General features: G+C 34.9%; 71 protein-coding genes and 1 other annotated feature (1 of these 72 running past the window's edge). Of the genes, 10 read left to right on the plus strand and 61 right to left on the minus strand.

All coding sequences use genetic code 11. The features are described from left to right. From ACWG0P_RS08930 to ACWG0P_RS09005, 16 genes are all read right to left on the minus strand, one after another. The coding region (locus ACWG0P_RS08930; protein WP_455801425.1) for a hypothetical protein at positions 1-594 on the minus strand (594 nt) is incomplete at its 3' end. Between the two features lie 43 nt (positions 595-637). Beyond that, the gene (locus ACWG0P_RS08935; RefSeq protein ID WP_455801426.1) at positions 638-796 is read right to left on the minus strand and encodes a hypothetical protein; all 159 of its coding nucleotides are present in this window, start codon (positions 794-796) and stop codon (positions 638-640) included. A gap of 10 nt (positions 797-806) precedes the next feature. Further along, a complete protein-coding gene (locus ACWG0P_RS08940; RefSeq protein WP_455801427.1) occupies positions 807-1127 on the minus strand; it encodes a DUF1064 domain-containing protein in 321 nt (106 codons plus the stop codon). A 50-nt stretch (positions 1128-1177) separates the two neighbouring features. After that, on the minus strand, positions 1178-1495 hold the full coding sequence (locus ACWG0P_RS08945; RefSeq protein ID WP_455801428.1) for a hypothetical protein: 318 nt from the start codon (positions 1493-1495) through the stop codon (positions 1178-1180). Further along, on the minus strand, positions 1488-2147 hold the full coding sequence (locus ACWG0P_RS08950; RefSeq protein WP_455801429.1) for a putative HNHc nuclease: 660 nt from the start codon (positions 2145-2147) through the stop codon (positions 1488-1490). Before ACWG0P_RS08950 ends, ACWG0P_RS08945 begins: the two co-directional genes overlap by 8 nt. A gap of 3 nt (positions 2148-2150) precedes the next feature. Further along, positions 2151-2732 carry a hypothetical protein gene (locus tag ACWG0P_RS08955; RefSeq protein WP_455801430.1) on the minus strand — a complete coding sequence of 194 codons (582 nt, stop codon included), beginning with the start codon at positions 2730-2732 and terminating at the stop codon, positions 2151-2153. Between the two features lie 13 nt (positions 2733-2745). Beyond that, entirely contained in the window at positions 2746-3234 is a 489-nt protein-coding gene (locus ACWG0P_RS08960; RefSeq protein ID WP_455801431.1) for a siphovirus Gp157 family protein, read from the minus strand. After that, on the minus strand, positions 3234-3875 hold the full coding sequence (locus tag ACWG0P_RS08965; protein ID WP_455801432.1) for an AAA family ATPase: 642 nt from the start codon (positions 3873-3875) through the stop codon (positions 3234-3236). The genes ACWG0P_RS08960 and ACWG0P_RS08965 overlap by 1 nt, the downstream gene beginning before the upstream one ends. 1 nt (position 3876) lies before the next feature. Next, positions 3877-4104, minus strand: a complete 228-nt coding sequence (locus ACWG0P_RS08970) for a hypothetical protein (protein WP_455801433.1) — start codon at positions 4102-4104, stop codon at positions 3877-3879. Beyond that, the gene (locus ACWG0P_RS08975; RefSeq protein ID WP_455801434.1) at positions 4105-4467 is read right to left on the minus strand and encodes a hypothetical protein; all 363 of its coding nucleotides are present in this window, start codon (positions 4465-4467) and stop codon (positions 4105-4107) included. After that, positions 4416-4709 carry a hypothetical protein gene (locus ACWG0P_RS08980; RefSeq protein ID WP_455801435.1) on the minus strand — a complete coding sequence of 98 codons (294 nt, stop codon included), beginning with the start codon at positions 4707-4709 and terminating at the stop codon, positions 4416-4418. The genes ACWG0P_RS08975 and ACWG0P_RS08980 overlap by 52 nt, the downstream gene beginning before the upstream one ends. Further along, entirely contained in the window at positions 4700-4921 is a 222-nt protein-coding gene (locus ACWG0P_RS08985; RefSeq protein WP_455801436.1) for a hypothetical protein, read from the minus strand. The genes ACWG0P_RS08980 and ACWG0P_RS08985 overlap by 10 nt, the downstream gene beginning before the upstream one ends. After that, entirely contained in the window at positions 4918-5373 is a 456-nt protein-coding gene (locus ACWG0P_RS08990) for a hypothetical protein (protein ID WP_455801437.1), read from the minus strand. The genes ACWG0P_RS08985 and ACWG0P_RS08990 overlap by 4 nt, the downstream gene beginning before the upstream one ends. Positions 5374-5537: 164 nt before the next feature. Then, positions 5538-5702, minus strand: a complete 165-nt coding sequence (locus ACWG0P_RS08995) for a hypothetical protein (RefSeq protein WP_455801438.1) — start codon at positions 5700-5702, stop codon at positions 5538-5540. 18 nt (positions 5703-5720) lie between these two features. Further along, positions 5721-5894, minus strand: a complete 174-nt coding sequence (locus ACWG0P_RS09000; RefSeq protein WP_455801439.1) for a hypothetical protein — start codon at positions 5892-5894, stop codon at positions 5721-5723. A 15-nt stretch (positions 5895-5909) separates the two neighbouring features. Next, the gene (locus tag ACWG0P_RS09005) at positions 5910-6113 is read right to left on the minus strand and encodes a helix-turn-helix transcriptional regulator (protein ID WP_455801440.1); all 204 of its coding nucleotides are present in this window, start codon (positions 6111-6113) and stop codon (positions 5910-5912) included. 171 nt (positions 6114-6284) lie between these two features. Between ACWG0P_RS09005 and ACWG0P_RS09010 the strand changes: the two genes are divergently transcribed. The 4 genes from ACWG0P_RS09010 (at position 6285) to ACWG0P_RS09025 (ending at position 9194) form a co-directional block, all read left to right on the plus strand. Continuing rightward, a complete protein-coding gene (locus tag ACWG0P_RS09010) occupies positions 6285-6722 on the plus strand; it encodes a helix-turn-helix domain-containing protein (protein WP_455801441.1) in 438 nt (145 codons plus the stop codon). Positions 6723-6724: 2 nt separating this feature from the next. After that, positions 6725-7471: a hypothetical protein gene (locus ACWG0P_RS09015; protein WP_455801442.1), complete on the plus strand. Its 747-nt coding sequence runs from the start codon at positions 6725-6727 to the stop codon at positions 7469-7471. A gap of 246 nt (positions 7472-7717) precedes the next feature. Next, the gene (locus tag ACWG0P_RS09020; protein WP_455801443.1) at positions 7718-8116 is read left to right on the plus strand and encodes an ImmA/IrrE family metallo-endopeptidase; all 399 of its coding nucleotides are present in this window, start codon (positions 7718-7720) and stop codon (positions 8114-8116) included. Further along, positions 8109-9194, plus strand: coding sequence for a tyrosine-type recombinase/integrase (locus ACWG0P_RS09025; protein WP_455801444.1), 1086 nt, complete (start codon positions 8109-8111; stop codon positions 9192-9194). Before ACWG0P_RS09020 ends, ACWG0P_RS09025 begins: the two co-directional genes overlap by 8 nt. A 420-nt stretch (positions 9195-9614) precedes the next feature. Here ACWG0P_RS09025 and gltA read toward each other — a convergent pair whose 3' ends face one another. The 9 genes from gltA to ACWG0P_RS09070 form a co-directional block, all read right to left on the minus strand. Continuing rightward, on the minus strand, positions 9615-11000 hold the full coding sequence (gltA, locus tag ACWG0P_RS09030; RefSeq protein WP_455801445.1) for an NADPH-dependent glutamate synthase: 1386 nt from the start codon (positions 10998-11000) through the stop codon (positions 9615-9617). A gap of 1 nt (position 11001) precedes the next feature. Further along, positions 11002-11844, minus strand: a complete 843-nt coding sequence (locus ACWG0P_RS09035) for a sulfide/dihydroorotate dehydrogenase-like FAD/NAD-binding protein (protein ID WP_455801446.1) — start codon at positions 11842-11844, stop codon at positions 11002-11004. 148 nt (positions 11845-11992) lie between these two features. Beyond that, positions 11993-12754, minus strand: coding sequence for a type I 3-dehydroquinate dehydratase (gene aroD / locus ACWG0P_RS09040; protein WP_455801447.1), 762 nt, complete (start codon positions 12752-12754; stop codon positions 11993-11995). A gap of 11 nt (positions 12755-12765) precedes the next feature. After that, positions 12766-13776, minus strand: a complete 1011-nt coding sequence (locus ACWG0P_RS09045) for a TRAP transporter substrate-binding protein (RefSeq protein ID WP_455801448.1) — start codon at positions 13774-13776, stop codon at positions 12766-12768. Positions 13777-13789: 13 nt separating this feature from the next. Then, entirely contained in the window at positions 13790-15079 is a 1290-nt protein-coding gene (locus ACWG0P_RS09050) for a TRAP transporter large permease (RefSeq protein ID WP_455792462.1), read from the minus strand. Next, positions 15076-15597, minus strand: a complete 522-nt coding sequence (locus tag ACWG0P_RS09055; RefSeq protein ID WP_455801449.1) for a TRAP transporter small permease — start codon at positions 15595-15597, stop codon at positions 15076-15078. Before ACWG0P_RS09055 ends, ACWG0P_RS09050 begins: the two co-directional genes overlap by 4 nt. A gap of 68 nt (positions 15598-15665) precedes the next feature. After that, the gene (locus ACWG0P_RS09060; RefSeq protein WP_455801450.1) at positions 15666-16847 is read right to left on the minus strand and encodes an MFS transporter; all 1182 of its coding nucleotides are present in this window, start codon (positions 16845-16847) and stop codon (positions 15666-15668) included. Between the two features lie 20 nt (positions 16848-16867). Further along, the gene (locus tag ACWG0P_RS09065; protein ID WP_455801451.1) at positions 16868-17740 is read right to left on the minus strand and encodes a shikimate dehydrogenase; all 873 of its coding nucleotides are present in this window, start codon (positions 17738-17740) and stop codon (positions 16868-16870) included. Between the two features lie 32 nt (positions 17741-17772). Next, a complete protein-coding gene (locus tag ACWG0P_RS09070) occupies positions 17773-19767 on the minus strand; it encodes an oxidoreductase (RefSeq protein WP_455801452.1) in 1995 nt (664 codons plus the stop codon). Positions 19768-19919: 152 nt separating this feature from the next. On the opposite strand from ACWG0P_RS09070, the gene ACWG0P_RS09075 reads away from it, so the two are divergent. The 3 genes from ACWG0P_RS09075 (at position 19920) to aroF (ending at position 23405) form a co-directional block, all read left to right on the plus strand. Then, positions 19920-20825 (plus strand): LysR family transcriptional regulator, encoded by a 906-nt coding sequence (locus ACWG0P_RS09075; RefSeq protein WP_455801453.1) that lies wholly within the window; start codon positions 19920-19922, stop codon positions 20823-20825. Between the two features lie 280 nt (positions 20826-21105). Continuing rightward, positions 21106-22371, plus strand: coding sequence for a shikimate kinase (locus tag ACWG0P_RS09080; RefSeq protein WP_455801454.1), 1266 nt, complete (start codon positions 21106-21108; stop codon positions 22369-22371). A gap of 17 nt (positions 22372-22388) precedes the next feature. Next, a complete protein-coding gene (aroF, locus tag ACWG0P_RS09085; protein ID WP_455801455.1) occupies positions 22389-23405 on the plus strand; it encodes a 3-deoxy-7-phosphoheptulonate synthase in 1017 nt (338 codons plus the stop codon). 4 nt (positions 23406-23409) lie between these two features. On the opposite strand, the gene ACWG0P_RS09090 is transcribed toward aroF, so the two are convergent. After that, the gene (locus ACWG0P_RS09090; RefSeq protein ID WP_455801456.1) at positions 23410-23808 is read right to left on the minus strand and encodes a ribosomal maturation YjgA family protein; all 399 of its coding nucleotides are present in this window, start codon (positions 23806-23808) and stop codon (positions 23410-23412) included. Positions 23809-23842: 34 nt separating this feature from the next. After that, a complete protein-coding gene (locus ACWG0P_RS09095; protein ID WP_455792476.1) occupies positions 23843-24535 on the minus strand; it encodes a M48 family metallopeptidase in 693 nt (230 codons plus the stop codon). A gap of 452 nt (positions 24536-24987) precedes the next feature. Between ACWG0P_RS09095 and ACWG0P_RS09100 the strand changes: the two genes are divergently transcribed. Both ACWG0P_RS09100 and ACWG0P_RS09105 read left to right on the plus strand, forming a co-directional pair. Beyond that, complete coding sequence (locus ACWG0P_RS09100) at positions 24988-25932, plus strand: TIGR01212 family radical SAM protein (protein ID WP_455801457.1); 945 nt, start codon at positions 24988-24990, stop codon at positions 25930-25932. Positions 25933-25977: 45 nt separating this feature from the next. Then, positions 25978-26625, plus strand: a complete 648-nt coding sequence (locus tag ACWG0P_RS09105) for a gamma-glutamyl-gamma-aminobutyrate hydrolase family protein (protein ID WP_455801458.1) — start codon at positions 25978-25980, stop codon at positions 26623-26625. Here the strand turns inward: ACWG0P_RS09105 and ACWG0P_RS09110 are convergent. The 33 genes from ACWG0P_RS09110 to gpr all read right to left on the minus strand — a co-directional run bounded on the left by ACWG0P_RS09110 (position 26598) and on the right by gpr (position 56474). Next, positions 26598-27158, minus strand: coding sequence for a YqaA family protein (locus ACWG0P_RS09110; protein WP_455801459.1), 561 nt, complete (start codon positions 27156-27158; stop codon positions 26598-26600). The two genes, ACWG0P_RS09105 and ACWG0P_RS09110, sit on opposite strands and share 28 nt — an antisense overlap. 51 nt (positions 27159-27209) lie before the next feature. Further along, positions 27210-27725 (minus strand): hypothetical protein, encoded by a 516-nt coding sequence (locus ACWG0P_RS09115; RefSeq protein ID WP_455801460.1) that lies wholly within the window; start codon positions 27723-27725, stop codon positions 27210-27212. Positions 27726-27845: 120 nt separating this feature from the next. Beyond that, positions 27846-29000: an MFS transporter gene (locus tag ACWG0P_RS09120; RefSeq protein ID WP_455801461.1), complete on the minus strand. Its 1155-nt coding sequence runs from the start codon at positions 28998-29000 to the stop codon at positions 27846-27848. Positions 29001-29075: 75 nt separating this feature from the next. After that, on the minus strand, positions 29076-30380 hold the full coding sequence (locus ACWG0P_RS09125; protein ID WP_455801462.1) for a pyrimidine-nucleoside phosphorylase: 1305 nt from the start codon (positions 30378-30380) through the stop codon (positions 29076-29078). Positions 30381-30405: 25 nt separating this feature from the next. Next, a complete protein-coding gene (locus tag ACWG0P_RS09130; RefSeq protein ID WP_455801463.1) occupies positions 30406-31113 on the minus strand; it encodes a pseudouridine synthase in 708 nt (235 codons plus the stop codon). After that, positions 31110-32768, minus strand: coding sequence for an oligosaccharide flippase family protein (locus ACWG0P_RS09135; RefSeq protein WP_455801464.1), 1659 nt, complete (start codon positions 32766-32768; stop codon positions 31110-31112). Before ACWG0P_RS09135 ends, ACWG0P_RS09130 begins: the two co-directional genes overlap by 4 nt. Positions 32769-32777: 9 nt before the next feature. Continuing rightward, positions 32778-33335 (minus strand): hypothetical protein, encoded by a 558-nt coding sequence (locus tag ACWG0P_RS09140; RefSeq protein WP_455801465.1) that lies wholly within the window; start codon positions 33333-33335, stop codon positions 32778-32780. A 78-nt stretch (positions 33336-33413) separates the two neighbouring features. Next, positions 33414-33578 carry a DUF1540 domain-containing protein gene (locus ACWG0P_RS09145; protein WP_455792494.1) on the minus strand — a complete coding sequence of 55 codons (165 nt, stop codon included), beginning with the start codon at positions 33576-33578 and terminating at the stop codon, positions 33414-33416. 41 nt (positions 33579-33619) lie between these two features. Then, positions 33620-33799, minus strand: a complete 180-nt coding sequence (locus ACWG0P_RS09150; RefSeq protein ID WP_455792495.1) for a sporulation protein Cse60 — start codon at positions 33797-33799, stop codon at positions 33620-33622. Between the two features lie 17 nt (positions 33800-33816). Further along, entirely contained in the window at positions 33817-34692 is an 876-nt protein-coding gene (dapA, locus tag ACWG0P_RS09155) for a 4-hydroxy-tetrahydrodipicolinate synthase (RefSeq protein ID WP_455801466.1), read from the minus strand. Further along, positions 34693-35271 (minus strand): dipicolinate synthase subunit B, encoded by a 579-nt coding sequence (locus tag ACWG0P_RS09160; RefSeq protein WP_455801467.1) that lies wholly within the window; start codon positions 35269-35271, stop codon positions 34693-34695. Further along, positions 35261-36025, minus strand: a complete 765-nt coding sequence (locus tag ACWG0P_RS09165) for a hypothetical protein (protein WP_455801468.1) — start codon at positions 36023-36025, stop codon at positions 35261-35263. Before ACWG0P_RS09165 ends, ACWG0P_RS09160 begins: the two co-directional genes overlap by 11 nt. Positions 36026-36118: 93 nt before the next feature. Continuing rightward, positions 36119-37351 (minus strand): tyrosine--tRNA ligase, encoded by a 1233-nt coding sequence (tyrS, locus tag ACWG0P_RS09170; RefSeq protein WP_455801469.1) that lies wholly within the window; start codon positions 37349-37351, stop codon positions 36119-36121. A gap of 37 nt (positions 37352-37388) precedes the next feature. Continuing rightward, positions 37389-37586, minus strand: a binding site (T-box leader). 34 nt (positions 37587-37620) lie between these two features. Continuing rightward, a complete protein-coding gene (locus tag ACWG0P_RS09175) occupies positions 37621-38616 on the minus strand; it encodes a LacI family DNA-binding transcriptional regulator (RefSeq protein ID WP_455792504.1) in 996 nt (331 codons plus the stop codon). A 6-nt stretch (positions 38617-38622) separates the two neighbouring features. Then, the gene (locus ACWG0P_RS09180; RefSeq protein WP_455801470.1) at positions 38623-39174 is read right to left on the minus strand and encodes a hypothetical protein; all 552 of its coding nucleotides are present in this window, start codon (positions 39172-39174) and stop codon (positions 38623-38625) included. 3 nt (positions 39175-39177) lie between these two features. Further along, positions 39178-39561, minus strand: coding sequence for a histidine kinase (locus tag ACWG0P_RS09185; RefSeq protein ID WP_455792508.1), 384 nt, complete (start codon positions 39559-39561; stop codon positions 39178-39180). A 50-nt stretch (positions 39562-39611) separates the two neighbouring features. Further along, a complete protein-coding gene (gene murC, locus ACWG0P_RS09190) occupies positions 39612-40916 on the minus strand; it encodes a UDP-N-acetylmuramate--L-alanine ligase (RefSeq protein WP_455801471.1) in 1305 nt (434 codons plus the stop codon). 15 nt (positions 40917-40931) lie between these two features. Continuing rightward, positions 40932-41657, minus strand: coding sequence for an internalin (locus ACWG0P_RS09195; protein ID WP_455801472.1), 726 nt, complete (start codon positions 41655-41657; stop codon positions 40932-40934). A 5-nt stretch (positions 41658-41662) separates the two neighbouring features. Continuing rightward, positions 41663-41998, minus strand: coding sequence for a thioredoxin family protein (locus tag ACWG0P_RS09200; RefSeq protein ID WP_455801473.1), 336 nt, complete (start codon positions 41996-41998; stop codon positions 41663-41665). Positions 41999-42086: 88 nt separating this feature from the next. After that, on the minus strand, positions 42087-42740 hold the full coding sequence (trmB, locus tag ACWG0P_RS09205; protein ID WP_455801474.1) for a tRNA (guanosine(46)-N7)-methyltransferase TrmB: 654 nt from the start codon (positions 42738-42740) through the stop codon (positions 42087-42089). A 9-nt stretch (positions 42741-42749) separates the two neighbouring features. Then, the gene (gene pepV, locus ACWG0P_RS09210) at positions 42750-44138 is read right to left on the minus strand and encodes a dipeptidase PepV (RefSeq protein ID WP_455801475.1); all 1389 of its coding nucleotides are present in this window, start codon (positions 44136-44138) and stop codon (positions 42750-42752) included. Positions 44139-44247: 109 nt separating this feature from the next. Continuing rightward, the gene (gene pnp / locus ACWG0P_RS09215; protein ID WP_455792519.1) at positions 44248-46410 is read right to left on the minus strand and encodes a polyribonucleotide nucleotidyltransferase; all 2163 of its coding nucleotides are present in this window, start codon (positions 46408-46410) and stop codon (positions 44248-44250) included. A gap of 91 nt (positions 46411-46501) precedes the next feature. After that, positions 46502-46768 (minus strand): 30S ribosomal protein S15, encoded by a 267-nt coding sequence (gene rpsO, locus ACWG0P_RS09220; protein WP_455801476.1) that lies wholly within the window; start codon positions 46766-46768, stop codon positions 46502-46504. A gap of 130 nt (positions 46769-46898) precedes the next feature. After that, positions 46899-47480, minus strand: a complete 582-nt coding sequence (locus tag ACWG0P_RS09225; protein ID WP_455801477.1) for a DJ-1/PfpI family protein — start codon at positions 47478-47480, stop codon at positions 46899-46901. 206 nt (positions 47481-47686) lie between these two features. Further along, on the minus strand, positions 47687-48778 hold the full coding sequence (gene hemW, locus ACWG0P_RS09230; RefSeq protein ID WP_455801478.1) for a radical SAM family heme chaperone HemW: 1092 nt from the start codon (positions 48776-48778) through the stop codon (positions 47687-47689). Between the two features lie 11 nt (positions 48779-48789). Beyond that, positions 48790-49506, minus strand: a complete 717-nt coding sequence (locus ACWG0P_RS09235; RefSeq protein WP_455792525.1) for a sporulation initiation factor Spo0A C-terminal domain-containing protein — start codon at positions 49504-49506, stop codon at positions 48790-48792. A gap of 51 nt (positions 49507-49557) precedes the next feature. Beyond that, positions 49558-50487 (minus strand): hypothetical protein, encoded by a 930-nt coding sequence (locus ACWG0P_RS09240; RefSeq protein ID WP_455801479.1) that lies wholly within the window; start codon positions 50485-50487, stop codon positions 49558-49560. Positions 50488-50556: 69 nt separating this feature from the next. Next, on the minus strand, positions 50557-52365 hold the full coding sequence (gene lepA / locus ACWG0P_RS09245) for a translation elongation factor 4 (RefSeq protein ID WP_455792527.1): 1809 nt from the start codon (positions 52363-52365) through the stop codon (positions 50557-50559). Between the two features lie 183 nt (positions 52366-52548). After that, positions 52549-53244, minus strand: coding sequence for an MIP family channel protein (locus ACWG0P_RS09250; RefSeq protein WP_455791777.1), 696 nt, complete (start codon positions 53242-53244; stop codon positions 52549-52551). Positions 53245-53352: 108 nt separating this feature from the next. Then, positions 53353-54285 (minus strand): methionyl-tRNA formyltransferase, encoded by a 933-nt coding sequence (gene fmt / locus ACWG0P_RS09255; RefSeq protein ID WP_455801480.1) that lies wholly within the window; start codon positions 54283-54285, stop codon positions 53353-53355. Positions 54286-54334: 49 nt separating this feature from the next. Then, positions 54335-54631, minus strand: coding sequence for a hypothetical protein (locus ACWG0P_RS09260; RefSeq protein WP_455791781.1), 297 nt, complete (start codon positions 54629-54631; stop codon positions 54335-54337). A gap of 11 nt (positions 54632-54642) precedes the next feature. Continuing rightward, positions 54643-55524, minus strand: coding sequence for a stage II sporulation protein P (locus tag ACWG0P_RS09265; RefSeq protein ID WP_455801481.1), 882 nt, complete (start codon positions 55522-55524; stop codon positions 54643-54645). Positions 55525-55598: 74 nt separating this feature from the next. After that, positions 55599-56474 (minus strand): GPR endopeptidase, encoded by an 876-nt coding sequence (gene gpr, locus ACWG0P_RS09270; RefSeq protein ID WP_455801482.1) that lies wholly within the window; start codon positions 56472-56474, stop codon positions 55599-55601. 104 nt (positions 56475-56578) lie between these two features. Here gpr and rpsT point away from each other — a divergent pair, with 104 nt between their 5' ends. Beyond that, on the plus strand, positions 56579-56845 hold the full coding sequence (gene rpsT / locus ACWG0P_RS09275) for a 30S ribosomal protein S20 (protein WP_455791786.1): 267 nt from the start codon (positions 56579-56581) through the stop codon (positions 56843-56845). An 86-nt stretch (positions 56846-56931) separates the two neighbouring features. Here rpsT and rseP read toward each other — a convergent pair whose 3' ends face one another. After that, positions 56932-57671, minus strand: partial view of an RIP metalloprotease RseP gene (gene rseP / locus ACWG0P_RS09280; protein ID WP_455801483.1) — the 3' portion only. The gene runs 328 nt beyond the window's last position; 740 of the gene's 1068 nt are visible here — the last part of the coding sequence; the start codon falls outside the window, past its right edge — the gene reads right to left on this strand; the stop codon is at positions 56932-56934.

Below are 57671 nucleotides of genomic sequence, written 5' to 3' on the forward strand. Positions count from 1 at the left end.
GGCATAATGATTCACATAAGGTTTTCCTTTTTTATTAGGAATGTATAAAGATAAATCATCGATGTAGGATAATAAATTCAATTCAATAATCTTTGAATATTCATCATCTGTGAGGAGAACATTTTTTAATGTTCCATACTCTTTTTTATTATCTTTATTTCCCTTATTATTGTTATTATCTTTATTACTTGTTGTTGATAAGATGTTGCTATGATGTTGATAAGATGTTGCTACGATGTTATCGTTTGTGTTAACGTCTGTGTTGCTTGTATCTCTAAACATTTGATATTTGTCGTAATTTACTACACATATTGTAGTTTCTCTTTGTGTTGTAGTTTGTGTTAACTCTTGTGTTGAATTTAGCTTTTTCAACGCTGTTCTAACTTGTTGCTTTGACAAACCTGTTTCTTTAGATAAAGTGTCGAGAGAAGTAACAAATTGCCCTCTCTCAATCACTCTTCCTTTATACTTTAATGCTTTGAAATTTGCTTTGATTAGGCAATGAATGAACACCACTTTTGTAGGAACATCTTTATACCACTCCCAATCTTTAAACTTGCGAAACAGACTTATATATGTTCCTAGTTCCTCCAATTTTTACCACCTCGATCTGTTTGTTTTCATACTTACAAATCTTTTATTTCGCTAACTTGATGAATGATAATAATTTTGAATATCCACGTGATATAGATTCTTCTCCACGTTGTCTTTTGATTGAGTTTAGAACAATTCTGCAATTTCTTTTTGCTGTTCTAACACCATTCTTTAATTCATGCTTACGTCTGTAATATTTCATTTGTTTCCTCCTAGGTTTCTTTTATTTGTATTCCATAAACTTCTGCCATAAGACGCCTTTTGATCTTATATACTGGAGTTCTTACTCCTTTTGCATCTTCTACGATAAGCTGTTCATTCTCGTGATATACGAAGTCTGCTATATATCGTATTGGCATTCCATATTTGCTTTTTGGTATTAACTCAAATGGTACTTGCAAGCGAAGATTTTTTATTTCTCCAGCTTGCTCCAGTACTATAATTTCTTGATATCTGTTGGATTCTCTTTTACTGTCAAACACGATTCCATTAACGCTTTTTTTGACAGAGCCGTATTTGCTCTTTTTAGGCATTTTAAGAGGTGTTATGTTGCCAGTGTATTTCTGCCCGTTTGGATAGTTAACTATTGATACGCACAACCATTCTTTGCGTACTGCTTATATTCTGCTTGCAAATCCATTCTAGCCTGTGTAACTACTTCATTAGCTTTCAAATTTGGATACTTAGATTGTAATTTTCTTCTCACTCGTTCTATGGTTGAGAATTTAGGTATTCCTAACTCTCTTCGACGCATCATAATTTCACTAAACGAGTATTCTCCAAATCCCATTTGTTCAACAATTACACATTCTAGGATTTGATCGCTGTTTCTTGTAAAAGGATAATTTTCCAAAACACTCAAAACCAATGCTTCTGTACTATCAAATTTAATTTTACTCATGCGTTTTCAATTTTCCTTTCTTTATGAAATATTCCATTTTTTCATCAATAATAAATGGTGTTAAATGATACCTTGTAATAAATGTTTCTTCTCCTACCGTGTGACATTCTCTATGGTGTTCTCTACATAATGGTAAGGAACGCTTTCCAACGTGTGAGACGGCTTTTCTATCGTTCCCCATACCAATATGGTCTACATGATGAATGTCCGCTCTACGACCGCAAATAACGCATATTCTTTTCAGTGCCATCGTGTATGTTTGCTTTTCGCTGAATGAATAACCATAATCGTCAATATTTTTTCTTGTGATAGGTATTTCTTTATCAATGCAGAAATTTATAATTGTGCTTATCAAGCCGTTTGCGTATGTTACACTACAATTTGATAAACTCTCAATTTCAATTTCTCTTAAATCCGCATTGTATTGTTGCATTACTAATCGCATGTACTCGCTGTCGCTTCCTGTGTAATATTCCATATCATTACATAGTGCGAATATGAATTTGCGTTGTTGATCGCTTATGATACGTTTATCCGATATTTGAACATCTACCTCAATGCTCTCTCCACAATCAAGGAACATATCATCTGTAGTTTTTAGACGGTAATCATTTAGTATATAATTACCGTCTTTTTTTGAAATTCTTGCCATTGTTTAGAATGGCAAATCATCACTAGAAATGTCCAAAGCACCAGTACTATAATGATTTTGTGCAGATGGAAGATCATTCTGTCGTGACGTTGTACCGTTAATCAATTTATCAGCTGGAGGAGTAACAATATCCAAATCAGTAATAGCACGGACTTGCATACATTTTGTTGAAAATTTCAAATCCCCTTTAGAATTTTGATACTGCTCACGCCCAAATACACCGCAAAATTTCTTTTCAACAAGTGTACTTTCATCCCAACTCCATTGATATCCATTGTTGGATTCAATTATGCGGTTAATGAAAGCCTTGAAGAATGGTGTTGATTGTTCTGTTCTAAGTCCTTGATAATATGTACCTTTCCATTTCGATTCGGGATCTCGTTTCTTATCCATTTCAAATAAATTTTTGAAATATCCAGCTTGTTTATCTTCGGGAGCAAAGTCAAAAGCGACAACGATCATATCATTACCCGACTTTGTTTTTTCGCATCTTGCACCTTTAATGACGCAAATATGACCTCCTAATTCGATTTGTTCAAAGCTACCAGCTTCTTCTATTTCATTCCATCCGTTAATTGGTTCCATTATTAAATTCCTCCTATTTCACGATTAAGCTCGTGTTTTCTTGTAATTTACAACCAGCAACATTCAAACCATTTTTCAATGCTTCTCCAATTTCTTTTTTCATTGGAAATTTCTCAATTTTCTTTTTCAAATATTCCTTTGGAATTAGTGATTCATTTTCGATAAATACTGACTTTGAATTTCTAGTACTAATCAAATTACGAGCAGTTTCAAGTTTCTTCTTATTACGCATCAGCATTGAACGTACAAGATAGTTACATAATCTATCTACTTGTTTCTCTTCTAAATCATTTCTTTCTTTAAGCGTCTTCATTTCAGCTTTTCTAGCATCAATCAATGATTTTTTATCCTTGATTAAACAAGCAATATTATCTGCTTTTGTTTCAAACTCTTGTTTGATTGAATCTAACTCCTCATCCGTAAACAAGACTTCTCCAGTCTCGGGATCAAATCTGTTGAATAATTCTAAGTATTCTTTGTCAATTTCATATAGGCTTCTCATTAGTAGTCCTCCAATGCCTTTAATACTTCTACAATATCGTTATCTATTTCATCAGTTTCGAATGCTCCCATTGGCGTCTTTGCTGTGCTATTGTTTGAATGTGTTTCAAATACATATTTGCCTCCAACAGCCTTCGATAATAAGATTGTTGTGAACTTACTTTCTAAACAAATCTTGTCGATTTTTTTACCACTTGTTTTGATTCGTGTAAATATAAATCCACTTTCGTCACGTTCTGTTTGTGTATGTGCAACAAAGATAATATTTAAGTCTTCACGTAAGAATGGAGCGCCATCAACCATATTCCATATACACTGTGCTAGGTCCATCCATTTGTCATAACCTTTTTCTTTGCAACGCCTCATTTCGTCTCCCACCATAACACCGTTAATCGTATCTACGATAATATTTTTTATATGGGGACATTTGTTACTGATACCATCCATTACACTCATGATGTAATTAGCATCATCACTTTGAAGATAGTTCTTTTTCTCCTTATTGTATTGCTCTTTCCAGCCTTTCCAAGAAAGACCTTTTCTGTCGCAATCAATGTAGTATGTCTCGTCGGGATTTAAGTTTCTCATGGATGTAGTTTTACCACTTCCACTTTCTCCCATTATTGCTATGACTTTTGCCATATTATGCCTCCTTTAAATCTGCAATAGATTGTCTAAATTCCTCCAAGTCCATTGCAATCAACTTTTCATCTAATGAATATAAACTACTTATACATTCATTCAAACTATATAAAGCATCTTGAATCATACTCTTTCTTTCTTCCGTTTTTCCATCAGCTTCGGCTGGTTCTAACGGTGTAAGAGAAGCTACCTCTAACGAATTAAAATTACGTTCTTGTGTTTGATTCATTTAATTCACTTCCTTTTCTATTGTTACTATGTTTCCATTAAACAATGTGCTGTGATTATAGTCGCCCATTTGCATAACGAATTGATCCATTGTTTCTGTATCGACTATCAACTCTAAAATTGAACCATTCGAGTTGTTACATCCGTTGTATGTATGTGCGTCGGATTTTTCATCCGCTTTTATAACTTTGATTTGATTCCCGTTTTCTAACGTTATTCTATAAATAGTCCCAACCTCTCCATATACAGAACCTAAAGCAACGCAAATAGCACCGTCGTAATATAACAATCCATTTTCAATGTATGAGTTGTTTACAATTTCATATTGTTTTGATGTGGTGTCTGTGATTGTTCTAAAATCCATATAGTTCTTGATTGAGTTATCCAAGTAACATACTGCAAGAGATGTTCATTCGATTTCTTTAGGGCCATACTTATATGCCCAATGATTAACTTTTCATCATCCTTGGTAGACATAGTTCTTACTACTTCATATTCTTCCGTTGCTCTTACTAACAAATGTTTTGTATAAATATTTGTGCAAAACAACAGCAATATCACGAAGCTCATAACTACTATTGTAAAGTTCTTAATTTTTAATCGCATAACATCATCCTTTCTTGTAACTTCACGAATCCTTCCTTTGCAACTGTTTCGACAACGTCTTTAAAACATTTATAATTACCGCGCCTTGTACCGCTTTTTTTGATATAGACACCTAGAGGGCAATTCCCTTGCCGTATCCACGCTTGTAATGCAGTAGGACAAATCTCGTTATTTAAAATTTCACACGCTTCCTTTGTGGTAATGAATATCATTTTATTCCTTCGCAAAAATTGATAAGATTTCTCACGAGTTCATCAGCTTGATATAGCCACTCTAAATTGTTTTGTTTAAATAATAATTCTTCATCGCGTGTTCTTTCTCCGTCTGCGTAAATTTTAGAAATTTCTTCAAACATGGCTATAAAGCTTTTTCCTTTATCACCACTCATAAAACCAAGTGTTTGTAAATCTCTTTGACAATATCCATTAGGATTTTTACATTTGCCAATAGGACACTCTTGTGCGCAATACCTATCTCTTAAACCTAAATCATGAAGATAAGCAGATAATGATACAATTACATCGGGTGGCGCTAATCTCAACCCCGATTTATAATTACTTAATGTGCTAGGACTGATTGCACAAGCGAGCGAAATCTTTTCTATACTGTAGAGTTCTTTATTGCTTTCTTGCGCTTTTTCAATAGCTTCTTTTACTAAATTCATGTAAATCTCCTTTCAAATTGTGAGATAAACGCTTTACAATCACATTTTGTATGTTACATTTACATAAATGTTTGTTATAATATCTATGTAAACAAAAGACGTATGTCTGCGTTTATTCCTAGGGATGAATTGCAATTACTTTGATCGGTTAGCGCAATTCATTTTTATTTTGATAATTGTTTAACATTTACTTCTCTTGTGAAAGCTTCAAACTCTCTTGGTGCAACTTGACAATAGGTTTCTCCATGAAGTGTGAATACACTTTTTACAATCACTTTGAAATCACAATTTTTATCATGTAAAATTGCATCATCGCCAACTTTGAACATGGTTATTCTCCTTTCCATTTAATATACTGGAGTCAATGATATTTTCATTTCTTCTCTTGATATGCCCTGTTTTATAACCCACATTTCAAAACGCTCATATAATTCATTCTCGTCCATACCAAAGAATCTTCGTATGATAGTGTTGTTTTTATCTGTTACAGTTAAACGGTACTGATTTACATAGCCTTTCAAGATATATTCTCCTTTCTACGAATAAAATTTCGTCCAGTTAAATTTGAGAAGTTTACCAAGTTTCTTGGCTACTTCGGGGGATGGTCTACGTTCGCCACGTTCGTACTTTCCGATAACCGAACATTGCACACCTACTAATTCAGCTACTTGGCTTTTAGAAAGACCTTTGTTTTTTCTGCATTCAATCAACCATTCTCGCAAACTACCAACTCCTTTCATGTTATAATCAACAAGATGATTTTATTTTCCGTACAATCAGTCTTGTTAACTACATATTACAAGACATTTAGTACATTGTCAAGACTTTTCCGTACTATTTGTCCGTTTATAAAAAAAAGACCTTACGTCTTGGTATAATACAGTTAAAATCACGAGAACAGAGGTGTCAATATGTTTGGAGAAAAGATAAAACGGCTGCGAGAAAATAGCGATCTAAAAATAAAAGAAATGGCTTCACTTTTTGGGGTCAATGAAACCACTTATGGAAAATGGGAAAAAGAACATAGAACGCCCGATATATATACTGTAAAAAAACTTGCAAATCATTTTAATGTTTCTATAGATTTTTTATTAGATAATGACAATAGCCTTTTTCATGAAGCTATGGAAATAAACAAAGCCATGAGTAATGTGGATGCACAAACACGTAAACGTATGGTAGATACGCTAAAAAGCGCCTTTCCTAACGCATTTAACGAATATGAATGGGCGCTTAATGTATTGAAAGCTAATAACTTAGCTGTATACACTCAATTAAAAGAAGGGGTATCGGAATTGAGTGAAACAGATATAATCAACATGGCAAAAGCCATTGAGGGAGGAAAATGATTATGGAAAATAAACAATTAAAACTATTATGCGTATTTGATGCGTTTGTTTTTTTGTTTGCTGGGCTTTTAATTCTATCAATGATCTATATAAAAGGTATAGATGATACCATATCAACTATTATGGGATACGCCTTTCTTATTGCGGGTATCGTATTTTTATGTGTATTTCCTAAAATAAGCAAAGTAAGTGGCAGTACAGTTGCATTAAAAGAAGATACATACAAAGTTCCAACTAAAAAAGAAATTGAAAAAGTAATTCCTATCGTTGTAGAAACACCTTCGGTAACTGAACCGATAAAAACAGAAAGTAATACATCAAAAATTCCCGAAAAAATTAAAGTACCAAAATCAGAAAAAGTTAAAAAAGTTAAAAAAGCAACAAGGACTTACAAACCAAAAAATATTCCAGTTACTATTTCGTTCGTTCTTGGTGCGCTATACACACTATATTTAATATTTTATATCGTGTCTATAAATGGCACTGGGGCTAGCGATGCAGAAAACGTTGGTATTGCGATTGGTTCTATTCTTATTATGCCTCACGCAATCTGTGTAGGTATAGCAACTATATTCAACGGACTAGGTATCGCAATGAATAAACGCGGATTTGTTTTGACTGGTGCTATTCTTTATGCAGTATCAATGGTATTTATGTTCATTTATTTCTTCTTTGTTATTATCCAAATGGTTTTATCGTTTGTAGGCTACTCACAAATGAAAAAGAAATCTACAGAAGCCGTCGCATGACGGTTTTTTTATAGTGATTATTACAATTTATGTAAAATAATATTAAGTGTTTTAATCATTGTAAAAAAATATAATATTTCATGAACTAAATAGTCCCTTTTTTTATATTTTTTACTTCTATATGTGCTATTTTATAATTTCCATATTTTACCAACGATATGTATACAATGCGTTTGGTATAGTGGATATAGAAGAAAGGGGGCTATAATGATGGTTATAGTCAATGCACTTAAAAAGTGTGCAAATTTGGAAGCGGAACAAATCGTAAAAAGGGAGGGAATAAAAAAATTCAACATTCCGTTAGATAATGCTTACGGTGTTATCTTGAAAGGTAAAGAGAATTACATATTTATCAATAATAAGATTGATAAAAAATATGCAAACTTTGTACTACTGCACGAATTGGGACATTATTTCATTGAAAATGTGCAAAGTGCTTTTTTTTGCACTGAAAAGCGAAATATGTCGGAAATTAGAGCCAACACTTACGCGTGTTTAATGTGTGGGAAAACTCGTAAAGAATGGGAAGAAAAAGGTTGTCCTAATTGTGTAGCGAATGAAGTTATTCAATATATCTCACAAAATAGAGAGATATACATGCAGTTTTATATGTTAGGATTGTGTGGAGGTGGTAGAAATGCCTAGAACAAAAAAGACTTTTAGAAAACCTAATGGATACGGTACTGTATATAATCTCGGAGGACACAGACGAAAACCGTGGGTAGCAAAGATTCACGAACGAACAGAGTATGCACCTAATTTAAAGAAGAAATATCGACAAGTATATAAAACACTTGGATATTTTGAAACCGAGGAGGAAGCAAATCTTTGTTTGCTTAATTTCAAAAGCGATCCAACTAAATTTATAGATGAATCCAAAATAAATGAATTGACGTTTAAAAACATATTTGATTTGTGGAGTGAACAGAAATTTAAAAATCTATCCAAATCATCAATAACTAAATACAAATGGGCTTATAGCAAATTCGCAGAACTGTATGATGTGCCTTTTGCAAAAATTAAGCTGATTCACTTACAGACCATAGTTGATAAAGAAAAACTAGCAAAAGGAAGTCTTCACAAGTACACTACCCTACTACACCAAATGTACGCGTATGCTATGATGAATGATATTGTAAATAAAGATTACTCTATATATATTAAAGTGAATAATTATATAAGAGATAAGGCAAGCATACACAAGCCATTTACCAAAAATGAAATAGAAACATTATGGTCTAATTTAAACGCATTAGAGGGCGTAGAAACAGTCCTTATGATGATTTATGGAGGATATCGACCAAGTGAACTCCTGGACATAAAAATTAGCGATGTTAATTTTGAACTGAATGTTATAAAAGGGGGCATGAAGACGGATGCTGGTAAAGGCAGAATAGTTCCTATTCATTCAAAAGTATTACCATTAGTTAAATCGCTGTATAAAAAGAGCAACAAATATCTTGTTTGTGATAAGAATGGAAAACATATGACATATGCGCATTATCGTACATTTGTTTTTAATCCCCTTATGCAACGTCTTGGATTCAATCATTTACCTCATGATGGGCGTCATTCATTTGCAACCTTATTAAGTAATTCAGACGCCAACAAAACAAGTATAAAAAAGATGATAGGACACGCAAATTACAAAACTACAGAAGACACCTACATACACAAAGATATTGATGAACTGAAAAAAGCGATCGAAAAGATTGATTTGTGAGATAATTGTGAGTTATTTGTGAGATACAATTCATATTTAATTGGATTCATCTAATTTCGAACTAAAAATGTGTATCATATGAAATACATAAAATCCCCTTAAATAAAGCATATATTCTACATAAATATAAAAAGAACGCCACGAGGACGTTCTTTTTACTAGGTTATCGAAAGGAAATCGATATGAATACAAGGTTTTGAAATTTGTGTACATTACAATAAAAGGAAGGAATGTAAAGGAATACACACATTTCAGATCAATCATAGCAAGGCCAGTACCATGATTGTAGAAATAAGAACCTTATTTCTACAATCATAATAACACTATTTATACAAAATGTAAACCCTTCCATTTATTCTTGTGTTCCTTTCCAATGCTACAAATATAAAAAAGCTATACTTGCGTATAACTTTTAAGATCTTATTTGTTTTGGATATAGTCATCCATTGCGGCAGCTGCTTTTTTACCAGCACCCATAGCTAAGATTACGGTTGCTGCACCAGTTACTGCATCTCCTCCAGCAAATACGCCTTCACGAGTTGTTTTACCGTTTTCATCCGCAACGATACATCCTTTACGGTTTGTTTCTAAATTTTCTGTAGTAGAACGGATAAGTGGATTTGGTGAAGTACCAATTGCCATAATCATACACTCTACATCTAGAACGAAATTGCTGTCTTTCATTTCTACAGGACGACGGCGACCACTTTCATCTGGCTCACCTAGTTCCATTTTCACGCATTCCATTCCAGTAACCCATCCTTGTTCATTTCCAAGGACACGTACAGGATTTGTTAATAGATTGAAGATGATTCCCTCTTCCATCGCATGTTCTACTTCTTCTTTACGAGCTGGAAGTTCTTCCATACTACGACGATATACTACCGTAACTTCTTCTACACCTAAACGTTTTGCACATCTAGCAGCATCCATAGCTACATTTCCTCCACCAACAATAACCGCTCTTTTTGGTCGTTGAATTGGTGTATCTACACCCTCTTTGTAGGCTTTCATAAGATTACAGCGAGTCAAGAATTCATTTGCTGAATAAACACCTTTTAAGTTTTCACCTGGCATATTCATGAAATTAGGAAGTCCAGCTCCACTACCGATGAAGATGGATTCATATCCTGCTTCAAATAAATCATCTACAGATTCACTTCTCCCGATTACAACATTTGTTTGTACATCAACACCCATCTTTTTCAAACCTTCGATTTCGTTTTGTACAATTGCTTTTGGTAAACGAAATTCTGGTATTCCATACATCAAAACACCACCTGCTACATGTAATGCATCAAATACAGATACTTGATATCCTTTTTTCGCAAGATCACCAGCACATGTAAGTCCAGCTGGACCTGCACCAACAACCGCTACCTTATGACCATTGCTAACTGGTTTTGCAGGTGCTTCATTTACGTTTTCACGATACCAATCTGCAACAAAGCGTTCCAAACGACCAATTGCAACTGCTTCCCCTTTTACTCCGCGAACACATTTTTGTTCACATTGCGTCTCTTGTGGGCAAACACGTCCACAAACTGCAGGTAAAGAACTTGTTTCATGGATAATATGATATGCTTTTTCAAAATCTCCATTTTTCACTTCTTCAATAAAGTCAGGGATATTAACAGAAACTGGACAACCACTAATACATGGTTTTGTAGGACAATGTAAACAGCGTTGTGCTTCTTCCATTGCCATTTCTTTTGTATATCCTAATGCAACTTCTTCGAAGTTGTTTCTTCTGATATTAGGATCTTGTACAGGCATTTCTAATTTTTTCAATGACATATTAGGCATCTTAAGCTACCCCCTTATTCATTAGATTACACGCAGAATCACGTTCGTGAGCTTCAAAGTCACGATATGTCGCTCCTCTAGACATTGCTTCATCAAAATCAACTTCATGACCATCAAAATCAGGACCATCTACGCAAGCGAATTTTGTTTCTCCGCCAACAGTTAAACGACATCCTCCACACATTCCGGTTCCATCAATCATGATTGGATTCATACTAACCACTGTCTTAACGTTATATTTTTTAGTAAGAGCACATACAAATTTCATCATGATAAGTGGTCCAATTGCGATTACTTCATCAAACTCTTCACCATTGTTAATCAATTCTTCTAATACATTTGTTACAAGGCCTTTTGTTCCAGTACTTCCATCATCACTTACCAAATAGGCATGTGTACTTACCTTTTTGAATTCATCTTCAAGGATTACTAAATCCTTATTTCTGAATCCCGTGATAACAGTAACTTCTGCTCCATTGTCATGCAATGCTTTTGCTGTTGGGTATGCGATAGCACAACCAACTCCTCCACCAATTACACAAACCTTTTTTAAACCTTCCACATGGGATGGTTTCCCCAAAGGACCAACAAAGTCTAAAATACAATCATTTTCATTCAAGTTGTTCAACAACATAGTTGTTTTTCCAACGATTTGAAAAATAATGGTTATAGTACCATTTTCGCGATCATAATCAGCAATCGTCAATGGAATACGTTCTCCCTCTTCATGTACGCGCAGAATAATAAATTGTCCTGCTTGTGCTTTTTTCGCAACGACAGGTGCTTCCACAACCATTTTCGTTACGGTAGGATTCAAAATCTCTTTCTTAACAATCTTGTACATAGTCTCTCCTTCCTGAAACTTTTTTACATTTTCCTGATGAAAAATCTTCCATCACTGTAATTATTGTACCTTTTTTCATTCTTTTATTCAACAATAACTTGCATTATTTTTGTATCATTATTAATGAAAAAGTGCTTTATCAGCACTTTTAAATACTCTTATGAACAATTTCCAATACGTTCTTTAAATCTTGTACTGCCATCTGTCCAGGGGCACTTGCTTTTTTTGCTGCGCCAAAGGTAACACTAGAACCGAAAACTTCTCCACACATTCTAGATAATGCACCTGTTCCAGCCATAGACATAGTGATGATTGGTTGATGTGCATGTAACTCATACATATCATTGGTAGCACGTAACAATTCTATTACATCATTCTTACTTTGTGGCATAACCGCAATCTTTAAAATATCTGCATTCATATCTTGCATACGAGTAAGACGAGCAATGATATCTTCGTAGGCAGGCGTTTTCGCAAAATCGTGGTTTGACATAACCACATAAACTCCATGTTCTTTTGCACAAGCGATGATATCTTTAACACTATCATCTCCTGTAAACAATTCCACATCAATTAAATCTGCTTCTTTTGTAGAAATGACTGCTTTGTTTAGTTCCGTATAGAATGCAGTCGATACTTCTTTTTCTCCACCTTCTTTTTTACTTCTAAAGGTTGCCAGTAAAGTTGTATTGTTCAGCGCAGTACGAAGTTCATGTAACATCTCAACCACTGCTTCGATGGATTCTACTTCATCAAACCAATCCATTCTCCATTCAACGATATCTACTTCGATATTTGCTAATTCCGCTACTTCTTGCATAAGTTCTGCCGATGTTTTTCCAACGATTGGTACACAAATTTTTGGCATTCCTTCTCCAATTACAATATTTCTAGTTTTGATTGTATTCATAATGATTCCTCCTATTCCATATGTTTGGTATATGCTTCATATAGTTCTTCACCAGCTTGTTTACGTATGGTTTCATATACACCACTGGCTTTATTACGTAATTGTTCAATCATTGTTTGATCTACTTCGATGATATCTGTTCCACTATCGGTAATGATTTTTAAACGATCTGAAACTCTTTTATCTGCTTGTTGTCTTGCATATTGTTTAGCATTTTCACTCGCTTCATCCACAATGGCTTTTGCATCATCTGGTAAAGAGTCATAAAAATCATTGTTTACAATTAAGGAAAGCAAATGTGGCAAATGGTTGGTTTGTACAATATAGTCTTGTTGTTCATAGATTTTACCAGAAACAACAACTTCGTATGGATTTTCTTGCGCATCTATGGTTCCTTGTTGAAGCCCGATATATACTTCTGAAAATGTCATAGGTGTTGGATTTGCACCAATGGATTGCCAGAAAGCAATATGATTTTTATTTTCCATTGTACGAATCTTTTGTCCTTTAAAATCATTGACATCTGTTATTTTTTCATTCGTTGTCATAACACGGAAACTTTGATCCCCTAGCCCTAACAAACGAAATCCATGTTCTTCATATACTTGATTGATCATATTCATAAAATTTGTATCATCAAGTGTTGTTCGTAATTTATCAATGGATGTATACGCAACTGGTAAATCAAAGATTGCAAGTTTTGGAATGAAGCTTACTTGTGGTGCTGTATTTTGTAATATAAAGGAGATATCCCCTCCCATACAGCTTTCAATCAATTCGCGATCTCCACCTAAAGTTCCATTTTCATACACTTCCATTTGAATTTCTCCATCACTTAAACGCTCAACTTCTTCCGCAAATTTATTTGCGAAGATAGAAGTTACTGTGTCAGCAGGTGAATCGGTCGCAATAATCCATGGGTATCGTTTGGATGCCGCAACTGGATCTTCTATTTTTTGAGTACATCCGCTTACCAATGAAAGGCAACCCACAAGAAAGAATATGTTCATTTTTCGTTTCATAATGTACTCCTTTCTAACCTACTAAACACAAGGAAATTGCAGGTACAAACGTGATCACCAATAATGCTAATAAGAAGAAGGCAATAAGTGGAGCTGCTTTTCTTGCGATTTGCATAACAGGTACTTCCGTTAAAGAACTGGCTACAAATAAATTGATTCCAATTGGTGGTGTCACAAATCCGATTGCTAAATTTACAACCATGATGATACCAAAATGAACAGGGTCAATACCCAATGCATTTGTAATCGGTAATAAAATTGGTGTTAATATGAGGATTGCTGGACTTGTGTCCATCACCATTCCCACAATCAATAACAAAATATTGATTACGATTAAGACAGATACTTTCCCTGAGAATGTATGTAATATAAAATCACCAGCACTTTGTGGTATTTGTAATAAGGTAATCACTCTAGAGAACGCTACCGCTGCCGCTAGAATAAATAAGATTGGCGCAAATGTACGAATAGATTCTACAAGGACTCCTTTTAAGTCTGAGAATTTCAATGTGCGATATACAAACATTGAAATAATCAACGCATAGAACACTGAAATAACAGCTGCCTCGGTAGGTGAAGCTACCCCTGTATAAATACATCCTAGAATTATCACTGGTGTAAGCAGTGCCCAAAAGCTATCTAGGAATACTTTCTTAAATCCTTTTTCATGCAATGCATTTACTTCTAAATCTATTTTTTCGCTATCTTCACCATAACGTTTACAGTGATAAATTGCATATAACATCAATAAGGAAGCAATTAACAAGCCTGGTACAATACCAGCCATAAACATTTTCCCAACACTAGCACCTGATGCCATACCATATAAGATAAATGGAATACTTGGCGGAATAATAACCCCAAGTCCTCCCGCAACCGCCACCAATGCAGTGACGAATGTTTTATCATACCCCATACGTATTAATAAAGGAATGGTCATACTTCCTACTGCCGCTACAGTTGCAGGCGCACTTCCAGAAATTGCTCCATAAAACAAACAAGTAACAATGACTGCACAAGGCATACCACCTGTATGTTTCCCTAAAAAGAACGAGAACACATCGAACAGTTTCTTAGAAACGCCACCCTTTGCCATTAAAATTCCAGATAATACAAACATTGGAACAGCTAAGAGCGGAAAGGAATCAATACCACCTAACATAGAACGAATAATATATTCTACACTAATTTGAAAGTTTGGATCAATCAAAGAAGGAGTTATGGATACAATCCCTAACGTACAAGCAATTGGCACAGAGATAAGAAGTAAAATAATAAATAAGACTAAAATACCTTGTATCATAACTTCCCTCCCTTTTCGATGGTTACATCTTTATGTTGTATGTAATGTACAATGTTTTTACATTCCAATACAATTTGTTGAAAGGAACGAAGTGAAGCAAGAGAAAAACCAACGAGAGGTGCTACTTGTACCACATACATTGGAAGTCCTAATGCAGGACTTTTTTGTGCAGATGCAATGCTCATTTGTAAATAAGAGAATGCATGCACGCTTAGATATAGGAAGAAAACGCATAATATAATGTTCAAAATAAGTTGAAAGACAATATATACATGTTTTGGTAACATATTAATAATTTGATCGATTTTAATAGAAATCCATTTTTTTATACAATATGCAATACTGATGAACGCAGACCATATAAACAGATATCTAGTTAATTCTTCCGACCAACTCAAAGATGCGTTGAATACATAGCGTGAACAAATTTGAACACCCATAATAATGGTCATCGAACACAATAGAATAATCAACAAATACTCTTCAAGATTATCATCCAACCAACGTATTAGTTTCATTTGATTTCCTCCTTTATCACAATCATGATTCCAATTTTTGTAATTATAACAATTCTTTCCAAAAAAAGCTACTTCTGTACAGAAAGTCTAGTAAAACGCATATTTACAAACAATGCTAATAATACACCCACACAAGTGATTCCAATATTCATCATAAGAATAGATTCTGAATTCATATTCCCTGCCAAAGAAAGAATCGTATAGTTAGATAAAGAAGATAGAATCATAACAATACTTGTGATGGTTCCTTTGATTTTTGGAAACAAATCATTTGCGGTTGCAGTTACTAATTGTAAGATTACACCACCTGCGCTATATCCTACAAGTGCTGCACCAATATAACACATAGTTTCACTACGCATGAAGTAAACTAGTGCTAGTGAAACCAATGTAATCAAAGGATACACAAATAAGAAACGTACGCCTTTGATCTTTGATACTAATGATGCTGTTACAATGATAGCTGCTAAGGAACCAAAAGAATAATACGTTTGCATCATTCCTGGATCTTGTACTCCTGCTAAATCTTTCGCAAATGTTTGTGCACAGTTCAACCAAAGTTGGAATGTTGCTGTACATGTAAATCCAATGACAACAAGTGCAATACTTTCCACTGTAAATTTTGAATTGCGGATATTTTCTATCAAACCTGGTGCTTTTTCTCCAGCACTCTTTTCCATTTTTGGAAGTGGAGCAAATACAACTAACGCACCGATGATAACAATCGCAACACCACAAATATAAAGAAGTGTATTATAAGATAAACTTGCTCCCGCAAGTGCACCTAACATAAATGGTAGTAACAACTGCGCTGCTGATATAAAGAATTTTGTTAACATAGTTGCTAGTGAAGAACGTGGTTGTAGGATTTCTACACACGCTGGAATAACACCTGTATCTAAGAAAGAGTTCGCAATTCCTCCTAATATAGCCGCAGCATAAGCTACCCACATATTTGGAGAACATGCAATTCCTATGAAGAAAATTGCATAAGAAGCAATCCCAATCAAAGAAGATACTTTTCTTCCCATTTTATCAGATAATGGACCTGATATTGGAAGTGAAATCAAACGTCCCAATCCAAGAGCTGCCGCAACCATTGTTACTTGCCCAATAGAGTCGATTCCAACACCCCATTGTTCTACTAACATTTCTTTAATAACTGCTTGTCCCAATATTGAACACCCTATCCCATGTATAAAGTAGTTCAAATAAAGTATAAAAGCACTTGGATAATATTTCTTATTCATAATTTTCCCTCATCCTATCCTTAAAATTTAATATCTAAAATTTCTTTCATGTAATCGATTGGCATTTCTTTTCCTGTCCATAATTCGAATGCCGCAGCACCCTGATATAACATCATCCCTAAACCATTCATACATTTACATCCAATTTCTTCCGCCACTTCTAACATTTTTGTTTTCGTTGGCATATAAACTACATCACTTACGATTAAGTCTTTACGTAAATAGCTAGCATCTGGAATGATCATACTTCCTTCTAATGGTTTCATCCCCACACCTGTAGCGTTGGTAAACAAATAACTGCTTTCAATTTCACGTTTCAATGCTTCACAATCTGCTAAGTCATATAAGGTTGCTTTACAATTTGTTTTTTCATTGATGTTTTTTACATTCTGTTGTGCTCTTTCCCAAAATTCATCACGACGATTAAAGATAGAAAGTTCTTTTACACCATCTAGTGCAGCTTGAATTTCGATTGCAGTTGCAGCTCCTCCAGCACCAACAATCGTCATTTTCTTACCAATGACATCAATCCCATTATCTTGTAATGCACGCATGTAACCAATACCATCCGTAATATGACCTGTTAATACTCCATTGTCATTTACTACAGTATTTACAGCGCCACAAAGTTCAGCAGCTGGAGATAAATGATCAAGGTATTGACCAATGACTGTTTTATTTGGCATAGAAACATTGTACCCACGTACTTTTAATGCTTTGAATCCCTTTACTGCATCTTCTAATTCTTCATTTCCAACTTCAAATGCAAGATATGCATAGTCTAATCCTAATTTTGCAAATGCTTCATTATGCATAGTTGGTGATTTTGAATGACGAATTGGTGTCGCAATCAATCCAATTAGTTCTGTGTGTCCTGTAATTCTTTCGCTCATATATTTTCCTCCTTACGCTATCCTTGCGTATCTTATAGAAATTCTCTTTTCTTTAATATATTGATAATGTTACGTCCTTCTGCAACTCCATCGATAATACGTCTAGCTCTCATGCTATCTCCAATATTCACGATATCCACATCTACTTCTTTGAACGTTTCCATTAGTTCGTTGATGATTGGTGAATACGCACGCATTCCCAAGCAAACAAACCCTTCATCGAATGGCAATTCAACAATCTCTTCCCCTTGTTTCACAACAAAGCAATCATCTTTTACTTCTTGTAATGCCGTACTTGTTAATACTTGTACATGATGTTTTTCTAACATATCATACGTTCCCACTTTGGTCACAGTATCTAAATCTTTACCAACCACAGGTAACATTTCTACAATGCTTACATCTGCACCACGTTTCGCAAAGAATTCTACCACATCAAGACCAACAGCTCCACCACCTACAACACAAATACGTTTATTTTTCATGTCTTCAGGGTAAGTGTCGATATGTTGTATCATACCTAAAATACCTTTCACATGTCCACCTTTTTGGTCAATTTTTTCTCTTAATCCGTTAATTGGTGGCAACAATGGTGTAGAACCTGTCGCATTGACAATAATATCTGGTTTCAACATTTTGATAAAGTCTACATTTGCTTCTGTATTCGTTAAGGTAATCAAATTACGTAAATTTTCTGCACGATGTATTAAATAATCTGGGAAATCGCGAAGACGTTTCTTATCTGGGATTTTAGAAATTTCAACACTCAATCCTCCAAGATGATCTTCTTTTTCAATTAAGAAAGTCGTACATCCAACTTCCGCTGCACTACATGCTGCTTCAAGTCCCGTTGTACCTCCACCAATAACAACGACATTACACGGTTGTTTTACTTTCAGTTCGCGGTATTCTTCACCTTCATTAACACTAGGATTTACGCTACAACGAATTGGACGATTTAAACCAATGCGATGTCCACTACATCCAATGTTACAAGAGATACATTTACGAATTTGATCTTCTTTTCCATAATGTACTTTGTTGGTCCAACTTGGATCCGCAATACATTGACGTCCCATACCAATCAAATCACTATCTCCACGTTGTAGGATATCTTGTGCAACTTGAGGATCACGTATATTACCTGTCGTTATAACTACTTTATGGAATTTGTCTTTCACTGCTTTCGCCATGTAAGAACGCCATCCATCCTCTAAGAAATTGGCATCAATTTGATATTGAATAGAATCTGACAATCCACAAGATACATCAATAATATCCGCTTCTTTTTCAAAGTAAGGCAATACTTCTAACATATCTTCTAAGGTATTTCCACCCTCTAAGAACTCATCTGCACTAATGCGCATAATGATTGGAAAATTAGGTCCCACTGCATCACGTACTTCTTGCATAACAAGACTCGCGAATCTTGCACGATTTTCAGGCGATCCACCAAATTCATCACTTCTATCATTGGTTAGTGGTGATAAAAACTGATTGATCAAATAAGAATGACCTGCATGAATTTCTACTGCATCAAATCCAATGATTTGTGCACGTTTTGCGGCTTTCGCATAATGTTTCGCAATATCCTGTATTTCCTCTTTTGTTAAAGGACGAGGAATTGCTCCTCCTTTTTTATTAGGAAAATTACTAGCCGATACTGGTTGCATACCAATTCGTTCTTCCATCGCACTAGCTCCAGCATGATTCAACTGAATGGCAATTCTTGTGTTGTGTTTATGAATGGTTTCCACTAACTTATAAAGTCTAGGAATATAGTTATCATGATCAATGCGTAATTGTGTAGTACCATTAGAACCACATGGAAAATCCACACACGCATTCTCAACAATAATTAAACCAATACCACCCATTGCTCTTTGTTCGTAGTAATTGATGTGCAAAAAGCTCATTTCGCCGTTTTGCTCACCAAAGTTTGTCCCCATCGGTGTCATTACCATACGATTTTCCATCGTCATCGTCTTGACAGTCAATGGCTCAAAAATTGAAGAATACTTTCCCATAATTCAACCTCCTCTATTGTGAATGTTATCTTATTCACAAGTTACAGTTGCATTATACGTTTCCTTTTATATATAAACAATTCATAATTTATACTTTATTCATAGATTTTATCTATAGATTGAGCTATAATTACTAAAAAGGAGTTGATTTCATGAACCTTAACCATTTATATTACTTTCAAGTGCTCGCACAAAGTGAACACTACACACATGCTGCAGAACAACTAAACATAACGCAACCTTCCCTTTCGCACGCTATACACACTTTGGAAGCTCAATTAGGAATTTACCTCTTTGAAAAGCAAGGTAGAAATATTCGTCTTACCAAATATGGAAAGATCTTTTATGAATATGTAAACAAAGGCTTGAATGAAATTGAAATCGGACAAAAAAGGATTCTTGACTTATCTTCCCAACACAGTGGATGGATTGATCTTGGATTTATTTACACCCTTGGCTCTCACTATGTCCCTCACTTGATACGAGACTTTCTTTCCGTACAAGATAATAAGGATATTAAATTCTCCTTAAAACAAGGAAATACAACTGAAATCTTACAAGGTTTGAAGGATGAAAAATATGATGTTGCCTTTTGTTCCTATGTTGAGAACCAACCAGATATCAACTTTTTACCAATTGCGCAAGAAGAAGTTGTTTTAATTGTTTCTAGAAATCATCCACTCGCCTCCTATGATGAAATTGATTTACGAATGATAAAGGATGAAAAGATTGTCTTCTATGATAAGGAAAGTGGTATACGTCCTTTAATTGAACGTCTCTTTAAAGAAGTAGATATTACACCTAACATCATTTGTGAAGTAGAAGAAGATAGTGCCGTTATTGGTCTTGTGGCAATCAATTATGGAGTTGCTCTTGTTCCAGATATAGCAATGATTGATAATTTCGCAGTCAAACGAATTCGCATAAACAATCCTCCCCATGAACGTTATATTTATTTAGCAACCGTAAAAAATCGTTATCTTCCACCTTCCGTACATACGTTCTGTAATTACATCATCCATCACACAACAATACAAAACTTACATATTCATAAGTAAGAAATTTACAGTATTTTTCATAAATATTGAAAATTTATGAAAAATACTTGCAATTCCAACTCAATTGATGTATTCTATAACCATTAGGAGTGATTCAAGTGAAAAATTCTATCCCAACATCATCTTATTATTTTTACTTTAGATAGCCCTGGAAAACCATTTTTAGACGATGGTTTATTTTGATATCCAGGGCATAACAAAAGCATCGAGAAGTTATCGGATGCTTTTTTTGTTGAAATAGGATCTACAACCCCTAAATTAGAACAAGGAGAGAGAAAATATGCGTTATGGACTAATAGGTGAAAAACTAGGACACAGTTTTTCAAAAGAAATTCACGAGAGAATTGCAGATTACAAATTTGATTTGATTCCTTTGGACAAAGAAGAGTTCAAAGATTTTATGGAAAAGAAAGACTTTACTGCTATCAATGTAACGATTCCTTACAAAAAGGATGTTATGCCTTATCTAGATGAAATTGATCCACATGCAAAAGCAATTGGTGCTGTGAATACAATTGTAAACCGTGATGGTAAATTACATGGCTATAACACTGACTTTACTGGTTTCTTATATATGGTGAAAAAACACAACGTACAAATGCAAGGCAAAAAAGTACTTGTGATTGGGAATGGTGGTGCATCTGCAGCTATTCAAGCAGTCGTAAACCATGAACAAGCAAAAGAAATGATCATCGTAGATATCGTTGCTGGAAATGGTGCTATTTCTTATGATGAATGCTTTGCGAAGCATTTGGATGCAGAAATCATCATCAATACATCCCCTATTGGAATGTATCCAAAAATTGGCAATGCTCCTATCGATATCACTATGTTTCCAAACTGTAAGAGTGTAATGGATGTCATCTATAATCCAATTCTTACGCGTTTATGCTTCGAAGCACAGGAAGAAGGAATACAACGTGTTATGGGGTTAGAAATGTTAATTGCACAAGCAAAACAATCTGTAGAACACTTCCTTGATAAGACTGTTGATGATGATGTTATCGATACGATTTTCCAAGATATGTTGAAACAACGTTGTAACATTGTATTGATTGGTATGCCTAGTGCGGGAAAAACAACCATAGGTAAAATGCTAGAACAACGTATGAATAAAGAATTCATTGACTTAGATGATAAAATTATAGAAAAAGCTGGTAAGAGCATTCCAGAAATCTTCGAAGAATCTGGAGAAGCTGGATTCCGTGCGATTGAAACAGAAGTTGCTATTGAACTAGCAAAAGAAAACAATAAAATCATTGCGACTGGTGGAGGAACCATCAAGAACAAAATCAACATGGATTACCTGCGCCAAAATGGAATTACGATTTTTATTGATCGTGATATTAACAAACTCATCAGTGCTGATCCAAATCGTCCTTTATCAAAAAGTAAAGATGCTTTGCAACAACTACACGATGAACGTTACCACTTATACCAAAAATATGCTGCATATATCGCAGTAAACAATACGGAGATTGAAGAAACAGTGAACGAAATTGAAGATGCCTATCGTAGCATTCTCATGGCCGCTATCACAGATTAAGAAAGAGGATAAATTGTATGATTATTACATTAAAGAAGGATGCACCTAAATTAGAAGTAGAAAAGCTCATACGTAACTTTGAAGATAAAGGATTAACAGTTACAATGATCCAAGGAGATGAATTCAACGTATTCGGTCTTGTTGGAGATACATCAAAATTGGATGACAAATTGATTAAAGCACATCCTTTTGTAGAACACGTCACAAGAATTGCGGCTCCTTACAAAAAAGCAAACCGTTTATTCCATCCAGAAGATACCATCGTAGATGTTGCTGGTATTAAAATTGGAGGAAATGAAAAAATCGTAGTCATTGGTGGCCCATGCTCCGTCGAAGGAGAAAGCCAGATTATGCAAATTGCTAAAGATGTAAAAAAAGCTGGTGGAGATATGTTACGTGGTGGTGCATATAAACCAAGAACAAGTCCTTATGCATTCCAAGGAATGGGGAGTGAAGGTATCGCTTGTATGGAACATGCACGTAGCGAATATCATTTACCTATCGTTTCAGAACTAATGAGCGTAGATAAAATAGATGAATTCGTAGAACATGTTGATTTGATTCAAATCGGTGCACGTAATATGCAAAATTTCGATTTATTAAAGGCAGTAGGAAAAGTAAATAAACCAGTATTGTTAAAACGTGGATTGGCAAATACTATTGAAGAATGGATTATGGCTGCGGAATATATCATGTCTGAGGGAAATGAAAATGTGATTTTCTGTGAACGTGGAATTCGTACGTTTGAAACCTATACACGAAACACCTTAGATTTAAGCGTTATTCCAATTATCAAAGAAAAAACCCACTTACCTATCGTCATTGATCCAAGTCATGCGACTGGAGATTGGAGATTGGTAGAAAGTGCTTCCCTTGCGGCAATCGCAGCTGGGGCAGATGGTCTCATCATTGAAGTACACAACGACCCTGAGAATGCATGGAGTGATGGAGCACAATCTTTAAAACCAGAAAGATTTGCGGATGTTATTGAGAAAGGAAGAAAAATCGCCCAAGTAATTGGACGAGATTTGTAAGAGGCTATGGCCTCTTTTTCTTTACTTTAAAAATCCATTGTACATCCAATATATACGCAAAAACAGCACCTACACAATAACAAATAAGATCACTCCACACAAATCCTTGACCTATTATATAACGAAGAAATGTTGTGCGTAAATAATCTAGCATTGGATTGGATATGAGTTGTGAGAATTCAACAAAAAAACTACCTAATAATGCAATTATAAAAGCAGTACTTGCTTTCACATTAGGAAAACATAAAACTAGTAGAAAATATACCATACTCGTCCATAAGACATCACCTAAATAAGCTTTTAAAAACATTTGAAAAGGATATGTACTTCTTGAATAAAGCCCTACAATGATAATACAAAACACAACAACGAGACACCATGCTCGTTTACGTTTGACTTCCATAAAATTCCTCCTAGAAAAAAAAGGAGTGATACTATCACTCCAAATGATTGATCATTTCCATTCTCGATTTATAATCTGGCATATAATTTTCTATTACATGATAGAATGCTTTTGAATGATTCGGTTGAATAAAATGCACAAATTCATGTAATATAACATACTCGATAAACTCAAATGGGTAATGAATAAGTTTTTTATTTAAGGTAATTAAATTCTTGACTGGTGTACAACTTCCCCATCTGCTTTTCATTTCACGTATCTTAACCTCTGGAAATGGAAGTTGATAATCACTCAATGAACGATGTGTTAATGTCACAATATCCATAAACACATCACGACATAATTTATCCAGAAACTGACGAATGATTTTATCGTAATTTCCATTATCTTTGCTTTGTACAAAAAGTGTTGTTTTATCATAACTTACATGATTATATTTACCAATAGAACGTTTGATTTTTAAATGATTACCAAATAGCATAATACAATTTTCATCATAAATGGTAAACGCTTGTCTTTTTAATACTTGTTCTTGATGAGACACAATCCAAGAAACTTTACTAGATACAAATTCATCAATCTTTTCCATAGGCACAAAAGGATTCGCGCTTACAACGATTTCTCCGTTTTGGGAGATGCGCATATTTATATTTTTTACTTGTTTTATTACGAGCGTATACGTGATTGGATATTTTTTACATTGTATTACTTTCTTTCCGGTACTCATGAACGCGATACCCCCTTTCTATAGAATTTTGTGTGCAATTATTATCTCACATTTGTTTAAAAAAATAAACAGTAGATTATTAAGAATTTTTTAAATTTACTCTTCTTTTCTATTCTACCATTTTTTTATAGAAATATATTTTTTTAATTATTTTTGTAAGTACTCATTTGACAACCATATACTGAATTACTTTTTTAATTTCCCTATAGAAAAGTGACTATTGTGAAATATAAGAGAAATAACAAACGATTTTCAGTAAAGGGTCGTGGAAACTACATAACCAAGACTAACTTTATTACAAAGTACTATAGCAATGTTGATTTTTGTAAATAATTTTTTTTGAAATGAAATAGTCTGCTGGGTATTACTTTGAAAGTACTCACAATTATTTTTATATATCGTAATTCATTTACGTTATTCTAGTCCTATGGTAAAATAAGTGCGGTGATAAAATGACATTCAATAATCCTTTTCCTTTCAGTGACGATAACAAGCGTTATCATACATGGAACTATTATTTAAAGCATCGTTTTCATAATAAAGTCTTTAAAGTTGCGTTAAATGCAAACTTTTCTTGTCCCAATCGTGATGGCACTTGTGGCAGTGGAGGGTGCACGTTCTGTAGTTCTATGGGAAGTGGAGATTACGCTGGTGATATCCACGATAGTTTACAAACACAATATATAGAAGGTACGAAAAGAATGCGAAAGAAATGGCCTACTGGTATGCCTATGCCATATTTTCAAGCATTTTCAAATACATACGCCTCCCTTTCTAAACTCAAAGAAACATTTGAACCATTTCTTCAAAACGATGACATTCAAGCCATTAGTATCGCAACTCGTGCGGATTGTCTAGACCAAGAGAAAATCGATTATTTCAACTCCTACGCAAAAGAGAAAGAAGTATGGATGGAATTGGGTCTACAAAGTATTCACAATAGTACTGCGTTACAGATCAATCGAGGACATACGTATCAAGATTTCTTAGATTGTATACACATGTTAGAAAAAAGCGATATCAAAATATGTGTACATATCATCAATTCACTTCCTAATGAAAGTGCAGATATGATGGTTGAAAGCGTAAAAGCAATTTCTACACTCCCAATTCATGCCGTTAAGATTCATATGTTACACATCATGGAGCACACGAAAATGGGACAGGAATATAGAGAAGAACCCTTTCATGTGTTAACAAAAGAAGAATATATTGATATCGTGATTCGTCAATTGGAAGTACTTCCTCCTGAAATTATCATACAGCGCTTAACAGGAGATGGAGTTAAAGAACAATTGATTACACCTTCTTGGACATTGAAGAAAGTGGTCGTCTTAAATGATATTGATAAAGAAATGAAGAGAAGAGATACGTGGCAAGGAAAAAGGTTTCCATAAGAACCTTTTTCTTTTTTTTACATACGTTAACCTAGAGGTGACAATATGAAAATCATTGGTATTGTAATGCGTATTGAACGTTTTGATTCTATGTTCAAATGGTTTGTGAATGAAAGTTATGTAAATGCGATTGTAAATTTAGGGGCGGCTGTCTTCCCTATCTGCTCTTATGCATCACTTGAAAAGGCAAAAAAGATTTGTAATGGTTTGATCATTCCAGGAGGCTATGATGTACAAAGTTATTATGTAAAGCAATCACGTAATCCTCATGTGCAAACTTATGAAAGAGCTATGGATCATTTTGATTTCGCATGTATTGATGCTTTTTATACTGCACATAAGCCAATTCTTGGAATATGTAGAGGAATGCAAATGATCAACGTATACTTGAAAGGAAACTTAATACAACACATAGAAGAAGATACCCATGCAAAGCAACATGAACATCTTCTTCACATTTGTGAAGATAGTTTTCTAAGCACCATGTATGCGGAAGACATACTTGTAAATAGCTATCATCATCAAGTCATAGCAACGTTAGCCAGTCAACTAAAAGTGGCCGCTGTATCCAATGAAGGTTTCGTGGAAGCATTTGAAGATAATGAACATTTAGTTTATGGAGTACAGTGGCATCCAGAAAAAATGGAGAACGATCAAATACTTCCTTATTTCTTAGATGTTGTTTGTAAGTGACGTTTTTCCTTCCACCAACGAAGGATAAGCCAAAGTATTATTATCAAAGAAAACCAAGTGCCAAAGGAATCTACGTTCACAACACTTCCCAATTGATATAAACAATACGTTACAAGTAAACTTCTTAACAATCGTGCAAATCCATCACACAAGGAGAATTTTATAAAGTTCATATTGGTGAAACCAGCTAAATACGCCAATAGAAAGTCTGGAATAGGTGTAATTCCACCAATAAACACCGCAAGCATCCCATAGCGATTCATCAAGCGTTCTCCCGCATCCATATCTTTTTCACTTGCCATATGTTGTAGGATGTTACGACCAAAACGATGGGCTAAGCAGTACCCTATTCCTCCACCAATACAGGTTCCTATCGCACCTTCAATGGAATAGAGAATCCACTTTTCTGGAGAATGCATACAAAGAGGTACCAAAATCACTTCCAATGATGGAAGAGGTAAAAAAGCTTTCAGTATTGCATACAACAACAAACCTATGTCTTGCCAGATAATAAAAAAATCTTGTATTGTCATGAAATCGCCTCATTTCATTTTACAATACAAGATCCTTTATTATGTCAATTTTTATGCTACTTCCTTCATTTCTTCACTACATTTATTAAGATATAAATCCTGTGAGAAATGTTCATGTTTAATATATCCATCTAACAACACTGTAAGAATAGACATCAAAGAACCTAATGTACTATTGTAGAATGATACTTTGCAAGTTTCTCCCAGTTCCATAATTCCACAACACTTTTCTCTATCAAAGCATTTTACAATACGTACTCCATTTTCTAATCCAGAATAGAATCGATAGGTTACTCCTTGAAATGCAAATTCAAAAGCTCCTTTAATTCCATGAAGTTCCCCCATTTTTACATCTTGTTCATAAATTGTAAAATCAAGTGCACGTCCTGGCTGTATAGTACTATACCATTTCTTTATTTGAAACACACTAAGTGCTTCATCTCCATATATATTTCGTAAATACAAAGAAAGAAGTTTGTCATCATAACTATGATCACACGTGAAGATAGTTCTTCCATCTTCTTTGATACTATAGATACTATCTTTCTTTTCTATTATAAACTCCATGGTGTTTCCTCCTTAAGAAAAGGCTCTTGTATACATGATCAAGAGCCTCCATCATAACCCACTATCGTAGGGTTTCACAGTCTTCATCTATACCTATTATAGAAAATAAAAGCGAAGATTTCAAGACTTGTCTGCTTTTTTACGCAAACGTTGGTAATAAAGAATCAAAAGCAATGGGAATATCGCAAATCCTGCTACCAAATATAGCGTTTTATCATACCCAAGCGCATGTGATACATAAGAAGTAATCAAAGGCGTAATAAGTCCACTTACACCAATGAAAATAGCCATCGCAAACATTTGAGCACTATTAAACATTTCCTTTGGAGTCACTTCTTTGATTAACACTTTACTCGTCAACATAATAATAGGAAGTGTGAGCAATTGCAAAGATGCACTCCATATAATACCCCAGCTTGATTGAAAAAAGCCATATAGTATAAATTTAACCGCATACATCACAGTACCAAACAATAACAGAGTTCCTGTTTTGTAACGCTTTAATATAGCACTCGCAAAGAGAAATAAGGGTACTTCCATAAAGGATTGTAATGCCCATTTAATTCCAATTTGCGCATTGCTAGAACCAATGGAAAGCATTTTATCAATGACAACATATTGATCAGCGGTTCCAATCATATAGACCAATAAGTAAATAAGCACTAAAAGAATATATTGTTTATTACATACAATGCTTTTTATAGAGGATAATTTAATTGTTTCACTTTCTTTACGTTTTGTATCCTGAACTTCTTTTAATAAATATAGGATAAAAAAAGATACGAGACAAAATGTTATTAGTAATGAAATATAGTGAAACGCTTTAACAAGAAACCCTGCAATAGGAGAACCTATAGTTAATCCCAACGCCCCAGCTGCACGTAACTTACCATAATGCTCACTATCAATTTCCAGCATCCATGTTTCATCTAATCCCATAATCACCTTTACCATACCTGACATAATGGAAACAACGAACAGATGATAAAAGAACATTTGCTTTTGATATAAAAACATACCTAGGCTACCTGCAATCAATAATAGATATGCGAAAAAAAAGACCTTCTTCGTTTTTTGGGAGCGATCGCATAAATAACCAAAAAGAAACTGACCTAGTATTGCGACAACTGCAGTACCTGCTAGGATGTAACCTCTTTGTATTACATCATACCCTACCTTGCTTAAGAAAGGAATCATTTGTGTGTTTACCATAGATATAGCAAAAAATACAAAAAAGTTTAAAGAATAGAGTACATATTTCTTTTTCTTATCCATAGTGTCACATCCTTAGGATTAGTATGGCAAGGATGTGGGGTTTTATCATAAGAAAAAAGGAATGTTTTCACATTCCTAATCGTTGATAATTTTATAAATAAGACCTGTTTTTTCTACGTGTTCTTTTGTGAAGATAAATGCATCATAGAACTCTGTTAACCAGTTCGTAGGTAGTGGTTGATTGATATGTACATAGGCAAGAATATCTCCTTGTTGTACTTCATCTCCCACTTTTTTATTTAATACAATCCCTACTGCAGGGTCTACGTCATCTTCTTTTACCATACGTCCAGCACCCAATTGCATTGCTAGAGTACCAAGTTTCAATGCATGAAGATCTTTTATATATCCACTTTCTTTAGTTGTAACTTCTAAGATTTCTTTTGCTTGTGGTAACAAACTAGGATCTTTGATTTGTTCTACATTTCCAGATTGTGCCTCTACCATTTCTATAAGCTTTTTAAGCGCTCTACCACTCGTAATAGATTCGACAAGCATTTCCCTAGCCTCATCAACATTGCCCGCTAATTTGGACTGTACAAGCATGATACTGCCTGCTTGTAGACATAAGTCTGTAAAATCTTGAGGACCTTCCCCCTTCAGTGTAGCAATTGCTTCTTTTACTTCTAGTGCATTGCCAATTGCATTTCCTAAAGGTTGATTCATATTTGAAATCATGGCGCGTACATCTTTATGGAAATGATGTCCTATAGAAATCATGGTACGTGATAATTCCTCTGCTTTTTCAGGAGTATCCATAAATGCTCCTTCGCCAAATTTCACATCCAATAAAATTGTATCTGCACCAGCCGCAAGTTTCTTAGACATAATACTAGATGCAATCAAAGGAATAGAATTTACCGTTGCACTCACATCACGTAAAGCATATAACTTCTTATCTGCAGGAACAAGTGTACCACTTTGTCCAATCAAAGATAATCCAATACGGTTCACTTGTTCAATAAATGTATCCTGAGATAAATTCACTTGAAATCCATCAATGGATTCTACTTTATCCAACGTCCCGCCAGTATGTCCTAAACCTCTACCAGACATCTTCGCAACTTTACCACCACAAGCCGCAACCATTGGCGCCAAAGACAAACTCGTTTTATCTCCAACTCCACCAGTAGAATGCTTATCACACTTTAACCCTTGAATACTAGATAAATCAATTCTATCTCCACTATTCAACATTTCATCTGTTAAAATGGCAGTTTCTTTTTCATTCATACCATTAAAATAGATTGCCATTAACAATGCTGAAACTTGATAATCTGGTATTTCATCTTTTACATATCCATCGATAAAGAAATGTAGTTCTTCTTTTGTTAATTCCTGACGTTGTTTCTTTTTTTCAATGATGTCTACAAAACGCATAAGACTCACCCTTCTTTCTCTTCTTTTATGAATGATTATTTTTTAATGCTTGTATTTCTTCTTCTGTTAGGTAGCGCCATTCCCCTGGCTTTAATGCTGTATCTAGTACCAAAGAGCCCATACGCTCTCTTCTTAAAAACAAGACTTCATTATGTACTGCTTGTAACATTCTTTTTACTTGATGATATTTCCCTTCTTGTATCGTTAAATATATAGAAGTCTCATCTATTACTTCGACTTTAGCAGGTTTTAACACTTCATCATCCAACGTTATGGTACCACTCTCTAAGAATTCAATATCACCTTTTTCTAATGGTTCTCTGATTTCTACATAGTATGTTTTATCGACATGTTTCTTTGGAGATAATAAAGCATGTGCTAATTTTCCATCGTTACAAATCAGCAATAAACCTTCTGTATCGATATCCAAACGTCCTACCGGAAAACAATCTTTTGGAATGATGGTATCAATACATTCTAGTACCGTTTGATATTGTGCATCACTTGTTGCACTCACAACGCCATCTGGCTTATGAAGCATAATATAAACTACACGATCATATTGAATGCGTTCACCATCTAACACAACTTCATCACTTATTTCATCGATATGTGTATCATCTTTTATACATATAACACCATTCACACTTACATGTTTCTTGCGTATCCATTGTTTTACTTCTTTCCTAGTTCCGATGCCCGCATGTGCAAGATATTTATCTAATCGTATCATGTGCGTTTTACCTTCGCTTTTATTTTGGAAAAAATCTTACCTAAATCAAAATGGAAAATCGTCTGAGGAATATTACAGAATGCAGTAATCGCAAAATACACCCCACAACAAGCCAATCCCATCAACATCAAATACAGAAGTGATACCATCTTAGAAGAATGATGATCAATCCATCCAAAACTTGTAAACAACAAGGATAGCAAATAAAATCCTAGAACTCCAAGAACAATGAAGATAAGTTTTCGAAATGTATACTTCCAATTCACATGGAAATATTTCTGTATAACATACACATTTAAAATGGTAAATACAGCGTATGCAAAAGCACTCGACAATACCATACCAGGAATTCCCCACCACGTAATAAATAAACGATTCGTCGCTATCTTAATAAGAGCAAACAACATCGTATTGATTACGATTTTCTTACGGTATCCAATCGCCATTACAATGGATGAAAACACTGGGCATACCGTAGCACAAAGTGCTTCCAACGCATACCATTTCATCGTAAAGGTATCCAGTGCAAGCTGCGCATTGTCTACATGTGGAAATAATACAAACATAATTGGTTTCGCAAATACAAACAAAGCAAAACAAACTGGAATCGCAATGTATAATACAGATTCAATACATTCTGTTATATTCTTACGTACAAGTTTCATATTTTTATGTTCCAACGCGGAAGTAATATATGGTATAATCGCCGCAGAAAACCCTGGTGCCAATACCATTGGAATCGCAATAATTTTTGTTGCCCTTCCAAATACAGAAGTATTTACTTCTGCAGTATATGCCATCTCTCCAAACGCCGCAAGACCAGGCTTTAAATCCATTTGATTTACAACCGCATCACAATACCCAAAAATAGAAATTAACAAAAACGGTATCGCTACAAACAACAATTCCTTAAATACAACGTTCGCATCTTTAGCTGGTTTTAACTCTTGCGTTCTTGCCAATTCTTTCACTTCAATAAGACGATGATTTCCTTTCCATCGAATATAGAAAATGGTTAAAAATCCCGATACACTAGCCGCAAATACACTAAAGTATAAGGCCCATACAGCATCTTGATTGAACACATAAACAATCAACGCCCCAAAGGTTAACAAAAAGATAATACGTACCAATTGTTCTAATACCTGAGACATAGAATAAATTTGAAGTTCTTTTAAGCCTTGATAAAACCCACGAAGTGAACTTAACACCGGAATGATAAAGACAGCCAAAGAAATGATGATAATTACATTCTTCATAATGCTCACATCTAAATCTTCAGGACAAAATACGTTCGCAATCATACCAGAACCTAGCATCATGCATAACATACAAACAAATCCAAACGCTGTCATCGTTATAAATGAAATCTTTTTTACTAACAGACAAGTTTTATAATCACCTCGGCTACTATATTTCGCAATTAAAGTAGCTATCGCAAATGGTAATCCCGCAGTCGCAATCGTTAAGATATAAGAATAAATATTATAAGTCGAATAATAATAACTCTGATTTTCATTTGTTTGTAAAATATAATTAAAAGGAATGACATAAATCAAACCTAGAAATTTCGATATAAAAATTCCAGCACTGGATATCAAACCTCCAAGCAACATTGATTGCTTGCGTTTTGACATATTCTTTGTTTCACTCATATTTTAGCCTCACTCATTATTTGTTTCTGCAGTTTCCTTCGCACCATTTTCATTATCATCAGCTTCTTGAACAAAGCTCACATTAAAAAACACACGATGATCATTTACTAAAGCGGAATCTTTCCATGTAACCATTACATATAATTTAAATTGTTCTGAATCACTAACACCCTCTAAAGAAAATCCTTTATAAAACCCCATTTCTGCATTTGACTGAAATGGAACCATATGAAAATCTAATTGTGCATCTTCACCTAATAACCCTAAACAAGGATGTACATTTGTATTGCTATCAACATCCGGATTAACTGCAATCGCTTGAACATTATACATAGCACTTCTTGGATTTGATACTAAGAGTTCATATTGATAGGAATTATCCTTTTGTTTATATACATTTAATTTATAGTCAAAGGGAATGATTTTTGATTCGATCCCTTGATTGGTCATTACTGTATCAATGAAATTTTCGTAATTTTTCATGTTTTCTTTATCATCTATTTTCGTGTTAGAACAACCACTCACTAGCATGATCATAGCAATCCATAAAACGATAAGCTTGCGCATGAAATCACCTCTGCATTATTATATCATATTTTCATGTTACAGGATATCAAAAATAAAACGATCCGTGAGGACCGTTCCCTATCTTTCGTTTTTGTTACGGAAAGAATTGCATTCAGTTTCGCAGCATGAATTTGGTATTACACAATTATCACATGCCACGGAAATTGTTTCAGCTTCACAATGTGCATCTTTGTGATAAACACAATTTGCGACACTGCATAGAATTTCAGTTTTCTTCTGCATGATAACACCTCCAATACGTAGTATGTGAGGATTTCCTTGTCTTATGAAGAATAAATCAACATCGCTGAAAAACAATAGGTCTGTTCCTCTTCACCTTCACATATGGCACTTGAAAACTTGATATCCAACACATTGATATCTTCGTTATCTCTTAAAAATTCATTGATTGCATCACTTAGATCATCTTCATGTTCTTCATCAAACACTTTCACCGCAAGCATTTATATCACCAAATTTACTATACCATTCCTCCCTGTAAAAATGTGTCATTTTCTGCCATCCACGCATCTAACATGAATTCCTTTCCATAGCTTATTGGCACCATTGGTAAACGTAATACATTCTTACAAACACCTTTGCGACATAACATATATTTCACTGGAGAAGGAGATGCTTCACAGAATGTTTTTTCTGCACACTCATATAACATGTTTCCTAGCTCCTCATCTTGACATCCACCTTCTATATAGCTTTTCATCTGTGGAAGAATCATATGTGACATTACAGAAACCACTCCCATTGCACCAGCTTCAAAAGACTCCACAAAATATCCATCCTCTCCACTATATACACGAAACTTCGGATACTGTTTCATTACACATTTTACTAAATCAAGATCTTTTGATGCATGTTTTAACGCAACAATGTTTGGACATTCATCCAATAACCTCAACAAAGTATCACACTCCAGCGTACAGCCTGTTCTAGAGGGAATGTTATACAACATAATAGAATGATGAATACACTGTGATATCTTCTTAAAGTGTTCATATAAGCCTTGTTGGGTTGGTCGATTATAATACGGCGTAACCAACAACACTCCAGCGATATCTCGATTTTCTACTTCCAAGCAATTTTCAATTGCTAATCTAGTACAATTAGAACCACACCCATACCAAATAGGAACCCTATGTTGTGCACGTTCAATTACAAAGTCTAGGATTTGTACTTTCTCTGTTCTTGTAAGAGTTGGTACTTCTGCTGTTGTTCCACATACAATTAAGCCATCACACCCTTGGCTTATCTGCTCTTCTACCAAATAACCCAAAGCATCAAAATCAATTTCATCATGTTTCTTAAACGGCGTAATCAGTGCAGTCATAATCTCTTGCATCTAATTCCCTCCTAATAGAATTGGTTGAATCTGTTTATGAACAATCGCTTCATCTAATGCACTTTCCAATAATGTCCATTCCGCAACAATGCTTCTCTCTTTTTTAAATGGAGCATCTTGACGAAATGGAATTGCATAGATATTTTTTGTTGCTAATAAGCGCATAATATTAGGACCACTTATCCCTAATCCATCGTTACTTGCAATACCAAACACCACATTCTTCTTATTGCGAATCATTGCTTTTGCCGCAAGAGTCACTGGATGATCGTATATTCCATGTGCAAGCTTAGCCGCAACGGTCGCAGTCATAGGCGCAATGACCATAATATCCATATCGTTATTTGGTCCAACTTTTTCTGCTTCTACAATTGTATGAATAATATCATGCTTGGTAATTGTTTCTACCCTCTTTAAAAATTCTATGTTTTCAAAGAATCTAGTAGAACAAGAGTATACATTTTCACTCACCACACAAACAACATCATTGTTCACACATAACTTTTCTAGCTCTATCAATATTGCATGATGATTACAAAACGAGCCACATATACCAAACAAAATTCGCTTACCCTTCATTGCTTAACTTCCCCCTTATAAACTCAGCGATTATATTTCCAGCGGTAACACTTGCAAAACGTCCAGGTAGATTTCCAGCTTTGATAATGCAAATCCCCAATTCCCTAGCTGCATCCATATCGATCACATCAGGAGTAACAATATCAATGATAACTGGTCTTTTTGTCCATTGTTGCATCCTCTCTCTATTTAACACATCCCCTATTGAAGTATTAATAATAACATCTCCACATGTTGTATACTCGTTCACTTCAATGAAATCTTCTTGCTTCTCGCACGTTCTTCTTATCACGCGCGTATTTACGTGTAGATTATGAAGGATATCATAAATGACTTTACCACAATTTCCATATCCAATCACATCTACTTGTATATCATAAATGCTTCTAGCACAACAACCAATGAGTTCATTCAAGACACCCTCTGCTGTTAAAATTGCATTATCACGAATGACTCCTTGATCTTCCATATAGTAATATGTTTGATATGGAAGTTTCTCTAAAAATTCATTTCGCAAACCACAGAAAATAAGAACACTTTCTTTTAATTCACTCCAGAATTCATCTTTTTGTCGTATACAAGCAATTTTCCCTTCTTTATCCACACCTTTTACTGGTAACACCAATACATCAATTTCTCTTTTGCACGTCTCTAAATCATTCACATTATAAACATCCATTACACAAAAGGATTTTGATAAATTATCGTAAATTTGTATCATTCGATCATCACTGCAAATCACCGCAATCTTCAAAATGTCCCCTCCTTTGATTTATACTATGATGTTTGTACAGGTTTTGCGATAACAAAAATAAAACAGAGTAGATAATCTCCACTCTGTCTTTCCCTACGCTTGTGTAATTACAAAATAATTACGTTTTCCTTTTTTAATTAAGGTATCACTATTTGAAACCGCATTTGCCTTTGATACAACAAATTCGCAATCTGTAACTTTATCACCATTGATTTGTACAGAACCTTGCGTAATCCATTCTCTGGCTTCTCGCTTACTACTTGCAATTCCAGCCGCAACCAATGCATCTACTAACATTAGATTATCATCTATGCTTCTTTTCTCAAAGCCTTTCAATGCATCCGTTACTTCATCTTTTTCTAAATCTTTGATATTCCCTCTAAATAATGCTTCTGTAATTTTCAAGGCTTTGTTGTACTCGTCTTCTCCATGAAGGAAAGAAACGACTTCTTTTGCCAATGCTTTTTGTGCTTCTCTTCTTCCGGCATCAACATTTACCTTCTCTTCAAGATCATCAATTTCTTCTTTGCTCAAGAACGTCAACTTCTTTAGATAATCAATGACTTTTTCATCTTCTGCATTCACTAAGAATTGGTACATTTCATAAGGAGATGTTTTTTCTTTGTCCAACCAAACATTTCCAGATTCACTCTTCCCAAACTTAGAACCATCTGCTTTCGTAATCAATGGCATCGTCATACCATAGCACTCTACATCTGCGCCATGTTTTTTACGAATCAATTCTAATCCGCTCGTAATATTACCCCATTGGTCTTGTCCACCGATTTGTAATGTACAACCTTTATCTTCAAATAGGTGTAAGAAATCTAGAGATTGTAAAATCATATATGAAAATTCTGTATAACTAATTCCAGATTCTAATCTACGACGTACTGTATCTTTGTTGATCATATAGCTTACATTGAAGTATTTTCCATAATCACGTAAGAAATCGATAATCGTGATATCTTTTGTCCAATCTAAATTGTTTACCATTTCAAATCCAAACAATTCTTTGATTTGCTTACTTAAACAAACATAGTTATGTTCTAGAATTTCCTTTGTCAACATGTTACGTTCGCCTGTAGCTTTTGGATCTCCAATAAAACCTGTAGCACCTCCAACAAGCATAATTGGATGATGTCCATGTTCCTTTAAACGGCGAGCACACAATAGACTTGAATAATGTCCAATATGCAAGCTATCTCCAGTAGGATCAGTTCCAATATAGAATGTTAACCCTCCATTATTTAGTTTTTCTTCTAGTGCAGGACTCGTTACATCATTTACAAGTCCTCTCCATTTTAGTTCATCAAATAATTTCATAATTTCATATCCTTTCTCATAAAAAAACGTCCTTTTATCCAAGGACGTTATAAACGTGGTACCACCTTAGTTCTCTATGTAATTCATAGAGCACTCAATCTCGTAACGTGAGACACGGCTTTACTTTGCATAAAGCAGCTCCGAGTTGTATGCATGACTTTCATCTGCGATTTTTCACCAACCAATCGCCTCTCTGTGCATTTCCATCATGTTCTTTTCTCTTCATCGCTAATATTTCATAGTATAGATTTTAATCGTATACTTGTCAACTATTTTGTAGATTTTCTAGGTGTATAAATGTAACTTAACTCAATTTCTTTATCTGTTACTTCGTTATCTTCATGCAACATCTTCGTCAATAAACGCATCGCAACAGCACCTAAATCGTAGTCAGGGATTTTAAATCCTGAGATTTGAGGACGCGCCATCGCGTTGTATTTACTATCTAAGATACAAACAAGTTCCATATCATCTGGAATACTAATGCCTGCTTCTTTGGCAGTATTCATAACAGCCATTGCTTGAGAATCACGATATGTAATTACAACATCATGTTTCTTTCCTTGTTTCATATATTCTTTTAAGAATAAGTAAGAAGAACGATATTCTTTAGGAATTGCCAAGAAGTTTTCAAACTTCAAGCCATTCTCAGCAAATGCTTTTTGTAAACCTTCGTTTAACTGTTTGATCATTGCAGGATTTTTACGGTCTTCAATCAACGCAATATTTGTTTTCCCTGCTTTGATACAACCCATTGCATAGTCATATACAAGTTTTGCATAATCTACATAAACAGAACCAACAGTTTCATCACTCATACGGTTTCCAATCACAACGATTGGTACTTGGTAGCGTGTTAATTGATTCAATTCTTCTTTGTTCAATTTATCATTAAAAATCACAACACCATCTACACGAGATTTGATGATATTTTCGATGATATCATTCATTTCTGTAATACCTTCTGTAGTTGTGTGTAACATAATGTTATATTTATAAATTTTTGCTACATCAATCAACCCATTGATAATTTGTCCAGTGTAGAAATAACTAGCTTCTGGTACAATCAACGCAATCGTTGTGGTTTTTTGTAAAGCAAGCCCCTGTGCAATTGCATTTGGCTTATAACCAAGTTTTTCAATTGCTTCCTGCACTTTCACTCGTGTATCTTCACGAACAACTTCACTTCCGTTGATAACACGGGATACGGTTGCCAGCGATACATCAGCTTCTTTCGCTACATCGTAAATCGTAATTCTTTTCATAATACATTATCCCTTCTGATCATCATTGTGATCATTCTCCGTGTTTAGTACACGTTTCAACCCATTAAAAGCGCTCTCCGCAATTTTTAACGTTCCCTGTTTCATCTTCTTTACACCATCTACTACACGCTCATCATGACGCACATTATCAATGGTATCATTCACACTATCCACTACTTTTGAAACCGTATCGTTCTTCATCACTTCATGGATTCCATCTTGCAACGTGTCCACGAGTTTATTTCCAAACTCTTTTGCTTTTTCTTTGCCCGCAAGTACATCCTCACGTTCTTGAAATGCTTGTACGCTTTCTTTTGTACGATTGATAAGATTCGAAGTTTCTTGTTTTAAACGTTCTAGTTTTTCACTCACTTCTTCAGAGTTGATACTCCCTGCTAGCCATTCGCGAAATTCTCGGTATAGACGGTTAATTTCTTCTTTTGCGTCATCTAATATTTTTTTCTTATCACTTGTGTCATCATCATCCATAGAGATGATGGTGAATTTCGCTTCTTTTTCTAAATTTTCTGCTTGTTTCGCATATTCATTTGGTTCCATGAGCTACTCTCCTTCTTCATCAGCTGGGGTTTTACCATTTGTCTTATCTTTACTTACAACGGACATTACCCAATCTTTAATGGAAGAAAAATTTTCAATTACAGTCACAATCGTTGAACGCACAGCAGTTTTGCTAGCTTCATGAACACAATCCACCGTTTCACTTAGTTCATTCAGCGTATTCAAAGGTTTATCCAGTGTTTCCAACTGACGATTGGTTGTATCCAATGTTTTTTTCATACTGATCACCGCTTCATTTGCGCTTTTCATAACACAAATCAAATGCTTAACGAAAATTGCCAAAAATATGAGCACTATAACACCCAGTATTGGCAGTGCTGTAGAAGCCACTTGACTTGTTAATTCAAATAATTGATCTAATCCCATAGAAACACCTCATTTATCATTTTAACTTACTTTGTAACTTTTTTCAACAATTAATGAAAACCCTTTACAATATTTTTTAATTTATAGATATCTTTACTACTCATAAACAGATAAACCGCTGGTCCTTGCTGTGCTAACATCTTCGCTGCTTCTTCATCTTCTTTGATGACAACCGCATGTTTACACTTGTTGGCTAAGTCTTCAATGGTGATATCAATGCCATCCTCTTTTGCTGCATTTTCTGGAAAATGACACAAGTATACTTCATCTGCTTGATCCAATTCTTCCGCAAATCGATCCATAAAATAAAAGATACGTGAGAAGCGATCCGGCTTGAAAACCGCAATCACTTTCTTACCAGGATATTTTATTTTTGCTGCTTCAATCATATACTTTACAGCCGTTGGATGATGGGCATAATCATCAATATACACATTATCCCCTTGTTCCTCTGTTGTGAAACGACGTTTCACACCCGGAAAGGACTGTAACCCTTCTTGTAATACTTCCGCACTTAAACCTTCCATGATTCCAAGTGCAATTACACCAAGACTATTCCATAATAAAGGTTTCCCAACAAATGGAAGTTTAAAACTACCAAAGTGCATTTTTTTATAAAGAACATCAAAGGACATCCCTTCTTCATTTTGCACAACATGAACTGCTTGCACATCATTGTGTTCCATTAATCCATAGTATAAATGTTTCGATGTGACATGTAAACTTCTTACACTTTCATCATCCCCAAACATAACTACTCCTTTTTTTATTTGATTTGCAAAGGTTTCGAATGCATCACAATAATCTTCCATATCTTTATAATAATCAACATGATCAAGTTCAATATTCGTAATAATTGCATATTCAGGTTTATATGCTAAGAAATGGCGTTGATACTCACATGATTCTACTATGAAGTATTTACTAGCATCTGGCATTTCCCCTGTTCCATCTCCAATTAAATATCCCGTAGGGGCAACTAGAGACATTACATGAGAAACCATTCCTGTTGTTGTTGTTTTACCATGTGTTCCTGCAACTGACACAGATGTATACTCTTCCACTAATTTCCCTAAAAATTCATGATACCAATACGTCGTTACACTAGGATTGGCAAGTGCTTCTTGAACTTCTGGGTTATCTTCATGAAACGCATTCCCAATAATAACAACATCATGATCATGTATATTTTCTTTTGAAAAACTAGTAATAGGAATCTTTCTTTCTTCTAATGGTTTCTGTGTAAAAATATATTTTTCAATATCAGAACCACTTACATCATCTCCACGATCCGCAACAATGGTCGCAAGTGATGCCATTCCTGATCCTTTGATTCCTATAAAATGATAATGCATTTCCAACACCTCTTTTTATTTAATTTCTGCTTCATCATCACTATCACGTATTGGGGTAGATTCACCAAACAAAGAAATTTGCATGATATCATCTTCCTCTTCATCTACGTCATTGTCCATAATTAAATCATCTAAAGACAAACTATTTACATCTTCATCGTCAACATATGTTTCTATATCTTCTTGTGGGGATAAGATATCTTCTGTTTTACTCTTTTCTTTCTTCTCAATTGTTTCTTGGGCTTCTGCCTCAAATTCTTCTAATTCACTAATTCCATAATACGGTGAAATCACAGTTCCTAAAGGATTTGCTTTTTTCGCTTTTGGAAGTGTAATAGATAGAGAAGACCCTTTTCCTTTTGGTTTCTTTTCATCATCTTTCGACCCGAAAATCGGTGAAATCACAGGTGAAAACTCAAACTCTACTTTTTCCTCTCGTACAGGAGTTGTATTCATACGTTTCGTTTGTACAGTATGTGTAGCCGTTACTGTCTGTTTTGGCTTTTCATCTGTTATCTCAATACTAACGAATTTCTTGCCTTCCTCTTGCACAGGTTTCACCACAGGTTGTACAATTTTAGGTTCTTCTTTTATGATAATTTTTTCTTCTTTAATTTCTTCTTTTTTTACTTGTTCTACTTTATGTTCAGATAATGAAATATCTTCTAATTCATCTTCTACAATGATATCAGCATCTGTTTCTTCAAACAACATAGATCCTAATTTTCTCCAAATTGACATATTCCTCACCTGTCCTTTCGTAATGTTTCCAAAAATTTATCAATTTCATCTCTCGTCTTACGAAAGCGTGAAACGAAACGATCGATTTCTACTCCATTTGCATATGCTACAAAACTAGGAATACCCATAACACCTAATTCTTGACATACTTCCAAACAATCATCACGATCTACATAATAGAATTCATACGCATCGTATTTCTTCATCAATTCCGGTATAAATGGTTCTATAAACTTGCAATCTGGACACCAGTTTGCAGAAAACACAAAAACACTCATAGGCTTTCTAGAAGCCTCTTTAAATTCTTCTAAAGAATGGATTACCTGCATTGTCTCTTTCATGAAATAACTCCTTTATTATTCGGTCAAAATCATCTTATATCTATTATATCATCATTTTATGAAAATTTATTTTTTATTTTCATAAAATCTACTTATTTTTCAAAGGTTGTTTCTTCCATACCGCGCGATAGATAGGCTGACCTAATTCCATAAAGCGATGCTCATATTCCGTAATAACATCTTCATTGTGTTCAACTCTGCGATAATCTACACTAAATTCATGTAAAAACCATCCTTCATTCTGAAATTCCAATACAGAATATTCAAATAAAGATACGTTATCAGTCTTCATTTGAATTTCCCCATCATCGCTTAGGATATGGTGGTATTGTTCAATAAACGCGTGATTCGATAATCTTTTTTTATGTGCACGTTTTTTAGGCCATGGATCCGAAAAGTTCAAGTGAATAACATCCACTTCTCCCTTCGCAAACCATTCTTTGATATCTTCAGCATCATCATTGATATACAACATATGTGCGGGTGCTTCTTCAAGATTACTGTATTTACGGACAGCAAGTGCCGCAACACTTACGTTCTTTTCAATACCAATCCAACCAGCATCCGGATATAGTTGCGCCATACCAATCCAGTAATCACCCTTACCCGTCCCTATCTCCACATGCAATGTATCTCGTTGTAATCTCTTTTTCCATGTTCCCGCTGCTTCTTTTACATTTTTAACAACTACTGGTTGTTGTTCTAAAAAATCTTCTGCCCAAGGCAATTTACGCATTCTCATAATGTACTCCTATTCTGCTAATTTTTCTATAGATTCACTATATATAGCAACCGCTGTATATAAATTTTCTAATTTGATTCCTTCATCTCTTTGATGACACGCACCAACAAAGAGATCTTCTTCTACTTTCTGGTTCGGAAATTCAGGCCCAAATGCAACGAAGTTTGAAAACTTCTTCGCATACGTTCCACCACCAATGGTCATGTTTGGTGTAAAGTCATCATGACTATATTTACGATACACACTAGAAAGTGTCGTTACCAAATGGGAATTTGGATCTACAAACAATGGGTTTGCCTTACGTAAAACTTCCACTTGCAATGGATAATTTAAAGCTTTTGCGTGTTGTACAATGCTTGCTTCTATCGCATCTACATCCGCATCGTTAGGATAACGTATATCGACTATAATTTCACTTTGTTTATCACTTATATTCACAACCCCAGTATTCATGGTTAAAAACCCCATATATGCTCCATCCATCGCAATACCTAAAGATTTCCCCATCCAATCATGCAACATTTCATAGGTATGTTTCGCAAATGTATCCTGATATGCATGTCCAACAAAATTCAATATGTGAAGGGCTGCATTTACGCCTAGATATGGAGTTGCCCCATGAGCAGAAACACCCTCTATATGACAAACAACTTCACCATCCACTGTTTCCATATACCCTTGTAACCCATGACTCTTTAAATAGAAGTCGAACAGTTCCAGCAATTCACTCGCTTCCTTTTTCAAGATTGCGCTTGCTTTTCCAATCACAACATTAGGTCGCTCTCCTGCATGCATTTCCTTAATTATAGTTTCAGAACTTCCTTGATAATGTACATGCAAACCACCTTTTTCTCCATAAATAACTGGAAAATCCGCATCTGGTGTAAATCCAAGAGTTGGTACTTGTGCGTGTTTTACATAATACTCCATACACTCCATTCCAGTTTCTTCATCACATCCCAATATCAACATAACTTTTTTATTTAGCTTTATTTGTTGATCACGAAGCATCTTCAATGCATAAAAACCTGCCATAGCAGGTCCTTTATCATCCAAAGTACCTCGTCCAAACATATACCCTTTTTCAATTTCTCCACCAAAAGGATCCCTTGTCCAACCATCTTCTATGGGTACAATATCAAGGTGCGCTAACACACCAACACTTTCTTCACCTTCCCCATATTCAATGACTCCAGCATAACCATCAATATCACGCACAACAAAACCATCTCTTTCACCAAGTGAAAGCATATAATCCAAAGCTTCTCTACATCCTTTACCAAAAGGCGCATTCTTTGTTGCTGTGGTATCATCCCGTTGAGAATCTATCGCAATAAGTCCTTTTAAATCCTTTATAAATGCATCTTCATAAGATACGAAATTTTTCATCCAATCCATACGTATTCACCTCTGCTATATTTTATCATAAACCCTATCATTTACCTAAAGTATTTTCCTTAAATTTTTCATAAGAAAAGCAACCAGATGAACTCTGATTGCTTCTGTATTACTCAGCTGTTTCTTCTTTTGTTTCTGTTTTTACTTCTTCTTTTTTCTCAGGCTTAGGCAACAATGCTTTCGCGCTTACATTCACACGTCCACGATCATCGATTTCCATAACCTTAACTTTTATAACATCGCCGATTTTCAATACATCTTCTACTTTTTCAACACGATCATTGTTGATCTTAGAAATATGTAATAAACCATCCGTTCCAGGGAACAAGTTTACAAATGCGCCGAATTTTTCGATACGAACAACTTTACCTTCATAGATATCGCCAACTTTCGCAACTTTTACGATGTTTTTAATGATATCTGCAGCTTTGTTAATAGATGCACGATCCATATGGTAAATAACAACGTGTCCATCATCTTCGATGTCAATTTTAACTTCATTACAATCTTCGATGATTTTGTTAATTACTTTACCATTTGTTCCAATAACTTCACGAATCTTATCTGGATCGATATAGAATTGTTCAATCTTAGGTGCGTATGTACCTACATCTTCTCTTGGCGCAGGAATTGTCGCAAGCATATTTTCAAGAATTTGTTCACGAGCAGATTTTGCTTGTGTCAATGCCTCTTTAAATATATCTTCTGTAATTCCAGTTACCTTAATATCCATCTGTAATGCCGTAATACCCTCTGTAGTTCCAGCCACTTTAAAGTCCATGTCTCCAAAATGATCTTCCATACCTTGGATATCCGTTAATACAGTATATTTATTGTTTGTTTCATCCATGATTAGACCCATTGCTATACCCGCTACTGGAGCTTTGATAGGAACACCCGCGGCCATCAAAGACATTGTGCCTGCACAGATGGAAGCTTGTGAAGAAGAACCGTTAGATTCTGTAACTTCAGCTACTGTACGAATGGTATATGGGAATACTTCCGCACTTGGCAACACTTGTGCTAATGCACGTTCACCTAATGCCCCATGACCAACTTCACGACGTCCTGGATTTCCCATACGTCCTGTTTCTCCAACAGAATATGGTGGGAAATTGTAGTGATGCATGAAACGTTTTGTATCTACTTCTGTAACATCATCAATGATTTGATGATCGTTCATTGGTCCTAATGTAGTTACACTTAAAACCTGAGTTTCTCCACGTGTAAACAAGGCACTACCATGAACGCGTGGTAAAATATCGATTTGAGAATCCAAAGGACGGATTTCATCAATCTTACGTCCATCTGGACGGATTTTATCTTCAATAATTAAACGACGCACTTCATCTGCCTCAATACTATGACAAATTTCTTTTACTTGTTTTAAAGTTTTATTTTTTGTAGCGTCATCTTCATATGTTTTTGCGTCGAACATAGCAACTGCTTGTTCTGTGATTTCATCGATTTTACCATAACGTTCCAATTTCTTTTCAATAGAAACTGCTTCACGCATTGGTTTTTCGAAGTTTGCACGTACTTCCGCATCAATTTCTTCACTTACTGTATACAGTTTTACTTCCATTTTTTCTTTACCAACTGCTGCTGCGATTTCCTCTTGGAATGCAACCAACTGTTTGATATGTTCATGTCCGAACATAATCGCACCTAACATCGCTTCTTCGCTCACTTCTTTAGCGCCAGCTTCTACCATGTTTACTGCATATTTTGTTCCAGCCACAGTTAAATGAATGTCACTGTTTTCTAATTCATCAGGAGTAGGATTGATGACATATTCGCCATTGATTCTACCAACGATAACACCTGCGATTGGTCCATTGAATGGAATATCAGATACACAAAGCGCCAAAGATGCCCCAAACATTGCGGTCATTTCTGTTGAACGATCTTGATCTACAGATAATACTGTATTCACAACTTGTACTTCATTACGGAATCCATCCGCAAATAAAGGACGAATTGGACGGTCAATCATACGTGATGTCAATGTCGCATGTTCACTTGGTCTTCCTTCTCTTCTTAAAAATCCTCCAGGGATTTTTCCTACGGAATACAACTTTTCTTCAAATGTTACTGTTAATGGAAAGAAATCTAATCCTTCCTTTGCTTGTTTGCTGGCAGTTGCTGCGGATAATACAACGGTATCATCATAACGCACTAAAACAGACCCTCCAGCCTGCTTTGCAATCTCTCCAGTTTCTACTGTGATCCCACGACCACAGAATTCTAAACGAAATTCTTGTTTAGCCACACTATTCACCTCTTATTTTCTTAGTCTAGGACATCATATCATATTTTGAAACCCAATAAAAGAAAAAAAGCTCTTTTCGAGCTTTTCTACCTTATTTTCTTAATCCTAAACGTTCAATCAATGTTTTGTAACGATCTAAGTCTTTGTCTTTTAAGTAAGCCAATAAGTTTCTACGACGTCCAACCATTTTCATTAGACCACGTTGTGAATGATAATCATGTTTGTGTTCTTTGAAATGTTCTGTTAACTGGTTAATACGAGCTGTTAATACTGCAACCTGTACTTCTGGAGAACCTGTATCTCCTTCGAAACGTGCGAAATCTTTCATAATTTGAGTCTTTTCTGATTTTAATAACATTTTTCTTTCCTCCTGTTATCGATATGTTCTATACTGAGTAAACCGCCGAGGAAGCAAGTAAACCAAGTGTAAAACCTCAATCATAATACCATATCCACACTCTCTTGACAAGCATTTTTACAATCAAAGCTTATTCTTTTGGTAATCCAAATGTACCTCTGTATTGTTCAATGCCTAACATACTTGCTAAATCCATTGCCCATTCGCGATATTTCCAAGCAACTGAAGTCAAAATATGATCACTTCGGATACATACCAAAGAAGTATCTTCCATACATTCGTACGCATCTTTCATAAGTGGCATATCTTCTATTGTGATATCTTCTTCCAAGAGCCCCTCGCGTGGACAACCACACATAAACGGACGATTTTTTACTAACCCCGCTTTAATGAGTATCATAGGACCAGCAGAAATCGCAGCAATCACTTTCTTCTTACGGTCAAACCCCTGTAGTAACGCATGTACAAGCTTGATATCTGAAAATGGAAACATCTCACTTCCAACTCCTGTTAATAAAATGGCATCAAATTCATCCACGCACAGTTGCTCTAAGGTATATTCCGCCACACACAACATTCCTTCTTCACTACGATAAGCCTTCTTCTCTTCTCCAAAAATTTGCACTGGTATGGATTGTAATGCAAAATTTTCAAGTGCTGCGCTCAACTCAAACATACAAAAGGCATCATAAATTAAAACTGCAATCTTCATAAGAAATCCTCCTAATATTATAAAAAAAACTTCTATGCGTGCCTACATCAAAAGACGATCATAAAAGTTGTATAGGAATATATGAAAAATAGTTATGAAAATAACGTTATGAACAATCTATTGAAATAAGCATCCTACTGCCTACATATGAAATACAATAGATTATTTGCTCACGTCACATCACCTCTTACTTCTAGTGTATCATATCAATCTAAAAAATCAACTAAGATATCATTCAACAATAACATTCCTTGCTTACTTGTTTTAAGATACCCATCAGAAAGTATTAAAAGCCCTGCTTTCACATGTTTATCTACCGCATCTTTGTAACACTTACAAATACTCTCTTGGAATTGAAGTTCAAACTCAGATAAACTTACACCATCTTTCATGCGTAATCCCATCATTATCGTTTCAAACATCTCATCCTCTTTCTCTAATTCTATATAGGTTGGACTTTCTCCAAAGTCAAAGTAGGTTTGTAAGTTTTTCGTATTGTCATAACGGCGATGTTCACACTTCCCACTCGCCCCACATCCAACGCCTACAAAATCCTCATAGTTCCAATACATTTGATTGTGTTTGGAACGTTTTCCTTCTTTCGCAAAATTGCTGATTTCATAATGCTCGAACCCATGTTCTTCTAATATCTGAATTGCATATTCAAACATATCAGCTTCCAAAGTCTCATCTGCACTTTGCACATGATTTCTTCCAAACTCAGAGTGTTCTTCAATCGTTAAAGAGTACAAAGAAATGTGTTGGATATCAAAATTCGTGACGATATCTAGTAAATCATCCTTCCATTCTTGCATTGTTTGTCCAGGTAGTCCATAAATTAAATCAATTGAAACATTATGAATTCCACAACTATGTATCCTATCCAATTTGTGCAACACATCTTCTCTACTATGTGCCCTACGAATACACTCTAATAGTTTTGGTTGTAAGGTTTGAACACCTAATGAAATGCGATTAACCCCGTAAGACTTCATGATTTCTAATTTTTGATCGCTTAAAGACTCTACATTGGCCTCCATAGTATATTCTAAAACTGTTTTTGTATAAGGAGCTACATAGGAAAGTAAGCGTTCTAATTGTTCTTCACTTAATGCGCTTGGTGTTCCTCCACCAATATACATGGTTTCTAATCTTGTCCCTTTTAATTTCTCATCCAGCTCTTGATGCACACGAAAAAGCCATTTATCACACAGACCAGCATGATAACGGCATCTTGTAAAATCACAATAACTGCAGATATCTCTGCAGAATGGGACATGGATATAGCATGCTTTCATGAAATACCTCTCTAAACTAAATTATATAATTTTAAACGTTCACTCATATATAATATGATTTGCGAATTGGTAGGCTTATTGTTGTAGATACATACTTTTTCTGGTTGTGTACGATATGCATAGTTCACTGCTGTACGTATCGATTTTTCTACTCTTGAGGATGTTGTCTCATGAATTTTAGCACATTCTGCGTACACATCCCCTATCATCAAACGTTTTCCTGGAAAACGTTGAAACACAATCATAGAACATGTCCTTAAATATTCATAACCATCCAAGTGCATGGGAATACCTAAATCTTGTAGAACTTTACTTGCAAAAGAGTCTAAATTCCAATAGGAACTCTCTTCTATTTTCTTATTCTTTTGATCCCGTCTCAACATCTCAATCATTTGTTTGCTTGAATATGGTTCCACTAAGAAGTTTTTGATATCATATTGTAATAGTAAATGAATAGTATTGGTATTCAACTCTTTAAACAAAACCAAAACATTCATACTATGAAAACAATCATGTTCAAATAATTTTGATAAAAATGCTGCACTCGCTATATAATCCTCATGAAATTGGAATATTAAAACATCAATTTCCAACTCCATCAATTTCGAGATACTTTCACCAACAACAGTAGAAATCCCTAATATTTGAATTTCTCTTTGTGAATTTGCATACTCCAGCAGGTCTTTGATCAGTTCATAATCATGAACACATACATACACTTTTTTCATAATGTTTTTTGACATGCACCTCTACACTTTTTCATGCCTTATTCCCCCTCTTTAACTTCCAATATAGTAAACGAACTTTTTCCCCGTTTTCCGTTTTCTATACCAGCCCAATTCTACAAGTTTATCCATTGAACTACGTCCAGTTTCATAACATACATTCGCAAAGAGTAGATATTGTTGGATATCATAATAATGATTCTGTTTACGATGTGCTAAATAAAATCGGATTTGTTCTTCATGCAGTTGTGGATAACATTCTTTTAGTTCTTCAAAAGACAAGTTACTACGTTCTTGTTTTTTGCTACTGTTTAATAATACCATTCCTTCACAGATTTTCAACAACATTTGATCAAGGAACCGTAAAAAATGATAAGTTACATCAATTTGAGGTTCTAATCTTACATCTACCTCGTCATTGTCTGGAAAATAATGAAACAAATGAAGCAAATTTTCTTTCATCAAGTACAAGTAAAGAATCTCCCTATTGGTACTTGGAAACTTTATCATACATAAAAACGCAACAAGTGTAAAAGGGACATCCAAAGAAAACAACATTTCTACATCTTCAACGGATGGAACACGCAACAAGGTACAAGCCACTTGTATCCATTCTTGCATATCAATTTGTTCAATCGTATCCAGTTGATGTCGCAACATATCCCAAATAGGATTATGTTCTTCTTCAACTTTGTTTGTATCTCGTATATTTACTTGATGAAGTTTTTGTTCTGTCTTCAAAATTTTAAACACAACACTTCTACACAAAATCACATGGCAATTAACTTTAGGTATCACAAATAAAAACCGATTGCGATATGCTTCGATTTCATCCCATATTACATTACCAATATGACTACCAAGTTCATTTATGATATCTTGTTTCTGCGCATAGCATTCTTCACAATAACGTTCTATTACTTCCATTTTATCACCGTTTTTTAGTATAGCATAAGAACTTAACAATCCTTGTATTTTAGACAAAACAAGACCTAATACTACAAGAAGATACACATCCTATATAAAAAAAAGAATCTTCAAAAGATTCTTCTCTTATTTATCATCTTCATCCATAGATAATACTGCCATAAATGCTTCCTGTGGCACTTCTACACTTCCTACAGATTTCATACGCTTCTTTCCTTCTTTTTGTTTCTCAAGAAGTTTTTTCTTACGTGAGATATCTCCACCATAACACTTCGCTAATACATTTTTACGAAGGGATTTGATATCTGATCTTGCGACAATTTTCCCATTAATTGCGGCTTGAATAGGAATTTCAAATTGTTGTCTTGGAATCAATTTCTTTAACTTCTCACAAATTGCACGTCCTCTTGGATATGCAAAATCACGGTGAACAATAGAAGAAAGAGCATCGACCACTTCTCCGTTTAATAAGATATCCATCTTAGCAAGTTTATTTACTTGATAACCAATCAATTCATAATCCAAAGAAGCATACCCTTTGGTACATGATTTTAATCGATCAAAGAAATCAAATACAATTTCTCCTAAAGGAAGTTCATAAATAACATTCATTCGATTATCATCGATATACACCATATCTTTATAATTCCCACGTTTTCTTTGACACAATTCCATAATCGCACCAACATATTCATTTGGTGTCATAATATTCGCTTTCACAAATGGTTCTTCAATACGTTCTACTTTTTGTACATCCGGCATTAAGCTAGGGTTTTCAATATGTTTCATTTCCCCATCACTCATATGCACGTGATAGACAACAGAAGGAGCTGTCGCAATCAAATCAATGCGATATTCACGCTCAATTCTTTCTTGTACTACATCCATATGTAACAACCCTAAAAATCCACAACGAAATCCAAACCCAAGAGCTTGCGATGTCTCGGCTTCAAACTGTAATGATGCATCATTAAGTTGTAGTTTCTCTAAAGCATCACGTAAATCATTATATTTATTAGAATCAATTGGATACAACCCACAATATACCATTGGATTCATTTCACGATATCCAATCAATGGCGCATCTGCAGGATTTGAAGCACTTGTAATCGTATCTCCCACACGTACATCTTTAATGGATTTGATAGAAGCACATACCCATCCTACTTCTCCACACTCCAGTACATCCTTCTTTACTTCTTTAGGATTACGTATCCCTAGTTCTAATACTTCATATTCCGCTTCACTTGCCATGAAGTGAATCTTATCTCCAACTCTAATGGTTCCCTCTTTTACACGAACATATGCTACAACACCACGATACGCATCGTACAATGAATCAAACACAAGCGCTTGTAATGGCGCATCTGGATTTCCACTAGGTGCTGGAATTTGTTTTACAACTGCTTCCAATACATCGCGTACATTTAATCCGTTCTTTGCGGATATCAAAGGACACCCTTCCGCATCTAAGCCAATTACATCTTCAATTTCTTTACGCACCACTTCAGGTTGTGCACTTGGAAGATCAATCTTATTGATAACTGGCAAGATCTCCAAATCATTATCCAACGCCAAATATACATTCGCCAATGTTTGCGCTTCAATCCCTTGCGCCGCATCCACAACCAAAACAGCCCCTTCACAAGCCGCAAGTGAACGAGACACTTCATACGTGAAATCGACATGGCCTGGTGTATCGATTAAATGGAAAATATAATGTTGTCCATCTAAGGCTGTATATTTCAACTGAACTGCATTCAGTTTGATAGTAATTCCTCTTTCACGTTCCAAATCCATACTATCTAACAGTTGTTCTTTCATATCCCTTTGTTCAACTGTATCCGTGATTTCAAGAATACGATCAGCTAAAGTAGATTTCCCATGATCAATATGGGCTATGATAGAAAAATTTCGTATATATTTTTGATCCATATTCTTCACACTCCTCATAACCATAACATTATAACAGAAGAAAATCTCCCCAACAATAGGCAAATGAAATTTGTTTCTTGACTTATTAATTATCCAGTGCTAAAGTTTATTTGAAAAGATTGAGAGAGCTTTCTTTTCAAAAAAAAGGAACGTCCCATTAGGGTGCGTTCCTTTTTGCATTTCTTATGCTTTTTCTTCAGAATTTAAGAACTTCCAAACGATTGCCGCAATAGCAGCTCCAACTAATGGTGCTAAAATAAACACCCAAACCTGAGCTAATGCTTCTCCACCAGCTAATAAAGCAGGCCCTAAGCTTCTTGCAGGGTTTACAGATGTTCCAGTGAATGGAATACCTAAAATATGAATCAAGGTTAATGTTAACCCAATAACTAATCCCGTTGTAGAAGCATTTTCGCTTTTACTAGTAACTCCAAGAATTGCTAGAATAAAAGTAAATGTTAATACAATTTCTACTACGAAGGCTACCATCATTTCCGTATTTAATGCACTAGCAGCTCCAAATCCATTGGTTCCTAATGAAGCATTTGAACCAAAGAAGAAACATAACAAGCCAGCACCAGCAATACCACCAAGTACTTGCGCAACAACATAACCAACGAAATCTTTGGCATCTAGTTTTTTAGAAATAAACATTGCCAAAGATACTGCAGGGTTGATATGACATCCAGAAATATTCCCAATAGAATACGCCATTGCGACAATGGATAAACCAAATGCAAATGCAATCAATAACGTTGATAATGCCAAAGGCACCTCCGTACCAATTTTTGAAACTAGAGTATTGGCAGCCACTGCACTACCACAACCAAATGTGACCAAAACAGAAGTACCAATAAATTCAGCTACATATTTTTTCATACATAATCCTCTTTCTTTCTATTCATCATGTATCATGACGAAAACAATATAGCACACAATTTCACATAAATGTAAAATTCTTAAAAAAAAGATCTTTCACAAGATCCTTTACTTAAAACATTTCCCTACCATTGCTTTCCCCGCTCCATTAAAGAACGATTTGGCATCACTTTTCGCTTTCCCTTCCATCTGTATTTCATCTACTATAATAATTCCTTGCTTTGCTCCAATTGCAAAGCCATTCTCTTGATACCCTAATACTTCCCCTGCCTTTTGCATATTATCATCTTTTATCATTCGTACTTTATGAAATTTGACTTTTTTTCCATCCATAAGCGCATATCCACATGGCGTTGGTATTAAACCACGGATATGATTGTATACATCTTGTACATCCCTATGGAAATCGATCCATTCCTCTTCTTTTTGAATGGTATATGCAAAACTTGCCTGCTCTTCATCTTGTTCCACAAACACTGCACTTCCATCTATAATCAAAGGGATACTTTCAGACAATAAAGCAGCTCCAGCAACTGCTAGTTTCTCATATAGAGAGCCCATTGTATCCTCTTGTTCGATTTTCACACGACATTGAGACATTACGGCACCAGCATCCATTTTCGCTACCATGCGCATAATGGATACTCCACTTTCCATATCGCCATTGATAATTGCTTTATGAATAGGAGCGCCTCCTCTTAACTTAGGTAATAAGGATGCATGTACATTGACACTTCCAAAGGTAGGCATTTGTAAAAGTACATCTGGAATAAATTGTCCATACGCACACGTCACAATTAAATCTACATCCAACTTCATAAGCATTTGATAATCATCTCTAATTTTTATTGGTTGATACACTGGTATGTTATGTTCAAGGGCAACTTGTTTTACTGGAGACATTTGATATTCTTGTTTACGACCAACACGTTTATCTGGTTGTGTAACCACTCCAATTACTTCATATTCATCCTTCATCAATTGCTCAAACATAGAAACTGCAATCTCAGGAGTACCCATAAATAATATTTTGATTGACATTTCACTCACCTCAGCAAAAATTATAACATGTTTTTGTCAGAAAGGTGCGCTAATTTATAATTCCATCAAAGACTTCAGAAAAGGTCACCACAGTTCCTTTAATCGCATCTACCACAAACTCACTGCTTTTCTTTGCCAATTTCCCTGCAGCATTATCTTCGATATCATTTAATGTCCCACTATTTCTTTGGGTGTTGATTTCCTTTTGTAAGGCAATATCATCTTCAAATTGATCCACTTGTTTCTTTAGGTCATCTTGTGTAGGCGAATCATCCTTATGAAGCATATACGAACCAATTGAAACAAGCAAACAAATTAATAATGCATCCGCTAAAAATCTTTTCATAAGTATCCCTCCTAGTTTAAAAGATCATGGATTCCATCCGCAATATATCCAAGGGTATTGCTCACTTCTTCAAACGTATTTACATCCCCACCAACTTCCATAAGCACAACATTTTCATGGACTTCTTGATTATAAAACGCCTCTCTTGTCATCACTGACCTCATTATACCATTCAACTTCGTGTTCATAATGTCAGTTAATGTCGTTGAAGTTTTGGAAACATGTTCCGCATTTTTGCCAAGTCCTCCCACCACCATCATAGCAGTCGCATATTGTTTTCCGTTCGCTTCGATATAACTAGCGGATCGTGGAATGCTATCACGATGCAAATCGATGCATAAATCAAATCCGCCATAATTCACCAATGCATCATTCAAATATTTATAAGAAACAACATAGGACTTATTATAATCCAATCCTAAAGAATCTCTATATTTCACAAAATCATTCGTTTCTAAAATCACTTTAAAACCTTTATCTTCAAGATGCTTTGCTAGAATGGCGCCTGCATCTAGTACTGTTTTACCACCTTCATACCCTTCTTCTTGATGCGTGTTATAAATATATATTTTCTTTTGGTTCGTCGTCGTATCGCTATTGTTATCCTTCTCCGGTGTGTGCGTTGGTGGTGTAGGGACAACGGGTGGATTATCTTGCGTTGTTTCTACCTCGATATCTTCTTTTGGGATAGTCAAATTAGAATTATAAGATAACACATTTAAATGATCTTTCAAAGAAATACTTTGATCCATGGTTTTTTGATGATAAACAAGTGAGTTCAACCAATCCTTCGAGCTTACAAAGGTGCTTTTTAAACCATTCATAAAAGGTGTTAAACAAAGGAACAAAAAAATTACACATACTTTTATTATAATTTTTACTGATGATTTCAAAAAAACACCTCCCTTTTCCATCGTATGAAAAGGAAGGCTAATTCATTCTTATGACTACATTACAAAAATCGACATTAGAGGTTTTCGTAATCTGGATGAAGGAAATAATTCAGGCTTTCTGAAACAATATAAATCAAGTGTTTTAATTCATCATCCATTGTTTTTGGTGTTACTACAAGATCTAAATGCTTTGCATCATACAACAAATCCAATACCCCTTCTTCTTGTATGTCACTTTCTTGTAATGCTTCTTTGATAATTGCCCCAACACTTGTGACAGTGGCAACTCCAATGGCAATCACAGGAACATGCAACGTTTTTTCATCTAGTGAACGACGATGATTTCCCACACCACTTCCTGGTTGAATTCCAGTATTGTTAATTTGAACAACACGATTGATTCTTCCAATATTTCGCGTAGCCAATGCATCGACCGCAATAATTAAATCTGGTTGAAACTGCGACGCAACACTTTCTATTATGCGACTAGATTCCAATCCTGTTTGTCCCATAACTCCAGGCTGTAACACCGCAACATTACGTGTTCCTTTTAATGTTTCATGATCTTCATTTTCATACAGATGTGCTGTAACTAGTATTTCATTTGCAACTCCTGGTCCTAGTGCATCAGAAGTAATAAAACGATTTCCTAGTCCAACAATCAATATTTTTTGAAGATTGATGTTCATATGATCTACCAATTCATGAAGACTTTCATCAATCGCTTCAATCATATGTAACCTTGCGCTATGATCATTCAAATTTTTACATTCAATGGATACATAGTCACCTTTGCTCTTATGAAGCTCGTTTTCTTCTTGTAGGACTTTAATATAATTACTTTTCACAAAATCATTTTGCTTTTCGATATGTTCAAATGTCTGTGAACGTACATCTTGCGTGATAAATTCATCCGCAAAATCGGAACGAATCTGATATTTATTCATCATTCTTTAACACCTCTTCCATAGTATGGATTTTTTTATAGTTATTATTGCTTTTTTAAAATGTTTTTGCTATAATTTAAAGGCAATTGAAAATTAGGAGGTGCGATATGCCACAGATCCAATCACAGAAGAAACGTGTAAAAACTAATAACAAAAGAAATTTGGTTGTAAGTGCTCAGAAGTCTTCATTAAAAACTGCTATCAAAGCTGTACTTACTGCTGTTGAAGCAAAAGATGCCGCTGCTGCTGCCACTGCCTTAAACAACGCAAATTCTAAATTAGATAAAGCAGTTGCTAAGGGTATTCACCACAGAAACTACGCTACAAGACAGAAATCACGTTTAGCGAAAGCTGTTAACGCGTTAGCTGCTTAATAAGCAATAAAGAAACAGGACGTTGTTCTGCTTTTTTTATACCCACTCAAACAAAAACAAGCACGGTAATATTCGTGCTTGTTTTTTTAAAATAATCTAGTAATATCATTCCATGTCGCAAACAACATGATGCCTACTAACAAAACCAATCCTGCCATCATAACAGCATTTTGAACTTTTTCATTTAGTTTTCTTCCAATCACTGCTTCAATGAGAAGAATGAAGATACGTCCTCCATCCAAAATTGGAATTGGCAATAAATTAAATATTCCGACATTCACAGATAATAAACCTGTTAAAGCCACAATAGATAAGAATCCTTCTTTCGCAACATCTGCAGTTACCTTAAAGATTCCAACAGGTCCACTTAAGTTATTTAAGCCGATACCTTGTATCAATTTACCCAATGCCTCAAAAATCATAGAAACACTTGATACCATTTTTTCCGTACCATAAGGTATAGACTCGAATAATGTAATATCTTTTACAGTATAACTATTAGGATCTTGTAGTACACCCATCATATATTGATTGGTTTCTTTATCTAGATATGGAGTAAGCTTAAGTTCCACTTGTTTTTCATTACGTTCAACTGTGAAGGTCATTTCACCTTGATAATACACCAAGAATTTTGTGACATCACTCCAACTCTCAGGTGTTTCTATTTCATCTCCTTGTTGGATTTTAATGATTCGATCGCCTTCTTTGAATCCTGCTTTTTCAGCAGGTTTCCCTTCACTAACACCAGCTACTACTGGTTGTCCAGGAACAGATACTTGTCCTTGATAAGCAGTGATCCCAACAAATATCACCCATGCAAGTACCA

This window comes from Amedibacillus sp. YH-ame6, assembly GCF_053848845.1.

Excerpts from the sequence above, each read along its gene's own strand:
- ACWG0P_RS08935 (WP_455801426.1), bottom strand. The coding sequence starts at position 796 with ATGAAATATTACAGACGTAAGCATGAATTAAAGAATGGTGTTAGAACA.
- ACWG0P_RS08940 (WP_455801427.1), bottom strand. The coding sequence starts at position 1,127 with ATGCCTAAAAAGAGCAAATACGGCTCTGTCAAAAAAAGCGTTAATGGA.
- ACWG0P_RS08945 (WP_455801428.1), bottom strand. The coding sequence starts at position 1,495 with ATGAGTAAAATTAAATTTGATAGTACAGAAGCATTGGTTTTGAGTGTT.
- ACWG0P_RS08950 (WP_455801429.1), bottom strand. The coding sequence starts at position 2,147 with ATGGCAAGAATTTCAAAAAAAGACGGTAATTATATACTAAATGATTAC.
- ACWG0P_RS08955 (WP_455801430.1), bottom strand. The coding sequence starts at position 2,732 with ATGGAACCAATTAACGGATGGAATGAAATAGAAGAAGCTGGTAGCTTT.
- ACWG0P_RS08960 (WP_455801431.1), bottom strand. The coding sequence starts at position 3,234 with ATGAGAAGCCTATATGAAATTGACAAAGAATACTTAGAATTATTCAAC.
- ACWG0P_RS08965 (WP_455801432.1), bottom strand. The coding sequence starts at position 3,875 with ATGGCAAAAGTCATAGCAATAATGGGAGAAAGTGGAAGTGGTAAAACT.
- ACWG0P_RS08970 (WP_455801433.1), bottom strand. The coding sequence starts at position 4,104 with ATGAATCAAACACAAGAACGTAATTTTAATTCGTTAGAGGTAGCTTCT.
- ACWG0P_RS08975 (WP_455801434.1), bottom strand. The coding sequence starts at position 4,467 with ATGGATTTTAGAACAATCACAGACACCACATCAAAACAATATGAAATT.
- ACWG0P_RS08980 (WP_455801435.1), bottom strand. The coding sequence starts at position 4,709 with ATGCGATTAAAAATTAAGAACTTTACAATAGTAGTTATGAGCTTCGTG.
- ACWG0P_RS08985 (WP_455801436.1), bottom strand. The coding sequence starts at position 4,921 with ATGATATTCATTACCACAAAGGAAGCGTGTGAAATTTTAAATAACGAG.
- ACWG0P_RS08990 (WP_455801437.1), bottom strand. The coding sequence starts at position 5,373 with ATGAATTTAGTAAAAGAAGCTATTGAAAAAGCGCAAGAAAGCAATAAA.
- ACWG0P_RS08995 (WP_455801438.1), bottom strand. The coding sequence starts at position 5,702 with ATGTTCAAAGTTGGCGATGATGCAATTTTACATGATAAAAATTGTGAT.
- ACWG0P_RS09005 (WP_455801440.1), bottom strand. The coding sequence starts at position 6,113 with ATGAAAGGAGTTGGTAGTTTGCGAGAATGGTTGATTGAATGCAGAAAA.
- ACWG0P_RS09010 (WP_455801441.1), top strand. The coding sequence starts at position 6,285 with ATGTTTGGAGAAAAGATAAAACGGCTGCGAGAAAATAGCGATCTAAAA.
- ACWG0P_RS09015 (WP_455801442.1), top strand. The coding sequence starts at position 6,725 with ATGGAAAATAAACAATTAAAACTATTATGCGTATTTGATGCGTTTGTT.
- ACWG0P_RS09025 (WP_455801444.1), top strand. The coding sequence starts at position 8,109 with ATGCCTAGAACAAAAAAGACTTTTAGAAAACCTAATGGATACGGTACT.
- gltA (WP_455801445.1), bottom strand. The coding sequence starts at position 11,000 with ATGCCTAATATGTCATTGAAAAAATTAGAAATGCCTGTACAAGATCCT.
- ACWG0P_RS09035 (WP_455801446.1), bottom strand. The coding sequence starts at position 11,844 with ATGTACAAGATTGTTAAGAAAGAGATTTTGAATCCTACCGTAACGAAA.
- aroD (WP_455801447.1), bottom strand. The coding sequence starts at position 12,754 with ATGAATACAATCAAAACTAGAAATATTGTAATTGGAGAAGGAATGCCA.
- ACWG0P_RS09045 (WP_455801448.1), bottom strand. The coding sequence starts at position 13,776 with ATGAAACGAAAAATGAACATATTCTTTCTTGTGGGTTGCCTTTCATTG.
- ACWG0P_RS09050 (WP_455792462.1), bottom strand. The coding sequence starts at position 15,079 with ATGATACAAGGTATTTTAGTCTTATTTATTATTTTACTTCTTATCTCT.
- ACWG0P_RS09055 (WP_455801449.1), bottom strand. The coding sequence starts at position 15,597 with ATGAAACTAATACGTTGGTTGGATGATAATCTTGAAGAGTATTTGTTG.
- ACWG0P_RS09060 (WP_455801450.1), bottom strand. The coding sequence starts at position 16,847 with ATGAATAAGAAATATTATCCAAGTGCTTTTATACTTTATTTGAACTAC.
- ACWG0P_RS09065 (WP_455801451.1), bottom strand. The coding sequence starts at position 17,740 with ATGAGCGAAAGAATTACAGGACACACAGAACTAATTGGATTGATTGCG.
- ACWG0P_RS09070 (WP_455801452.1), bottom strand. The coding sequence starts at position 19,767 with ATGGGAAAGTATTCTTCAATTTTTGAGCCATTGACTGTCAAGACGATG.
- ACWG0P_RS09075 (WP_455801453.1), top strand. The coding sequence starts at position 19,920 with ATGAACCTTAACCATTTATATTACTTTCAAGTGCTCGCACAAAGTGAA.
- ACWG0P_RS09080 (WP_455801454.1), top strand. The coding sequence starts at position 21,106 with ATGCGTTATGGACTAATAGGTGAAAAACTAGGACACAGTTTTTCAAAA.
- aroF (WP_455801455.1), top strand. The coding sequence starts at position 22,389 with ATGATTATTACATTAAAGAAGGATGCACCTAAATTAGAAGTAGAAAAG.
- ACWG0P_RS09090 (WP_455801456.1), bottom strand. The coding sequence starts at position 23,808 with ATGGAAGTCAAACGTAAACGAGCATGGTGTCTCGTTGTTGTGTTTTGT.
- ACWG0P_RS09095 (WP_455792476.1), bottom strand. The coding sequence starts at position 24,535 with ATGAGTACCGGAAAGAAAGTAATACAATGTAAAAAATATCCAATCACG.
- ACWG0P_RS09100 (WP_455801457.1), top strand. The coding sequence starts at position 24,988 with ATGACATTCAATAATCCTTTTCCTTTCAGTGACGATAACAAGCGTTAT.
- ACWG0P_RS09105 (WP_455801458.1), top strand. The coding sequence starts at position 25,978 with ATGAAAATCATTGGTATTGTAATGCGTATTGAACGTTTTGATTCTATG.
- ACWG0P_RS09110 (WP_455801459.1), bottom strand. The coding sequence starts at position 27,158 with ATGACAATACAAGATTTTTTTATTATCTGGCAAGACATAGGTTTGTTG.
- ACWG0P_RS09115 (WP_455801460.1), bottom strand. The coding sequence starts at position 27,725 with ATGGAGTTTATAATAGAAAAGAAAGATAGTATCTATAGTATCAAAGAA.
- ACWG0P_RS09120 (WP_455801461.1), bottom strand. The coding sequence starts at position 29,000 with ATGGATAAGAAAAAGAAATATGTACTCTATTCTTTAAACTTTTTTGTA.
- ACWG0P_RS09125 (WP_455801462.1), bottom strand. The coding sequence starts at position 30,380 with ATGCGTTTTGTAGACATCATTGAAAAAAAGAAACAACGTCAGGAATTA.
- ACWG0P_RS09130 (WP_455801463.1), bottom strand. The coding sequence starts at position 31,113 with ATGATACGATTAGATAAATATCTTGCACATGCGGGCATCGGAACTAGG.
- ACWG0P_RS09135 (WP_455801464.1), bottom strand. The coding sequence starts at position 32,768 with ATGAGTGAAACAAAGAATATGTCAAAACGCAAGCAATCAATGTTGCTT.
- ACWG0P_RS09140 (WP_455801465.1), bottom strand. The coding sequence starts at position 33,335 with ATGCGCAAGCTTATCGTTTTATGGATTGCTATGATCATGCTAGTGAGT.
- ACWG0P_RS09145 (WP_455792494.1), bottom strand. The coding sequence starts at position 33,578 with ATGCAGAAGAAAACTGAAATTCTATGCAGTGTCGCAAATTGTGTTTAT.
- ACWG0P_RS09150 (WP_455792495.1), bottom strand. The coding sequence starts at position 33,799 with ATGCTTGCGGTGAAAGTGTTTGATGAAGAACATGAAGATGATCTAAGT.
- dapA (WP_455801466.1), bottom strand. The coding sequence starts at position 34,692 with ATGCAAGAGATTATGACTGCACTGATTACGCCGTTTAAGAAACATGAT.
- ACWG0P_RS09160 (WP_455801467.1), bottom strand. The coding sequence starts at position 35,271 with ATGAAGGGTAAGCGAATTTTGTTTGGTATATGTGGCTCGTTTTGTAAT.
- tyrS (WP_455801469.1), bottom strand. The coding sequence starts at position 37,351 with ATGAAATTATTTGATGAACTAAAATGGAGAGGACTTGTAAATGATGTA.
- ACWG0P_RS09175 (WP_455792504.1), bottom strand. The coding sequence starts at position 38,616 with ATGAAAAGAATTACGATTTACGATGTAGCGAAAGAAGCTGATGTATCG.
- ACWG0P_RS09180 (WP_455801470.1), bottom strand. The coding sequence starts at position 39,174 with ATGGAACCAAATGAATATGCGAAACAAGCAGAAAATTTAGAAAAAGAA.
- ACWG0P_RS09185 (WP_455792508.1), bottom strand. The coding sequence starts at position 39,561 with ATGGGATTAGATCAATTATTTGAATTAACAAGTCAAGTGGCTTCTACA.
- murC (WP_455801471.1), bottom strand. The coding sequence starts at position 40,916 with ATGCATTATCATTTTATAGGAATCAAAGGATCAGGAATGGCATCACTT.
- ACWG0P_RS09195 (WP_455801472.1), bottom strand. The coding sequence starts at position 41,657 with ATGTCAATTTGGAGAAAATTAGGATCTATGTTGTTTGAAGAAACAGAT.
- ACWG0P_RS09200 (WP_455801473.1), bottom strand. The coding sequence starts at position 41,998 with ATGAAAGAGACAATGCAGGTAATCCATTCTTTAGAAGAATTTAAAGAG.
- trmB (WP_455801474.1), bottom strand. The coding sequence starts at position 42,740 with ATGAGAATGCGTAAATTGCCTTGGGCAGAAGATTTTTTAGAACAACAA.
- pepV (WP_455801475.1), bottom strand. The coding sequence starts at position 44,138 with ATGGATTGGATGAAAAATTTCGTATCTTATGAAGATGCATTTATAAAG.
- rpsO (WP_455801476.1), bottom strand. The coding sequence starts at position 46,768 with ATGTTATTAAAATCAGAAAAGACTCAAATTATGAAAGATTTCGCACGT.
- ACWG0P_RS09225 (WP_455801477.1), bottom strand. The coding sequence starts at position 47,480 with ATGAAGATTGCAGTTTTAATTTATGATGCCTTTTGTATGTTTGAGTTG.
- hemW (WP_455801478.1), bottom strand. The coding sequence starts at position 48,778 with ATGAAAGCATGCTATATCCATGTCCCATTCTGCAGAGATATCTGCAGT.
- ACWG0P_RS09235 (WP_455792525.1), bottom strand. The coding sequence starts at position 49,506 with ATGAAAAAAGTGTATGTATGTGTTCATGATTATGAACTGATCAAAGAC.
- lepA (WP_455792527.1), bottom strand. The coding sequence starts at position 52,365 with ATGGATCAAAAATATATACGAAATTTTTCTATCATAGCCCATATTGAT.
- ACWG0P_RS09250 (WP_455791777.1), bottom strand. The coding sequence starts at position 53,244 with ATGAAAAAATATGTAGCTGAATTTATTGGTACTTCTGTTTTGGTCACA.
- fmt (WP_455801480.1), bottom strand. The coding sequence starts at position 54,285 with ATGTCAATCAAAATATTATTTATGGGTACTCCTGAGATTGCAGTTTCT.
- ACWG0P_RS09260 (WP_455791781.1), bottom strand. The coding sequence starts at position 54,631 with ATGAAAAGATTTTTAGCGGATGCATTATTAATTTGTTTGCTTGTTTCA.
- gpr (WP_455801482.1), bottom strand. The coding sequence starts at position 56,474 with ATGATGAATAAATATCAGATTCGTTCCGATTTTGCGGATGAATTTATC.
- rpsT (WP_455791786.1), top strand. The coding sequence starts at position 56,579 with ATGCCACAGATCCAATCACAGAAGAAACGTGTAAAAACTAATAACAAA.